The organism is Candidatus Zixiibacteriota bacterium (genome assembly GCA_029860345.1).
Lineage (GTDB): Bacteria > Zixibacteria > MSB-5A5 > GN15 > FEB-12 > JAJRTA01.
In genome coordinates this window covers 1-57,671 of sequence record JAOUBJ010000015.1, presented here as the reverse complement: position 1 = coordinate 57,671, position 57,671 = coordinate 1, and the positions used below count along the sequence as shown (strand labels likewise).

The window sequence follows — 57,671 nt, the reverse complement described above, 5'->3', positions numbered from 1 at the left end:
CTGAGTTTGGGACAGAACGGCGGGTCACACGAATTCGCTGGTGCGAATCGGCAAGACCCACCGCAACACACAAGAGAAGCTTGTTCAACACACCCCAAGCTGATGGGCCACCCATGTCACGCCGAGCGCAGTCGAGGGGTGAGCGGTGAGCTTAGCAACCTCGGAACGGCGGGCCCACGCCGTGGCTCGCAGGAGAAGAAGGACCCACCCTACCGTTCATTATTGATGTGCCGCATATTCGTCGTGCAGATAGTCTGCAATAACTTCAAAACCGTTGATTGCATGTCTCCCCCATCCAGCCCGGGCCATGGCCGACAATCGCTCTGCACTACCAGACCCGACCACCAGGCGCTCAAGGTTTCTCGCATGATCCTCAGTGTTGATTAAAACCGCTACCTTCTCGTCGAGCAGGCGGCAACTGTTGTGCGGGGCGTAGGAACCAATCTGCGGGCCAACAATGAACATCGGCAAACCCAAACCGAGCGCCCAGTTGCTGCGCTCATGGGCCGGTGCGACCATGAAGTCAAACTCCGGGAACAACTGGGCGGTACGGTGAGCAAGTTCACGCCGCGTAGCAAAGGTGATGAGTGTAACAGCATCTGAATCCGACACTACCGGATCGTGCTCATTGAGAATAGTGTAGCGCAGACCATGTTTGTCAAGCTGCTCAGTACTATCTCTCTGAAGGCGACCATGGCGCTGCACAAAAACAATGACGCGACCTCCAGCATGCGCGACCGACATAGCAGCCAACGACAGTCTCTTCACATGTTCGGTCGGCTCTGCCCCCGACGAAAAGAACGCTCCGGTTCTGGAGTCTGTCTGCCCCAGGCGGTCAAGTCGAGTCTCGAAGGCATCCCCGGCCTGCCGCACCAGGGGTGGTTCGATGCACAGGCCGGTTACCAAGACACTCTCGGGTGTGTAACCGATCTCTACGAATCGGCCTGCCGTTTCCTCGGTCGGAACCAGTACTTTCGTGGCCCCATGCACCAACGACTCACTCGGCGCAGCTAACTCTCCGTGCTGGTAGATGACTTCTGATCTTCCGCGCAGCGCCGCCGTCAGAATCGGATGCGCCACGACTATCGGGTCTGTCCGCCGGTTAAACTCCCGAATCACAGATCGTGACAAGATTCGTTGTACCATACCCGGACGATTATAGTCGGCATCGCTCCGAAGACGGTTATAGAGATGTCCGGTCAGACCGCCTGAAGAACCGAGGCGGTACATCAAGCGCACTAGTTGCCAGGCCGTCTTTGTAATCCCGCCGGAGATTGCAAACACATCGGTCTCGCCGCGCACCAGTCCGATTTGCCCTTTACGAATCAGGGCTTCGATGATACCGTCGAGATAGAACGGGTGTCCTCGTCCTATGTTCGTATATAGAAACTGAATCCGATTCGGCTGCATGTAGTGTCCTGTTAATTCTTGTTTCATGCTCAAGATATGATCCGTATGATTATTAGTCAAACTTGTGTCGTAGTTGGTAGTGTAAACTAAGTTGTGTAAATTGGTAGAATGAAATAACAACGGGTTTGACTTTTGTAGGTCAGTCTACCAATAATGAGATGTGTAAGTGTGAGTGCGATCAGGCGACTGGCCTGACTGCCAGTGGATCGGACAGTACGTGTCGGGCGGGGTCGCCCAACAGCACCTAAAACCTGATATGGACACAATGCGCGAGGTGCAAGATGGCGATTTATCGCCAACCCGGTAGTGTCAGGAACAAGAGTATGTTTACAGCCAATCGACTGCGAATGCTATTACTGGTAGCGGCATTGTTGACCCTTGGAGGAGCCTGCCAATCGGAACAACCGAAGTCCCGCGACAACCTGGCCCAGGAGCGTCGGGCCATGGTTAAAAACCAAATCAGCAGCCGCGGTGTATCGGATCAACGCCTACTGGAGGCGCTACACAAAGTTGAGCGCCATCTTTTCGTGCCCGGAGAGTTCCGCTCGCATGCCTATGCCGACCATCCCCTGCCGATCGGTGAGGACCAGACCATCTCGCAACCATACATTGTGGCGCTGATGACCGAGTTGTTGAAACTGGACGGCGATGAAAAAGTGCTCGAAATAGGTACCGGGTCGGGATACCAGGCAGCCGTGCTGTCCGAGTTGGCCACCAGGGTCTTTACAATCGAAATCGTCAAACCGCTGGCTGCACGTTCGGCGAAACTGTTGGATTCGCTGGGCTACGACAACGTCACGGTAAAGTGCGGCGACGGCTATGCCGGATGGGTGGAGCATGCACCGTTCGACAGGATCATCGTGACCTGTGCTCCACCAAAAGTACCTGCCCCACTGATCGAGCAACTGGCCGACAGCGGTCGGATGGTAGTCCCGGTCGGGGAGTTCTGGCAGGAATTAGTGTTGATCGAAAAGTTCGGTGATGAAATCAGGGAGTCCAACATTATTCCGGTTCGATTCGTCCCCATGACCGGTGACGGAGTTCAGAAGGACGACTGATTCCAGGATATCGAGTCTGACCCTAACAAAAAAAAGGACCGGCGGTGGCTCGCCGGTCCCAGTCGTGATTCGCTAACGAAGTAATTAGGAATCTAAGCTGTAATACCCGACATCTCGCTTACATCGATTACTTTCGACAGATCAAGGAAAATCAATAGTCTGTCTTCGAGTTTTGCGACACCTTTGATGTACTCAGAATTGATGCTGGCCACTATTTCCGGCGGCGGCTCGATGGTGTTGGACGGCAACCTGAGCACTTCTGAGACCGAGTCGACGACCATACCCATGATGTTACCGCTGATGTCGACAACGACGATCCGGGTGTTCTTGTCGTACTCTTTGACTTCCAGATTGAACCGCTTTCGCAGGTCGACAATTGGAATCACCTTGCCGCGCAGGTTAATGACACCTTCGACGTAGTGAGGCGCCTGCGGGACACGGGTGATCTCGACCATCCGGTTGATCTCCTGTACCTTCAGGATATCGACCCCGAACTCCTCTGAACCGATGTTGAACGACACGAGTTGCAAGAGCTCACCCGTCTGTTCACCAAAAGCGTTATCGGTTTTTTCCAGGACCTGTGTATCCATGTTACGCATCCTTCACGTAAAATATGTTGTGTTGCCTTGTCATCGTCCGAATCGTAATTCGCTGTCTCTTAAGCTGTTCTCGTGGCGCAGCAAGAGCCGCGTGTTTAGCCTTGCCTCCTTTTGATCCCCACCTATGGTCAAAAATGGACTGGGACCATTATTGACCCCTTAAGCCAGCTATCGGATGTTTTGAGGGAAACTTAATGCGCTATGAGGCGTTGACCGGGCTTTACTGCCTCCCAACCATAAACTGCTCAGACTGTGCGCAGGCCTATTTTACCTGCATTGGCCAGCCTGTATCGATGGCTTAATGGTTTGCGCAGGGGGTGTATTTGGGCTACCCCTTCGTGAGTCATTGAGAGGAGGCTCCGCCTTTGGCGGAGGCGACGCGGCAATCTCAAACCCGACTGAGACAGGAAATGCCGCCCTCCCTGTTGTCACTCGCAATTCCTGAGAGTAGGACATTTCCGATACCACTGACCATGGCTGATACCCGCGTCCCGACCTGCCCCGAGCGGACCTTTCTCCGTCGCTTATAGGGTCAGACTACTCGTCCAGCAGTTCGAGCATCCGCCTGGCCGTGCTGGGGGAATGTCCGGAATAATGGTTGTTGAAAAAGGCGTATAGAGTCTGCCCATCGGTGGCCAGTTTGGCGATCACCTGCCGCCACCAGGCCAGGTCCTCTTCCCTGTTGATCCGGACGTGGCTGAAATCATCGGTGATCTGCTTACGATCACCGAGGAAACGTATATAATGAAAGTCAGCGGTTGCAATCTCCTGCCTGGGCATCCAGGGATGGTCGATCAGGGTGAAGGCAATATTATATTCCTGCAAAAGATCGAACAACTCAGCTTCCTTCAGCCAGGCTTTGTTGCGCAGTTCCAGAGCAATCCGCAAGTCGGCCGGTAGTCCTGCCAAAAGTTGGCGGAGGTTTTCAAACTCGGTCGGTTTGAAACTGTAGGGGTACTGCAGAAGTAGCGGTCCCAAACGGTCGCCCAGCCCGCGCATCACCTCCGTGAAAGCAATGGCGGTCTTCAGCCGCTCGGCCGGTTTGCCTTCATGAGTCACGGTCCGTGGGAATTTGGCCGCAAAGATAAACCCATCTCGCACCTGGCCGGCCCAACGCTCGACAGTTTCCGGTTTGGGAATCCGATAGAAAGTCGCGTCGATCTCCACAGTTGTAAACACGGAGGAGTAGAATCTGAGAAAGTCAGCCGGCGGGCAAAACTGGGGATAGAAGTTCCCCAACCAGTCTTTGTAACTAAACCCTGAGGTACCGACTTTGGCGTTCTTGATGCTCATAATAATCTGTAACAGCGATTGCCTGAGATTGTTCAGCCGATTGACGGCTCAGACAGATAGTTCAAGCGTCGACCTCTTCTTGCTTCGGCTGCCGATTTGTAGTATCATCGAAATCGTAACATTTTTACCAAGAGGATTCACTGCCATGAAAGACAGACGTAACGAAATACTCGCCCGCCAATTGCTCGAATACTCGGTCAAAATCAAGCCGGGTGAAGTACTGTATTTGGAAATCAAGGGAATCGAGACGATAGAGCTGGGCAAGCAGATCATCCGCCTGGCTACGGAGCTTGGAGCCGTGCCGTTTTGGTATTACAACGATGAGTCGCTGATCCGTCAATGGGTCGGCAGAGCGTCTGACGATCAATTCAAGAAGCAGGCCGAGCTGCACATGGAGTTGATGACTCGGGCCGACGCCTATATCGGTCTGCGCGGGTCCAACAATCCTTTTGACCTTGCTGATATCGATCAAGCGCAGATGGATAAGAACAACAAGTTGTTCTACAAGCCGGTTCATCTGGAAGAACGTGTCAAGCGTACTCGGTGGGTGGTGCTTCGATATCCGAACAACGCTATGGCCCAACTGGCCGAAACATCCCAGGAGAAGTTCGAGGATTTCTATTTCGAAGTTTGCTGCGCCGACTACGCTGCCATGTCGAAAGCCCAGGACAGGTTGGCTGCCCTCATGGATGCCACCGACAAGGTGCAGCTAAAGGGTCCCGGAACAGACTTGAGTTTCTCCATCAAAGGCATTCCCTTTGAAAAGTGTGACGGTGAGCGGAATATCCCGGATGGTGAAGTCTACACCGCGCCGGTGCGTGATTCGATCAACGGCACCATCACTTACAACACGCCATCGTTGTACCAGGGAGTGGTCTACAACGACATCTCATTCACTTTCGAAAACGGCAAGATCGTCAAAGCCACCTGTTCGGGTGACGACAAGAAACTGAATAAGATTCTCGACACCGACGAGGGTAGCCGGTATGTCGGCGAGTTTGCAATAGGCGTCAATCCGTTTATTCTTCACCCCATGAAGGACACGCTGTTCGATGAGAAGATAGCCGGCTCGATTCATCTGACCCCCGGCCAATGTTACGATGAAGCTCCCAACGGCAACCAGTCGTCAATCCACTGGGACCTGGTGTTAATCCAACGGGCCGACTATGGCGGTGGTGAGATTTACTTTGATGACAAGCTGGTTCGCAAAGACGGCGTGTTTACCGATGCCGCCATGGAGAAAAGTTTCTCAGCCGAGAACCTCGCCTCGGCCATTCTTGACGGCCCGTATGAGGAGGCGTGATGGACATAATCAAAACAGCCATGCAGATGGAACTCGACGGTCAGGCCTTCTACGAAAGAGGTGCCGCAGCAACTGAGATTCCGGCCCTGAAGAAAGTGCTGCTCACTCTGGCTGAGGAGGAGCAAAAGCACTTTCGGATTTTTCGGGATATGGCACAAGGGAATCTATCCGATGCTGCGACCAGTCTGGGCGAAAGTTCTGAAACACCTGCCGTGGTCCGGTCGGTCTTTCAGCAGATGGTAGATGATGGGATCGAGTCACTCGGTGGTGACACCGTCCGCGCCCTTTGGGAGGCGGCTCTTGTTATCGAGGAAAAATCAGAAGCCATGTACCGTGAAGCGGCCGCCAATGAAACGGACGGTGAACGCCGACGCTTGCTTGAGAAGATCGCCGACGAGGAGAAGAACCACATTTATCTGGTCGACAATATGCTTTCGTTCGCGAAAGACCCGTCGTCATTTCTTGCCTCGGCCCAGTATAAGAATTTCATGAGTTGGGAAGGGCACTAGGCCCGGGCAGCGCAATCATACCATCCGACAGCCCGAAGGGTCGGGCCAACCAGTGACGTAGTGCGACACCATAACCAGGCGTCCAGGAGAAAGTCAGGCAACAGGACAACGATGCCAGCGGTGATCTGCACTTCGGTCCCGATTGGAGCGTGGGAACAGACCACCGCTTTGGGCATCATCGAGGGTCGTTAGTTTCAAGACCCTTCCGGAAAACCAATAATCAATAAGACCACCTACGGTCGCGCGATACCACGCCGCCGGTAGTAGATAACATAAACACCGGAGATCACCAACAATACCATCAGGACCAGCATACCCCAATTGGTAAGGCTTGGGACCTGTTCTATCTCGGTGAGTTCACGATACCCAACGGTATCCAGTTGGAGTGCCTCAAGGTCGGCGCCTGATAGCAGCCCCTCGTACACCGGAGCGCCATTCTTTGAGATCATCATATACGGGTCATCCCCGCCACCGGTGTAGTCATAGTTCAAGTCCAAATCAATGGAGTCGGCAAGGAGGGTGTCGCCAACAATTATCGGAGGGTTGGGAAGGAAACCTATGTTCCATTGGTATGAAGCCGAGATGACTGTGATGTTGCCGAGAGGACAAATAAGCACGTCACCATTGTAATGAAAATCATTGGGTGGATTCGGCAATACGATGGAATGGCATTTCGGGTTAGGGGGTGGCGGAATGCTGCCACCGGCGGGAAAAGTTACACCGATGACCACACCATTCCTGGTCCAAAAGCCTGGAGTGATTATGTAAGTAAAACCAGGCGGGATAGGCCCGACACAGTCGGTGACTCTCGTTGGTTGTGCTTGCACAGAAGCCGGGGCAGCAACCAAAGAGAAGGCCAGTGCAATTGCAACAACCATTGCTATTCTAAACTTCATTGTATTCTCCTACGGATTCAAGTTATCGGCAAGCCTTACTCGCGTTGGGCGAGTGTGACTCAATGACCATGCTGGCGGGGTGGCCTATCGCTCACGACTGCCGAGTCGGTCCTTTGACCGATACTGCGTTTTACGGGGAAGATCTATTGACTCATCCCACTCCGAAAACATATAGGGTATCCGCGCCATTAAATAGTCACGTTACATTTCTCGATAACGGTGGCGCACGAGGAGCGGGAAAAATGCAGTAGCGCCTTTCAAGTATGATCTCCTTGAAAGAAACTAAAGAACGTTCAGCATCCGATGAGGGAAGTATGCCGCGCGAAAGTGACGCATCAGCGATATGTCTAATGATGATCAGGATGATCGAATTGACAATAACAATAGCAAACGAGATCATCAGCATCCCAAATAGAGAGCCGATTCTGAACAGTAAGCCGCTCTCGGGGGCCGACATTGCCAGGAGGCTACCCAAACCGGTGTAGTGGCTCAGTGCATATTCGATCGGCAGCCACACGGCTGATATGAAGATGACGTTGATGCCAATATACTTACCTATTCTGTTAACAACGGTCCCGTAGAGAGCAAACAGGACGACCAAACCACCGAGCGCGAACAGGAAGGCGCCGAGAGTTGCCCACGAGTCCAACCTAAATGAGACAAAACAGTAAGATGCAGCCAGCAGTACGCCCAGGAGGATCGATTCGAGAAGCCCCACACTGACCGCACGCCACAAGAAGGGGATGAGAGCAATCAGGGAAACGAACCAGAATTCGGGATACAGATGAGACACCGCAATCAGCAGCGCCGAACTACCCGCACAGAGAAAGCTCAGTGGCAAATCTGTACGGCGCGAATGTTCGCTATCAAATGGCATTCCCTGATCCTACCTGCGCCTGAATCGGTGCCTCTGATTCGTTCACACTCTGCCAGCTAGGGCTACGGCTTAGGACATGACTGAAGGGTCACCACGGCTGGGTTTTGTACCGTTAGTGGACGATGGCGTACGGTTTGCGTTTGGCTTACCGACTATTCATCACGCTGATGTAAGAAACAGAAGATGTAGTTTTAAGAACCACCAGTGCCCAGACGTCCGTCAACCCTCTGCCAATCAAGTGATCCCAGGCATATCACGGAGTGAACCCAAATACTGCCTTCGGAGTCACCGACTCTTTGCGAACCTAGTTTACTGATGTCGTACAATGATGTCGTAACTATGGCCAGTATATGAAACAGACACCGGCGTGTCAAGCGAAAAGACGACAAATCTGACCGTGTTTATGACATGGAATGCGTCGAACAGATCGGCCTGCAAAACGATGCCGACTCCGGACATGACTTAGATGGCGTCGGAACTATCGGCTTCAACCTCACCCGGTTCGAAGCGCTTAAGCAACCATTGGTCGTGTTCAAAGACATAGGTCAGGATCAGGGGTCTATCTCTTGTCTGGGTGCTGTCCATAGTGTAGCATTCAATGCGCGCTGTCTCGTTGGTGTAGACGATCCCCCCGGTTGCAAACTGGCGAAACGCAAAACTGCCGTCGGTGCCATAGGTGAACTTAAGCAACGAGTCGGAGTCCTGATCGACATCCAGGATTTGCACGGAGAGCAGAGAGTCGATAGCCGCTCGGTTCTGCACTTTCACTGCTTCCTGCAGTTTGAAGAGTCGTTCCTTGAGGATCGGAATGTGGTTGCGGGCAGGCGGCTCCTCGGCACATCCGATCAGCAATACCAGACCAGCCATCATTGCAGCCAAAACCGTGGGTAACGATCTCATCCTTTCTTACCTCTGAGTCCTCGACCTCGGTGGGGTGTGAACTTGAACTGACCATTACCGCGACGCTTAAGTACTGCTTGCTGCACCAGTTTAACCTGCGTACGACTCGCGGTCAGGTTCCAAAACCAGTAGCGCATGCCGTAAGATGCTTTGGCATGACCAAAACTGGTGGCCAGGTCTCTCAACTGGAAATAGGTATCCACCAACAAACTGTCGACCTCCCCCTTCAGCGCGTTCAAGGCCGGCCGAACCAAAACGGTATCGATTGTAAATGTCTCCTGGCGAGACTCACTCGAAAATGTGAACCGAGCAGGTCTCTTCTGCTGACCAACTCTGATAAAGTTTTCCTCACATTCGAGAACGGGAAGACTATCACCGAAAGAGATGCCGAAGCGACTTTTGTTACTCATCAGAGCATAGAAATTGGTGCCGTTGAAATATGCTCCCCCCTGAACAGCGTACATGTAGGCGGGGATATGTGCGTTGCACTCGTCGGTACCGTCATAGATCAGAAGTGGCGCCGAGCGAGTGATAAAACTCTGGCCCAGGTCCCACCACAAGAGTAGCCCGGCTATTACCGGGTAAGGATGGTGCAGGATGGTACCGCCGTCCAGGAAGGAATTGCTGTCGGCCGACAATGATCCGGTGGTAATCAGGCTATCAATCACCCGCTGGTAGTTGGCCAGATTGCCACGCACGGTTGCCACCAGGCTATCGGAGACCTTTTCGGCCATCTGCTTGGCCTGCTCCGCTTCGTCCACCGTGATAAGTGGAAACTGCAACACCGACCTGTCCTCCTCCCACTTAACGTACCCGTCGGACTGCATCGCCTCGTACATCGTCTTCACAAAGGCGGTATCGGCCGCGGTCATGGCGGCGATCTCGTCAAGCGATTTGCCTTCGTTGAGGAGAACGAGCATCAAACGAGCCAGTTGGTTATCGAAGTCGGGATGTTCGTCCACGCGCGGCGGCAAAGTGAGTTCAACCTCCAGATAGGGCTGAATGCTTTCCGGCGGATGAAAAGTGATCATGAAATTGTCTTCGAAACATTTCTGACTGGGCAGGATAATATCAAGAGTGTCAACCACGTCGTGAATCCTGATTTGCCCATTGGCCGTTCCGTAGTTTCCGGGTATGTATAGGCGTGCCGACACAGTTTCGGTGGCACCCGGCGGGAGAATGACATGAGCTATCGTCCGGCGGTGTGGATTGAGCCCCCCGCCGGTAAACTCGATCTCGGCTTCTACGGTCAGAAACTTCAGGTCTTCGGTGCTGTTGGTCACATCGAAGTTGGCTCTGCGATCACCCCACCGGAGGTCGCGTTCTATTTTGCCGACGATCACTCCAGACGTGGGAGCCTGAGCACAGGCGGATATGGTGAGAGTCAAAACTGCTACCATCAGAAACTGAACGGGCTTGATCATCTGGATTCTCCTGCCTTCTTTGCCCGACCTGCCAACTGGCCACAGGCGGCGGCAATATCATCACCTCGACTCCTGCGCACCGTTACGGCCGGCACTTTGGGATATAACTGCCGTGCAAACCAATCCAGTTTTTCGTCAGACGGTCGTTCAAACGGCAGATTGTTAACACGATTATACGCCAACAGGTTGATTTTGCAAGGAATTCCTCGCACCACGCGACTGATCGCTTTGATATCCTCTTTGGTATCGTTGAATCCAGCAAACAGGGCGTACTCAAAAGTTACTCTGGCCCCTGTTTTGGTCGTGTAGTATTCCAGGGTTTTCATGAGTTCATCGAGCGGATACTTGCGACTCACCGGCATAATCTGTACCCGCTTCTCCTGGGTGGCGGCATTCAGTGATACGGCCAACCTGGCTTTGCTTCCACTGTCGGCCAGTTTGCGAATCGCCGGAATGACACCGGCGGTAGAGATCGTGACCTTCTTGGCTGCATGAGACATGCCGGCGTCGGCAGACAGTATGCCGACAGCGGCGAGTACGTTATCCAGGTTCATCATCGGTTCACCCATGCCCATAAAAACGACGTTGGTGAAAGCATCCTCGCCGAACTTATCCCGCAGTCGAATCAACTGACCCAGTATCTCCCCCACGCTCAGATTGCGCGTGAAGCCCAGCGTAGCGGTTGCGCAAAAACGACAACCGAGCGCGCAGCCAACTTGCGATGAGACGCACACTGTACACCGGTCCGCTTCCGGATCAGGGATGAGAACAGTTTCGATCTGCTCACCGTCATTGAGATCGAACAGAAACTTGCGGGTGCCATCGGTTGAGACATCCTCATGAGCAACTGACGGAACCGTAAACTCATATTTTTCAGCAAGCCTCTTGCGACACTCTTTCGACAGGTCGGTCATTAGGTCGAAATCGTACTGCCTGACACTATAGAGCCAGGTAAACAATTGTCGTCCGCGGTAGGATCGTTCGCCCATGTCGGTCATGAGCTTTTCCATCTGTGTGATCGTTTGTCCGATCAGGTTTTGCTTTTTCATTGGAGTGGAATTTACGGATCGGACGGGAATTTTCAAAACTGTTTGTGGTGGGCCTTAGATTGCAGGTGCCGTCGGGTGACTCGCCTGACGGCTGGCACGTCGGCAGACTGGTGTCGGGCGAGGTCGACCGACACCACGAGCTTACTGAATAAGGTAACGAGTAGGGCGGGTCCGTCTTCGCCTGCGCGCCGCGGCGTGAACCCGCCAAATCGGCAGGACCAGAAGCGGTCCTGCCCTACAAGAAAATCGGCGGGTGGCCGTCTCAAACCTTGTTTGGGACGGATAATCTCAAGAGTCACCCCCAAACCGAGTTTGAGGGTGCCACCCAGCCCGTTGCGAGCGCGGCAATATCGTCTTGACAGGTGTGGGGGTTGGGGCTATTATGTCTGGCCTGATTCGGGGTGTGGCGCAGTCTGGTTAGCGCACTTGCTTTGGGAGCAAGACGTCGGAGGTTCAAATCCTCTCACCCCGATTATTTGTTACTGACCGCGTCTTCATATACAACCGCTTCTCATGATTTGCTCAATCAGGTAACCAAGTCACCATCTTTGAGACTCTATCGCACGACGACGTTCGAATTCCGTCTGGTAAACTGAATCGTTCGCAGCCTCGGGGTCGTAGTCGGCCTCTAAGTCCGGACCTGGTCCCAGATAAAGAACTCCGTCGTACAGTACCTCTTGTTCGCCGAAGATGTTTGCAGAAAGTGGCGCCGTCATATAAGCGGAGGCGTCCGTCTTCGTGAGATTAAGAAATAGTGGAACGCTGTCGGAAGGTATCACGTCATTGAAATTCCAGGGATAAGTCTCATCGCCGCTTACCGGCTCGATGTTGAACACCTGAATGCCGGTCATCTCTTCGAGATTTGCCCTTATGTTCTTGGCGCAGCCGGCCATTGTCCCGCCCGACTTGTAGAAATGCGCTCCGCCATAAACAACGAAGGCTTTCCGACCCTTGTCGATGACTTCTGTTTTTATAATCGCAGGGGTATGAGTGCTGCGTTGACAGAAGTATGCCTGAAACTCATCGACAGTGTGAACCTTGCTCCACTCTATTGGAGGTTCGGCTGCAATCAGCCTGATCCTCTGGTCCGGAGACAGGCCCTCATTAACCGCTCTCACCGCATAAATGAACTCTTTGTAGATGGTAGCGTCCCAAACACCGGTTGTTACCACCGTGTTGCGCCAGACCTTCTGCAGCTCGGACTTGGGTGGGTCCTTGAGTTCCACAATGAACTCGTCCAGAACATGCTGATACAGATAGTTTCCGCTTTCAATCACGATATCGTCTACCACCTCAGCAAAGCGGGGATAATTAATCAGGGATATTCGGAAATCGTAATCGGTCATATTCCAGTGCCGTTCACCTAAATGAACAACTCTGTATTCATCATATAGATCAAGGATGGAATCGAAAGTGCGATTGACCGGGTTGCTATGGTTTTTGCCACACGAAGCCACGGCCAACATTGCCACAATACTCAGGGCGTACTTCAATTGCTTAATGATGTTCGTTCTTTCCGATAATGTTGTCATCAGGTCTCTCCACAAGGACCGGTGGAACTTCCATCTGCGGTCAATCCGATTCACTCCGGTTTTGCAGGACCGCTTTGCTACCCGTCAATACCCATCGCAGAACTGAAAATGCATCGGGTCGCATCGCCGCCCCGACCAGTCACCTCCCCAGTTGAAACCATGCCGCTTGAATACCGCCACGATGCCCGGGGCCATATCGCCCTTCGTGCCCACCTGGTTAGTCTTCACGTTCAGGTCGATAGCTATCCCCCAACTATGAGTGGAAAGCTCATGAGTGCCACGTTTCAGGCGGTACTCAAAGCAGCCGCCATACGAGACGACTTTGGATTTGAGCTTTTCTTCGACAATCTCATTGAAGACAGTTCTGAACAGGTCCTTCAGCTTCCTGTGACAATACAGCCGTTTGACTACCTGGCTGGGCGCCCACGATAACGGGATCGTAAAAGGAAGCTGCGCCCGCACCATGTGGGCAGCCTCCCACGACGCCAGCGGTTTGCCGTCGGCGCCAACGTGCTTGCGGACATCGCCGAAAGTCTTGATGATCTGATTGAGGCCGGTGGGACAGACAATACCATGATCACGATGGTCAGGCGGCGCATCTGGTGTTGGGACGGGTTTACCTTTCACCAGGACAGTCTCGCTGGGAATCTTGAGCTTCATCCCCACCCGTATGACATTGACATTCTCGATATTGTTGTAGGCGGCCAACTTTTTGTAGAGCGACGCCTTACCGTAATACCTGGCCGCTATTTTGCCTAACGTATCGCCCGTCCTTACCTCGTGAGTTTGGGTCATGATGAAGCTCCTCGCGCACAATTCCCAGAAGTTGCCGTTTAACGAGACTCGCATGACTATTGCATGCATAGACGGAGGAAAGGCAAAGGATAAGAACAAACTGTAGTGTAAACGTGCTAAATCGATGCAACTACCCTATAGGACTGTTTAACGCAGTCGTTGAGGCCGATGCCGTAATAGGCGTTGCCGCTGAGATGCAAGCCGGGCTGCGACTTGAGTTGTGTTTCGATCTCGGTCATGATCTTGCCGTGCCCGATTTTGAACTGAGGGATGCCGTGTTGCCAGCGGTATAGTTTCAGTTTGGCCGCCTCGCCGGATAGACCCAGAATAGAATCCAGGTCCTTGTTGACACATCCAACCAACTCATCGTCGGATAGCTGCATCGATTCATGATCACCGTCACCGCCAACCATCGTGCGAAGTTGCACGTGACCCTCAGGCGCCCTCTCCGTGAATATGGAAGATGTCCAGATGGAGCCGAGAATCCGACGGCGCTCCAGCGCCGGGACCAAAAAACCGAAACCGTCCAGCTTGCGATGCACATCCGTTTCACGGAAACCCTGACAGACGACCGAGATTGGTGCGTAGGGAATCTTTTGCAGTGCCGTTGCCAACGGCTGATTCAGATCGGTGACGATTGCAGCAGCCTGGTACGACGGCACGGCCAGAATGACCTGCCGAGCCGTCAGTGCTGCGCTATCTTCAAGAACTACTTGATAGCCATCTGAAGTACCGGCAATAGTAGCGACACCGTTGCCGGTCGTGATGACATCCGCGTAGAGTTGCTCACTGCGCTCTACGAGTTTGAACAAACCACCACGGAACGAGGTCAACCATCCACCCGGACCGCTGGGGCCGCCGGACTTTTTGCCTTTAGCTTTGGCCTGTTTTGACTTTGCAATCATCGCCTTGAACAGCGATCCGTATTCGTCCTCCATCTGCTTCATAATGGGAAAGCAGGACGCAAGCGACAAGCGTTCGGCCAATCCACCATAGATACCCGACACCATCGGCTGCACGAGATAGTCGGCCGCTTGCCGTCCGATTCGACGGCGGACGAAGTCGTAGATGGATTCATCATCTTCCCGCGGTCCACGCGCGAAAGGTTCCATCATCACTCGCAGCTTACCGGACAAGGCCAGGATATCGGATGTCACAAAAGCGGGTGGAGACATGGGAACGGCGCGCAGTTTTCCTTTGCGCAGGATAAAACGGTTGCTGACATTGGCGCCGGCTCGTTCCAACTGATCGTTCAAGCCCAACTCCTCACAGAAGCGCAGAGTCAGCGGTTCGCGATCCAGGAATCCATTGGGACCCCAATCGAAACTGTAGCCGTCTTCGTGGTCGGTGCCAATGGTTCCACCCAGTCGTGAGTCGGCCTCAAACAGTTTGACACTCAACTTCGGTTTCAACTGCCGCACAAAGTGCAGCGCCGCAAGTCCGGAGATACCTCCGCCCACGATTACAACGTCAACCGAGGCCATGCAGTCCTCCCTTTCGCGTAACAATGTCGGCCAGCACTTCAGAAAACCCGGGGTTACCATTGAGCATCGGCATCCTGCGAATCCGCGATCCATCAGCACCGAGTTGCTGTCTTAGGTCGATGTCGATCTCATACAATGTCTCGATATGGTCGCAGACAAAGCTCAACGGCACAACAAACAGCTTCTTCCGGGGATCACTCAACAGTCGTCTTGCCTCGACAATCGTATCCGGCCCCACCCATTTGACCGGCCCGGTCCGGCTCTGGTATGAAAGAGCGTACTCGCGGTCGCCTGCCGCCAAACCGGCGCTGATCCGTACCTGCTGAACATAGGGATCGCCTTCATCCACGAATCTCTGCGGCAAACTGTGCGCCGAAAAGAGCAGCGTTTCATCGGCGGATATATGCACATCTATATGCTCTTTCAATAGCCGTGTGTATCCGGGGTCGTCGTGGAAGTCATCGATGAATATACATTCGACCTCCCGGCCTTCGGTAATCCGGCGAACAACTTGAAACGATGAGCCGGTTGTGGCACGGCTGAACTGTGGATACATCGGCAGGAATATGAACCTGCGGGACCCAGCTTCGAGAGCTGCAGCCAGGGTGTCCTCTATCAGCGGATGAAAATAGCGCATGCCGACAAGACAACGAACACCGGGCACTTTACGGTTCAGCAGTCGTTCAATCTGTGCGGCCTGTTTGGTCGTCCACATTAATAGCGGCGACCCGCCACCTATGCTGTCGTAGTGGCGTTGGACTTTTGAGCAACGCAGTGATGAAATCAACCTGGCAAACGAACGTTGGAAGAATCTCCCGCCGGGTAATCGAATCAGACTACGATCGCAAAAGATATTATAGAGAAACTCACGGACATCAGCGGTTGTCTCAGGCCCTCCCATGCTCAGCAGAATAACGCAGGGTTTGTCCGATTGTTGGACCATCTAAATGGTTCTCGAATAGGTCGCCTTCTTGCCCGGCGCATCCCCTTTCAGGTAGGCATCGAAGGTCATGGCAATATTGCGCACAAAAGCGCGACCAACCTGAGTCACAACCAACCGGTCGGAGGATACCTCAAGCAGAGCATCCTCGACAAAACCGCTCAGGCGCGTTCGCTCTTCGGAAAAATAGTCGTTGTACCTGATTCCAAAGCGCTCTTCAAACGGAGCAATGTCGAGTCGGAAATTGCACATGAGGGACGTGATAAGATACTGGCGAATCAAATCGTCGTCGGAGAGTTTCATCCCCCGATACACGGCACAGTTCGAGTCATCGATGCGTCGGCCATACTCTTTTAGCTTGGACACATTCTGAAAGAACCCATCGTCCACGTATCCGATCGACGACATGCCGATGCCGATCATTTCCGGCGCCGCCTGAATCGAATAACCCATGAAATTTCGATACAACCTTCCGTCGGCCTGGGCCAGCGACAGTTCATCATCGGGCAATGCGAAATGATCCATGCCGATCTGTTTATAACCGGCACCGGTGAACATCTCGATAGCCTTGGCGAACAACTGGTACTTCACTTCGGTGGTGGGCAGATCACCCTGATCGATTTTCGACTGGTGCGCTTTTACCGTCGGCAGGAAGGCAAACGAGTATACGGCCAGCCGGTCCGGGCGCAGTTCAATCACCCGTTCAAGCGTCCTTGAGAAACTACCCACCGTCTGCAACGGCAGGCCGTAGATGAGGTCAAAGTTGATCCCTTTGAATCCCAACCGACGACAATGCCCGAGAACGGTCGTCACTTGCTCATGCGGCTGTATCCTGCCTATCGACACCTGGACATCGGGATCGAAATCCTGCACACCAAGCGAGATGCGATTGAAACCACGTTGGGCCAAAAACTCAAGTTGCTCAGGCGTGGTCAGTCGCGGATCAATCTCCATCGACCGTTCACACGTTTCATCGAATTCAAACGACTGTTCCATGCAATCGAGAATCTGTCCCAGACGCTCTACACCGACATAGGTCGGCGTACCGCCGCCAAAATGCAGCTGCCGAACCTTCCGGCGCGGTTGCAGCCGCTCAGCCGTCCACACGATCTCCTTGCACAATTCCTCGGTGTAGGCATCGACTGAAGTGTCCCCTTTGACGATACAGGTGTTGCAACCGCAATAGAAACATCGTTTCCGGCAAAAGGGGATGTGACAATAGAGCGACAATGGTACGTCCGCAACTGCCGACGCCTTTTTGAGCGCCTCGGCATAACGATCGCCACCGACATCCTCACTCCAGATCGGCGCCGTCGGATAGCTGGTATAACGCGGGCCCGGTCGGTCGTATTTGCGCAGGAGGTCTATGGGTATGGTGGTGGCGGTAGAATCGCTATTCATCATCAACCTCTGTAACTGTGGACGGTCTCCACAACGGCTTCGACCGATTGAAGCGGCGTCTGTGGCTGAATGCCATGGCCGAGATTAAAAATCAACCGGCTGTGGTCGTCAAGGCTATTCAGAATGCGCTTTGTCTGTGTCACTACCTGCTCGCGAGTGCCGAACAACACCGATGGGTCCAGATTACCCTGAACTGATTTACCCGGTAACGAAGCAGCACAATGGGCCAGATCGGCGCGAAAGTCCACCCCGACCACCTCGCAATCGATGTCACTCACCAAGTCCAAATATGGCGTAACGTTGTTCACGAAGAATATACGCGGTACACCTTCGGTCTTGGCGGTCTCAAATATGCGCTGGGCCGGAGAGGCTGACCAGCGTCGATACGCCTCGCGCGAGAGCATCCCCCCCCAACTGTCGAACAGTTGCACTGTTTCCGCACCGGCCGCAATTTGCGCCTTGAGGTAGCGACCTACGTTGTCGGCCAGGAAGCTAATCAATCGATCACCAGCTTCCGGGAACTCGTGCAGGAACCGTCGCGGCTTATCAAAACTTTTGGAACCCATACCTTCGATCATATAACAAGCCAGCGTGAACGGCGACCCGGCAAATCCGATCAACGGCGTGTCGGGTAGGATCTTCTTTATTTCACGGATACCTTCAAGGACAAAATCGAGGTCCTTCTCCGCGTTTACATCGACCAGCCGATCAACGTCTTCCGGCGTGCGAATGGGATTCGACACGCGCGGACCGCCTTCGGGAAACTCAAACGGCAGCCCCATGGGCGTCAACATTGTGAGAATATCCGAAAACAGAATTGCAGCATCGAAACCAAACCGTGCGATTGGTTGCCGAACCACTTCGGCAATCAACTCAGGTGATCGGCACATTTCGACAAAGGTCGCTTTCTCCCGCACGGCCCGATACTCAGGCAGAAACCTCCCGGCCTGACGCATGATCCACAGCGGAATAACACCATCGTTCCGGCCGTAGCACGCTTTTATGAACAAGCTGTCGCTTATGCCCATTGGTGTGCCTCCTCGCCGATTATACGGGCGATTGTCTCGGCCGCTTCGTTCAGAACTTCATCGGTGTGCACCGTCGATAGGAAACAGACCTCGTATCCTGAAGGCGGCAGGTAGATGCCGGCGTTTAGCATGCGCGTGTGCATCCGGTTGTAGTGCGCGATGCCGTCGGAGTCGATTGCAGCTGCCGAACGCGGAATATCACGCTGGAAGAGTATCCAGAAAATCGACGCCACTCCGGCGATGTTCACACTGCTCGAAGCCAGGCGCGTCGTAATCTCTGAGACGAACCGTCGGTTGCGGTTCTCCATCTCAGCGTAAATATTGTCGGCGGCGAGTTTTTCAAGCGTAGCCAGACCGGCTGTCATGGCCACCGGATTACCGGATAACGTACCCGCCTGATAGACGGCGCCCAGTGGCGCGACATGGTCCATTATATCCGCCCTTCCCCCAAAAGCGCCGACCGGCATGCCGCCGCCGATGATCTTGCCATAGGTTACCAGGTCGGGACGGATACCATAATACTCGGTGGCGCCACCGAAGCCGATGCGAAATCCGGTTATCACTTCGTCCAGAATCAACACAACGCCGTGTTGTTCGGTGAGGGTGCGCAACAGGCGCATGTAGTCGTGACGTTGAATCAGCAGTCCGTTGTTGGCCGGGACACCTTCGATGATAACGGCGGCCAGTTTGTCGCCATATTCGGCGAAGAACTTCTGCAACGCCTCTTCGTCGTCCAAGGGTAATACCACGGTGTTTTTGGTGATGTCATCGGGTACGCCCGCCGACGCTGTCTGGCCGAATGTCACCAACCCCGAGCCGGCTTTGACCAGCAGATGGTCGGAATGGCCGTGGTAGCAACCTTCGAATTTAAGAATCAGGTCGCGCTTGGTGAAACCACGGGCCAGTCTGATCGCCGACATGACAGCTTCGGTCCCGGAAGACACAAAGCGAATCTTGTCTACAACCTCGATACGACTTACGATAAACTGAGCCAGCTTGTACTCAAGCTCGGTGGAGGCGCCGAAGGTCATGCCGCGATCCACCTGTTCCTTGACGGCTGCGACGACATCGGAGTCGGCATGTCCGAGGATCAAGGGACCCCAGGAACAACAGAAGTCGAGGTACTTGTTGCCGTCGACGTCGAACAGGTAGGGTCCTTCGCCGCGCTCGATGAAGCGTGGACATCCGCCGACCGCGCCAAAGGCGCGAACCGGTGAGTGTACGCCACCGGGGGTTACTTCTTCGGCCAGCTTGAGTAAACGCTGAGACTTGTCGGTGTTAGGGTTGCCGCCATTCATTTTTTAGTATGTCCCTCAGGTGATATGTTAGAATGATTGACGCCCCGGCCCGCGTGATGGCGGTGAGGTTTTCAAATACGAGCGATTTTTCATCCGCTTGTCCGGCTTGAACCATCAGTTTTACCGTGGCATATTCGCCGGACACGTTGTAGGCCGCCACCGGCAGCTCGGTATTGCGCTGAAAGTCTGCGATTATGTCCAGGTAGGCCAGCGCCGGTTTGACCATTACGATGTCGGCTCCTTCTTCTTCATCGAGCATCAATTCACGCAACGCTTCGGTCCGATTGCGGAAGTCCATCTGGTATCCCTTACGGTCGCCCTTGCCCGGAGCCGAACCGGCCGCCTCGCGGAAAGGTCCGTAATAGGACGATGCATACTTGGCCGTGTAGGCCATTATGATCGTGTTGGCCAGATCGTGGGCTTCGAGCGTTTCGCGAATAGCGCCGACACGTCCATCCATCATGTCCGAAGGCGCCACACAATCGCACCCGGCCTGGGCCAGCACCAGGGCCATCTTGGCCAGAATCGGCAGGGAGGAGTCGTTGTCGATTTCACCGTCGATGGTAACACCGCAATGCCCTGTGTCGGTATAGGCGCAGAGGCAAACGTCGGCGGAGACGAACAGGTCGTCACCGAACTTGTCTTTGAGTTTTTTGACGGCCGCCACCACCGGGTTCTTGTCATCGGCAGCGCTCGACGCTTTGGCATCTTTACGGTCGGTCACACCGAAAAGCATCACTTTGTCGAGGCCGAGCTTGTAGTCACTCTCGATAGACTCCATCAGGGAGTCAACCGATTCACGATATATCCCCGGCATACCGCCGATCTCAACTTTTACACCCACGCCGTCGGTAACAAAGTACGGCTGGATCAGACGCTCGGTGGCAACCGTTGTCTGACCGACCAACTCCCGAATGAGTTTGGTACGCCTCAGTCGGCGGGGACGATTTGTCGGTTCCATCACAGATACTCCAGCACCCGATCGACATCGGGCTGTTTCATAGTCATGAACTTTGTCCATCCACAGTTGGTCATAGCCGATGCTGTAGTCGGTCCAATCGCAATAAGCATCGCTTTCGGCGGACCAAACTTCTCGTCATATGCGCGCACCGCCGATGGCGCAGTGAACAGAATATAATCTTTGTCCTCAAGCATGGCAACGACCTGTTGGTTTACCTCGGCGGTTTTAGTCTCGTAGCAGATAATCGGGTAGTAGTCGAACCCGGTTTTTGCGAACAACTCATCAGGATCGAAATTCACCCGTTTGGCGCGTGCATAAAAAACCATTCCTTTGGCATCCACATGCGAGCCAACGAACTCGCGAAACAGCGCTTCACCGTTCGCCACGGTCGGTTGAAAGCTGACAGTCCACCCGGCCCCTTTCAGCGCCTGAGTTGTTTTGTCACCAACCGCGGCGATCTTGGGTCGGGCACCAGCCACCTCACCCTGAGCTCCCCCAACCTCACCCTGAGCGGAGTCGAAGGGTGAACCATCAAGCTGTTCAAAGAAACCTCGCACGCCGTTGGCGCTCGTGAAGAATAGCCAGTCGACTTGGTTGGGAGAGACACCGGCAGGCCATTCAAACGGCAATGGCTGGTGATGGGTCATCGGCAACGCGACTATCTCAATCCCCTGAATAGATGCGCGTGATGAAAGTACTGACAACTGCTCGACAGCACGCGTAACGCCCAACCGCATGGCTACTCCCCACTGTTCAGTGCATCGAATGCATCGTCGACGATTCGATCAACGTCGGTACCGACAATCTCGACCCGTTTGAGACCGGACCAACTATCGGCCTCGCCCACACCCAAAACAGCCGTCAGGCGCATCTCTGAACCTGACATATCGGAGTCTACACCCAGCGGCAAAGAGCAGCCGGAATCGAATCGTGCGAGCAGACCGCGTTCCAGTGAGGCAGCAACAGCATCCCGATCTGAGCCCAATTTCGAGACTACCTGTTCGACCCTGTCATCACCGGAACGAATCTGAATCCCCAAGATCCCCTGTGCCGGCGCCGGCAAAAATCGGTCGGCATCCAGCAGGACAACTTCGAGGTCGGAAACGTCCAACTCCAACCGGGTAACCCCGGCAGCGGCGATTATGATAGCGTCGTACATCGCCTCACGCAATTTCCTAATTCGAGTCGGGACATTGCCGCGCAGGTCCTTCATAATCACGTTAGGGTTGAGGTGCGCAATCTGGCACTTGCGTCGGTTGGAACTGGTACCGATCAGGCCGCCCTCTTTGACCGGGATGACGTTTTCACCCGACACTGATGCTTTGTTTATCAGAAGCATCTCCCGGCGGTCGGCACGATAGCCAACGGCGCCGAGTTTCAATCCCTCCGGTTGTGAGGTCATCAAATCCTTCAATGAGTGCACAGCCAGATCGATCTCTTTGGCCGTCAGCGCTTCTTCGAGTTCTTTGGTGAAGAATCCTTTCCCCTCCATTTTGTCGAACGACACGTAGTCGATCTTGTCGCCGGTGGTCTTGATAATCTTGATTTCGACCTCACAGCTACGATCACGCACCAATGTGTCACGGATAAAGTTGGCTTGATACAAAGCCAGATCGGAACCGCGGGAACCTATGATCAGTTTTGTGGGGGTCACACTGCGGCCTTACGCATGACAGGCGCGTCGCTCAGATTCAACTCAGTGCGGGACTGAGCGAGGCGATCGGCCAGCAAACGCGCCGGCTGAAATGCTGAGTGTCCCACCAGACGAGTGACCAGGCGCATGACGCGCTCCTTTTCCTCGGCCGGCAGACTGCTCTTGCGGTTGGCGAACAAATCATCGATGGCTTCACGAGCCAGTTCAATGGACGCCTGATAACTATCATGAAAAATCGGCTTGAGTGACACTTCGATACGGTCGGACATGAACTTGTTGACCGCGGCGCGCACGATTTCATCAGCTTTGCCCGCTTCGACAAACTTCTGACGAAGATTACCCTGAACGTGCGACTTAAGGGCGTGGATGTCGACCAGCGTCACGTTGTCGGAGTGACCGAAAACGTCGGCAAAGTCACGTGGGATAGCCAGGTCGACACAAATTATCGGCTGATCGTTCGTCTTTAGGCGGTTCAGGAAGTCACCGTCAAAGACCGGCTCGATAGCGGCGGTTGCTGAAACGATAGCAGCGACCGGCTCAGGCTGCCGCTGGAAGTCTGCAAGTGACACCGCGCGGCCACCGAACTGCTCGGCCAACTGCTCAGCTTTGGCCAGAGTACGGTTTACAAACAACAATTCGGCCTCGCCCATCTCCTGGATGTACCGGGCTACTTTGGAGGTCATCTCGCCGGAACCGACCAGCGCGATCACCGGAACGGACTTCTTGTTCAGGATAGGCTCCAACTGCGTTGAGGCCAACGAGGCCATCGACACGGCACCGACGCCAATCGATGTGTCGCGCTTGACCTGCTTGGCCACGACCAGAGCCTGGCGAGCCAGAGCATCCAACGACGAACCGGCGATTCCGGACTCGGTGGCATCCTGGAACGCCTGTTTGAACTGACCGGTTATCTGGGTCTCACCAACAACCAAAGACTCAAGCGAAGACACGGTGCGGAACAGATGCGTGATGGCTTCGCGACCTGAGTAGTGGTAGAAATCGTTGGGGAAGAAATTCAGCTTGTTGCCGTTGCAGCAGAAGTAGTCGATCAACTTGTGGAGAATCCGGCTGGAACCGGCCTCTGAGGAGGTAGCATAAATAAACTCGACGCGGTTACAGGTCGAAAGGAATATCAACTCATCCACACCCAGATGAGTTTTCAACTCAGGTAGAATTCTCTCACGCTCGTCACGGTTTATGGTCAACCGCTCCAGGAGCGACATGTTCTGTTGCCAGATTGAAGTTCCGAGGATGCCGAATTCTGTCTTCATATCTTATCTAAGTCCATTCCTTTTGTCTTAACTTCGGTGGGAAAATACAACTACTATAGTGTAGTTTGTCACCGGTTTGTCATAGATTGAGATATTTTGTGAAAAAAGTAACTAATATTGTCCCCGTGACACTTACGTGACTTTTTTGAGCGGAAGACTTTTCCCGACTCGCCCAAAGATGACCATAACGTAATGTAGGACTGTTACTTAGGTGGAGCTATCCAGGCCCGGAACAACCCTTCATGCGCAAACGGCTGTCCCACATGCGATTAACGGAACCTGCCGCAACAATGTAGCCTGACCTGAGTGCCACTTGCTCAGCAATCAGTCGATTTGAAGTAGCCCACCGATGACAAAAGCAGGCCGGCGCCGATGGCCAGGTAGATTGTCGCCAGGACTGCGGGCGGCAACCCGACATACCGAAGGCCATGGGCCAAGCCAACCATCAGAATCACAAACAGGTATGACTCAACCGACTGGAATGCGAACAGGCACAGCTTGTCTTTGTGGGGGGATAATTCACGAATGCGTTGGAGATTGACGGCGACCACTTTGGAAAACACAATCCGATGCTTAAGCGAGCCAAGCACCACCCCGATTGCGGCCGGCCACACCAAATCTACACCGCCCCTGAATATCAGCCCGGCGCGAATGACCAGCACAACACCGCCAATCACCCAGAATAAACCGGCCGACAGTATGAGCGCCTTACGTGAGACAGCGGGTTCGGGGATTGTCCAATTCATTGCTACTTCCTTGGTCCGGCCGATGGAACTCCTGCGCCGGTATCACACAAGACAAGCCGGGAACTGAGCCTGACAAGGTTTTAAGTTCGAGCTTTTTCAGGTAGGTTGCCAATAGTTTTTTTCTTGCCCACCCGGGCACCGAACACACATCCTGTGAACGAGAATGGGCATTTTTTGGGTGGGATCGTTCCCCGAATGTTCATTGTATGGAGCCGATCACCATTGAGTAAAGATTGCTGTTGCCGGCTGGTCAGAATTATGCCGTTCACTATTCGGTGTGATTACAGAGTGAGCTTTGTCTTGTAAAAGCTAATAAGAGGAGGACCTGATCTATGCTTGCAGGTATTCAGTGGAAACCCGAGATGAATGCGTATCTATTTGGGTGCTGCATCCTGATGTTCTTTTGGATAGCTGTATTGATCTTGCTGAAACGGAAAGTTTCCAGGTATCCTGAAAGCTTGATAGAACCCGAAGGCCCGGAAGAACCGGAGGATTCAAAGAAGGCAAGAAAGGCGAAGAAAAACCACCATGAATTCTGGTGGGCCAGTTGGGCCTGCTGTGCTCTCGGTATCACCGAGCCACTATTCGTCCCGGAGTATTGGGACCCGCCGTCGATCCTCAAGTATTGCCGATGGGATTTCGAAAGCTTCGTGTTCTGTTTTGCAGTCGGAGGGATAGCGGGGATTGCCCCAGAGTTGCCAAAGATCAACAAGGCCTTAAGAGCCATCGATTACTGGTTATGGAAGGCCGTCAAATGGATATATCTGGCCTTAAGATTGCAACTCAAAGAGCAGAAGCGATTCAACACCGCTACAGTTAGTTACAGTCGCATCTGCCCAACCAAAGCTCAAGTCCGAAACGAGAACATGCTCCTGTTGTTAGTTTTCTTAGCGATGTTCGGAACCACGTCGCAATTCGGCCTTAACATCATTTATGATGCCGGATTCACTTGTGTCGCGGTTGGCGCCTTCATCTGGTGGCGTCGGCCCAAGATCAAATGGCAGGTGCTCGGCGGCGCCATTACTTTCACTGTAATCTATGCTGTGGTGCTTGAGGTGGTGGGACTCTTCTACCCTAATTTCTACGACCACTGGTCAATGGAGAATCTATCCGGCTGCTGGATCGGACACGCACCGTTGGAAGAATATGTGTTCGCCGCCACCTTCGGCGCCATGTGGGCGCCCCTGTATGAAGCCTGGAAAGACGAGAAGTACCTGCCGAAGCCGCGACGCAAAACTCCGCACCGCGCGGATAGTAAGCCGGAATCATCGAAATCAGATTGAGGAGATAACAATGCCAAGCCGAACCAGTCTCAAGGGCATCGCACTACTGGCCACAAAGAGAATCCTTTGTCCGTCATTGACGGTTATGATTCTCTGCGGAGTAGTCTTCGCCTCAGACAACTCTACATCAGACGCAAGAACACCCGTCGCTACGTTCTCAATCGTCGCCCGCGATTCGGCGACTGGCGAGTTGGGTGTGGCCGTGGCTTCGAGATTCTTCGCGGTCGGCAACGTCGTACCCTGGGCTAAAGCAGACATCGGCGCGGTGGCGACACAGTCTTTCGCCAACACTACTTTCGGATGGCGGGGGCTTAATCTGCTTGAGCAAGGCCTGAACCCGGCTGAAGTGCGCGACGTGCTGGTACGCAACGATGACAACCCCAATCGTCGGCAGTTCGGCATTGTCTCAGCCGACGGCAGCTCGTCCACCTACACCGGCGACAGTTGCCTGCACTGGGCGGGCGGACGATCCGGTCCCAACTATGCCGTGCAGGGCAATATCTTGACCGGCGAAGCGGTGGTCGAGGCGATGGAGAGAGCGTATCTCAAAACCGAAGGCAGTCTGGCCGACCGCATGTACGCGGCTATGTTGGCCGGTGATGCCGAGGGTGGAGATTCGCGCGGCAAACAGTCGGCGGCGATGCTTGTGGTGAAAGAGGCGACCGGCTACGGGGGGTACACCGATCGTGCGATTGACATTCGTGTGGATGACCACGCCGAACCGTTCAAGGAACTCGGCCGCATCTTGAACATCGCGCAAATGAACTATGCCTGGAACGAAGCGTGGACCTTATTCACACAGAAGAAGTTCGCCTTAGCTCTCCCCCACATGGAACGCACGGCCGAATTGGCCCCGGAGTATCCGGAGGTACTGTACGATCTGGCCGTGATCCGACTGGCGGCAGGCAACAAGGCTACGGCGATGGATGCGTTGAAGCAGGCATTAGGTTTGAATCCCAAACTGAAAGCCCAGGCGGCCAAAGACAACGACCTGGCGGGTCTGAACAACGATCCGGAATTTGAGGGTCTGGTGGAGTGAACAATGATCGGTTGCGCACAGTTAGCGAATTCAGTTTATTGTAGCCCAACCGAAAGACAACCACGCAGAGCAGGACATACTATTGTTGGACAACTTAGCCTCCGCCTTTGACAGTTTCTTCGCCACCGCCGTCGACTATGCCTGGGGGATGCCGCTGATAGTCGGTTTGGTCGGCGCTGGTATCTACTTCACAATCGCCGGACGGTTTCTTCCCTTTCGCGCCCTCAAACATGCCGTTCAGATACTGACCGGCAAGTTCGACAACCCCGATGATCCGGGTGAGATATCGCACTTTCAAGCGCTGTCGTCTGCGCTATCCGCCACTATCGGCATGGGCAATATTGCCGGCGTGGCCATTGCCGTGTCGATGGGCGGTCCCGGTGCTATCTTTTGGATGTGGGTGGCTGGGCTGGTCGGTATGTCGACCAAGTTCTTCACATGCACGCTGGCTTGTCTCTACCGCAAGAAGGATGAACGTGGCATTGAACAGGGTGGCCCGATGTACTTCATCGAAGTCGGCCTGGGCAAGTATTTCAAACCGCTGGCTGTCATGTTCGCGGTGTTCGGCATGATCGGTTGTCTGGCCATGTTCCAAACCAACCAACTTTCCGGACTGTTGTACGCCGACTGGGGAATCAGCCGGCTCGGGACCGGCATTGTATCGTGTCTGATCGTCGGCGTTGTAATCCTCGGCGGCATTGTGCGAGTCGGACAGGTGACGTCGAAGATTGTACCCGGTATGTTCGTGCTGTACATCATAGCGGCAATGTACGTGATCCTGAGCAACATCGCCGCGGTGCCCGGTATTCTGTACTCAATCGTCGACCAGGCGTTCGGTGGTGAAGCTCTGATCGGAGGCGGAACCGGCGTAGCTTTTCGCGAGGTGATCCATCAGGGGATCCGACGGGCGGCTTTCTCCAACGAAGCCGGACTCGGCACGGCGCCGATGGCCCACGGCGCAGCCAAGACCAAGGAGCCGGTGCGTGAGGGATTGATCGCTATGCTCGGGCCGTTTCTCGATACCAACATAGTGTGTACGATGACAGCATTGGTTATTCTATCCACGGGTGTTTCGGCGGCCGACGACGGCGTGGTGATGACGGTCAACGCTTTCGCCAAAGCGATGCCGAATGTGGGACGGTATGTGCTGACTTTAATAATCGTTCTGTTCTCTATATCGACGATGATCTCGTACTCGTACTACAGTTTGAAATGTTCGAGGTATCTTTTTGGCTGGAAGTTCGGCAGTTACTATATTTATGTCTACATCTTGAGTTTGATTTTGGCTGCCGTCTGGACTCAGGACATGCTGTTGAACTTTCTCGATACTTTCTTCGCCATGATGGCTATTCCGACTTTGATCGGCACGCTACTCCTTTCACCGGCTGTGCTACGTGCAACGCGGGATTATTTCAAGCGGATGAAGTTGTAGGAGTATCTGAGGCGTGACTTGAGGGGAGCGCGAAGCGCGAAGAACCGGCTTGCCGGTCATGCCGGACTTGATCCGGCATCCATCTCTACTTGTGCTGTCGTGCGACCCCGCGCGACAGCTTGGGAGTCCGCCGTTCACACCGGGATCCAAAGCGCAAGAGGGCCATTTATGGCTGATTTATCACCAAAATCGCCACCAACTCCAAGCATAATGCAGCGGTGCGCTGCTTGGCAAAAGGACTGCTCCCAATGAACTACGAATCTCACCAATCGCTATCTACATCTCGGTCAAGCATTCACCCGCATAGGTCAGCTTTGGAATCAGGCCCTATATGTACCCGCTTCGTAATCACCATCGATTCTATTATCAGAATACACGATTGTACAAACCGAAGCCATTTGCTCGCTGTCCGCGTGTCCGTCTCAAACCTGGTTTGGGCTGAAAGTTAGATCGAATGGGACCTCTGCCGTCAACGGAAGACACTTTTTTCCGCAAAACAAACCCATTTGCACGGCAACCGGCCTCGTTCACTTCTGTCATTCTGGCGAAGGCCAGAATCCAGTCTGCGATCCAGGAACTGGATTCCGGTTCAAGGCCCGGAATGACAGAAAGGAGGACGCGAAGCGCAATAAAGCTTCTTGTGGTCCCCCTTCGACTTCGCACGGGTGAGGTTGCCGGGCGCGAAGGGCAAGAGCCCATTTGTGGGTCCCCTCTTGAGAGGGGATTCAGGGGTGTGTTATTCGGTAGGCGCAAAGCAAGACCCAGGATTACCGGTGTCGGAACCGCAAGGGGTTCCGACCTACCAAGATCCAAAACCCTTACTGGCAGATGGGTGGTGGGCCGCTGAAGAACATGTAATCCACCAAGTAGATCAAATCCGAAATGCTGGCCGTACCGTCGCCGTCCAGATCGCCCGGCGCAACCGTACAACAACCACACGGCTGCGATGGCGGCAGCAGGTTCAGATGTACCGTTAACCGGCCATCTGTCAAGACCAGATAGTGACCCACAACCAAGTCAAGGTTGCCGTCACCGTCCAGGTCGCCGGCGGTGATCGCATTGGGGCTCATGGTGCCGGTTTCGTAAGTATCGGCTGTCGAAAACGTGCCATCTTCGTTGTTCCACAGGATGGACACATCGGTAGCATGGAAATTGGCCGTCATCAGATCGTTGTAGCCATCGCGATTCAGATCGCCGACAAACAGAGCCTGAGGACTATCCCCCACCGGATACAGGACTGCCGCCGCGAAAGTGCCGTCGCCGTTGTTCAGCAAGAGGGACACTTCGTCCGAAGCCGCGATCGACATGGCCAAATCGCGATCACCGTCGGCATCCAGGTCGGCTATCCTCATATCACGTGGATCACCTAAGGCTGCATAGGCAAGTGGCGCTGAGAAGCTCGCATCACCGTTGTTGAGCAAGACATAGACGTCGCCTGTTGTGCTGTTGGCCACGGCCAGGTCCAGGTCCAGGTCGCCGTCAAGGTCACCGGCAACCACATCCTCGGCGCCGTCAACCTCGCCGGGTCCGGCCGAGAAATCTACTGCCGTCTGAAAAGTCCCATCACCGTTGTTCTTCAAGACCGACACCGTGTTGAAAGTGAAACTGGTCGTCACAATGTCTTTGTCGAGGTCACCGTCGAGATCAGCCGCAAAGATCCCACGCGCCCCGTTATCCACGTCGTAGTGGACCGGAGTCTCAAAAGTGGCATCACCGTGGTTGATCAAGACCGCCACAGTGGACGGGTCATACATTCTCGAAATGGCCAGATCAATGTCTCCATCATCATCGAGATCAGCCGCACAAATATCCGTGGAGCCTGATATCAAGAAACCCAGATAGTAGTGTTGCCTGTAGGCGAAGGCGCCGTCTCCGTCGTTCAACAAGACTGTGAAATAATTCGATGTGAAATCGGCTGTTGCCAGGTCTCTGTCACCGTCTCCGTCAAGGTCAACGGCGACAACTTCGGTCATGCCTGCGCCCCCAAAGTACTGAACCGGAGCGTCGAAGATGGGGTACAAGGCGTGGGCCGACCCTCCGCATAGAACCAATCCCACCGCTGTTACTACGAACATGTGCTTCACCATGCGATCCTCCTTTGAATGAACACAGCTTTCAATCCTGTTTAGACCCTGTTAGTCGCCCAACCGCGATAGTCCTCGCAGTAATCCTCTCCGGCCACATCGCGATATTAGAGCTCGCTGACCCATTAAATCTATGATCTCCTCATAGGATATCCAAATGGTATACGTACAGCAAGCCAACTTTGTGGGTAAATCAGGCTCCGTTTGTGTTTGACCGGCCCGCGGTGTGAAGGACCCTGTGGAGACGTCGAAGAACATCGGTGTGCTTCCGAGCGGCGTGTAATTGTCTGCTCTTTGCAGTATCCCGACATAAAGCTAAAGAAGCAGTTCCCAGAAACCGATATCATCCACATACGCAACGTGGAGTCACTCTATATACGTTTGGTTTGATCGCCGACAAGATTCACTGCTGTGAGGTGCTCTTATGAACTTTCGTACAACAGCAATCAGATGGCTGCCCCTGCTTTTGATCCTGCCGATATTGGCAGGTTGCTCCGGCAGCAACCCAAACCCGATTTCTGCCTTTGAACCCGAAGTGGTGAATGAGGCCGACGCCTTTCAGTTTCAGATCACCGACGCCGACAACGTCAGTGCTACCTTGACCTACGAGTGGTCGAATACCGGAGCGCAGGCCACTATCGATCATTCAACCGTTACCGCCGAGGGGATGGCATCAGTGGTACTTCTTGATGCCGATGACATGCAGGTATACTCAAACGGTTTGGTGGCCAGCGCCAACGAACAAAGCAGCGTCGGCGTTGCAGGTAACTGGGCTGTAAGAGTGTCGCTGGTCAACTTCAGCGGTACAGTCAACTTCCGGGTCGAGAAGCTGTAGTCGCCGGAGGCGCCAAGTGAACTCGTGCGTGGAACACACCCTCGCGCGCCATGGTGTCAAGGGCAGACCACCGGACCCGTTTATGGGAGGGCGTTTGCCGAACCCAAGTGCCATGACCGCTAGGGTCCTGACCTACCCTTGTACTGAGAACCCAATCTACGCCTCAAGATACTCGCACGAGTAGGTCTTATCGCCGAACTTAACCTTGTTCAAGTCACGCTCCGTCTTAAGGCGACCGTTACCGATCAGATCATAGTGATCATTTTTGGTTCGGAAGTTTTTGTGGCGATACAGCCTGAGCTTCCAACCCTTTGGAATCTGATAGCGCACCGAGGACAGGTTTTTCCCAAACGACAAACCCTGAACGGCCAGTTTGCTGAAATCTGCAATCTTAGCATCCGACCGCCCGACCAGACCCAGTCGCCGTCCTTTGTATGTATCGTGGTAGAACATGTCGACCCAGGCATCATCGAGCGAGTCGATAACATCAGGGGTGAAGGTTTTTGGATCGGGGCGATACTCGGCGAAGGCGATTCGATTGCGATAGCGCCAATGGAAGCATGAATAAATGAAAAGCGATCCGCTGGGATGAAGATAGACCCCGGCTCCGGCGGCCATGTTGGATTGGTAATGACTGTAACGTTTTTTTGTCTTACGGATGAGCTTATTTATAAACTGCCGGGTATGAACCTCGTTCACCGTATCAAAAGAACAGTTGTCCGGCCTGATACGGTTGAGATTCCCTGGACGCAGTTTTACTTCGTACAGGTGGGCCATGTCTTTTCCGAACGTTCCCGGCAGAATTCTGGTGTTCCGGGTCGCGGCAAGATAGAGCTTGCCACCGCTTTCTTGTATGAAGTTCATGTTCTGCCAGTCGTCAAACTTATCGTGTGTGCAAAACGAATCAACGAGCTTGAATCCTTCCGACCAGCCGGCTACTTTGGACAGATATAAATCTATGTATCTCCTGTTATCATCGTTGTGCAAGCCCAGCACGGCAGCCAGCTTGTAGCCGCCGGGAAGAGTGGTCAAGGCCACGGCGCCCGCTCTGGAGGTGGGTCTGTTGATTCTGACTTTTGGGCCGAATAGTTTTGGCTGTTCAGGGTTTTGTAAATTGTAGAAGATGACAGCCGATTTGCCATCGAACGACTCGGCCGGCGCCGCCAGTACATCACCACAGGTGCTCAATCCCCCTATGTGCCAGAGTTCGTCGTTGAGACCAAGTTTCTTATCGTTGGGGCAGAGAACGGTTACGATTTTGTCATCCTGCGGCGGCTTACCTTCGATTATGACGTTGGAACGCCAAGCTGAGTCGGTCGGCCGCGAGGCCATCCTGACCACGAACAGCGATCCGAGTTTACGGTGCTGATCACCCCCCGATATTACCATGTAGTTGCGGTTCGGCAAACGCGCCAAACCCTGAAGATGGTTGTGGATAATCGACGAGTATGCAGCAGAGGTGTAACGGTTGCCTGGTATCTTTCCACCGTCCCGCGCCGACAGGAAATCCGCCGTCTCATACATGGCCTTGAAAGCCGTCCTGACGTTGGCTACAATCGGCACCGAGTCATCAAGCGACTGACTCGATCTGTGCAAACTGGGCTTGTAGAATTCTCCCGGCATCTTTCTACCTCCTCGGCTGCGGACCCCCGAGGCGACTAGCCTTTACAGCGGTCCATGATTTGAGTTAAACTGAGCACATTCGTTAATTGCAAAGGACGATGTTTTATTACTGTACGACAACAGCAAAATCCAGAAGTTCGACTTCGCGCGAGAGATAGGTGCCGAACAAAGTCAAACCGTATTCCTCGGCTCGAACCACCCCTATGTTGGGACATGCCCATATCTTGCCCACCGTGCCAAAGACAGGGATGTGGGCACGATAGAGGTTGCACACAAAGGTCCCGGCTTCAACGGTGATCACTTCACTGATCGACTCAACGGTGACGGTAACGGCATAGATCGGGTAGCTCTCCCCCGCCGAGGCCGGGTACTTCATCATCAGCGCCTGGGGTTGGCCGGTTGAATCGGTCCACATCCACGCCCCGTCTTCTTTGTTGGTCCACAGCGCAGTGTCGGTCACGCCGGTATCACTGGCCATGAAGTGCCATACCCAATCATCAATTGTCGTATCCCGGATGACTGTAGCTGTTGCTTCATACTCGGCGGTAGTCTGGCCGGACTCGTTGTACTCGATCACACTTGTGGTCCAGTAGTTGCCCACAGTAAGAGGCAGGATGATGTCCTCAAGGCCGCCCTGAACGCAGAACTCCGGCGGTGGCCCGCCGCTAAACATGTAATCTACGAGATAGACCAGGTCGGCGATATCGATAGCCCCATCCCAGTTCACGTCGGCTTCTGCAAAACAGGCCGGTGGCAGTCCGCCGGTGAACATGTAATCGACCAGATAGACCAGATCAGCAATATCGGGATCGTCAGTTGGGCTCCAGTCGATGTTGCCGCGCATCCCATGGCAACAGCGTTCGGCGTGTAGAGAACCAACGGCGCACAACAACAGCATTAAGCCGAGTGTGATAATGGCAGCACTTCTTTTCACATTATCCTCCGTCATGGTTTTGATGACGGTGAAGGCTCTGAAACACTTGAGACACTAATAATGTACACCCGTCGCTAAGCCTATCAAAGGGATTCTTGCCCGTTTTTCGCTTGACAAACGTGCACCAGATGACCTATGTTATGACAGTTGCAACATTGCAAGGTTTCGGGACCGGTCAAGGTGCTCATGACCAGTGACCTGCCAGACTTACCAGACATCCGGAATCAGGTTTCTTGGACGGATTCAACTACACCGCCCACCTAAACTCGTGTCAAGCTGAGGGCTGGTCGTTGCTTTCTTGATAGAAATTGTGATCCATGTCATGATTCCTGGCAGGCACTCAATGGGCACGGTTTCGAACCGTTCTCGAAGTTCACGGGGGCAGTTGGTTCGCCACTATCTCTTCTTGAAGCAATCCGTTCGGCATCCCGTGGTGCTCTGCTTGAGCCGGCCCAGGCAAGCCGTCCCGGTTGGAAGCGATCAGCCGAAAACCAACAGAAAACCGAGTCATCACACAAGCGGAGGCCCGGCGCGGCCACTAAAACCAATCAATGGCACAAACTTTTTCTATTTGACTCAAACCGATCTCGCGCCCCTGTCGACGCTCGTTAAGTACTTGCAAGTCATGGGGTAGCGAAACCAAACTCAAGTGCCAATCGAAACTATGAGTGAATATCCGGCGTATTGGATAGTAGAATAGTTGGTCCCAGAGCTTGACAGAATCAGCTATGTGCGCTAAAATATAGGTGACAATAAGTCCGCAACCGGGCGTCAGGCGCCTTAAGCGGCGCCTGCTCACAGCTTATGCCGTAATAACTCTAGGGGAGGGTTAGGACTACGGTCAACCGGACGAAGAGGTGACGCGGCCTATACGAACGGATTCGAGGCCACTGACTGTTGCGGACTGCAAATAAAGGAGGCTTGCCTTGAGTGAGTTATACAAATACGATCCGTCGAACGAGAATAAGAACTTCCGTATCCCCGGCCTGCAACACAAGTATCGCGAGACGGTACTGCTTTTTGTCGCTGAAGACTGCCACTCGATCTGCGACTGGTGTTTTCGCAAGCGGCTGTTTGAGGGCGAGGCGCTCGAAAACGATGTCGCAGTCGATCCCAAACAGGCGCTTGAGTACCTTCGCAAACAGACTGAGGTACGCAGTGTACTGATGAGTGGCGGCGATGCCCTTCTGGCCAAACCTCAATTGCTGGACGAATTGCTGGCCGGCATGGCTGGAATGACACATCTGCACGACGTGCGCATAGGGTCGCGAGCCATTGTGCACGATCCTGTGCGCTACCGCCGGAGCCTTCCGCGATTCGACGGCAAGAAAGTATACGTTGTGGCGCATGTGGTCAGACCGGAGGAGATTCGCAAAGAGCTGGCCGATGTCGTAAAGGACTTCCCTGATTATACTTTCTACGTTCAGACTCCCCTGCTCAAAGACATCAATGACGACCCGCACTTGTTGGCCGATATCTGGTATGCCGCCGCCAAAGCCGGTATGCAGCCGTACTATGTTTTTCAGTGTCGCCCTACCCGAGGCAACCAGCGTTACTCGCTGTCGTTGCGCGAGGGTCACGAAGTATTCTCCGGCGCTCAGTCGCTATGCACCGGCGTGGTCAAGCCATGTCGCTATGTCATGTCGACCGGTTCCGGAAAGTGGGAAATCATCGGGCTCGACTATGACGAGGTTCTCCTGCGCTGCCACCAGGGGATCAACCCGCTGATGGTCGGAATGATTCGCCGGGCCGATCCCGACGATGTCTGGTGGGATCTGCCGGCAGGCGACCCCTTCCATCATAATAACTCGCGCCATCGACATTTCGCATCCGGCGAATAAGACGATCACAATCGAACCGGCCAACTGAACCCGACATTATATCACGACGGTAGAAACTGTTGAATAAGCCACTGCACCAACAGGTGACGTGCGTTACGGTGTGGGTGCTGTCATCTGACACGCCTGACAGCCACTGGGTTGGATGGCCGGTGTCGGGCGAGGTCGCCCAACACCACTTGAATCGTGTGTCGAATCACCCCCCCCCTCGCAAATAATAAACGTACAAAAAAAACGATGACAAACGTTTGCAGTTTTCGTAGATTTGCTCGCGATCAAAAGGCTAAACGGCCTATTGACAAGACAGGAAACGACTTATTTGGTGATATGGAGGTTGTGATAATGAAGAAAACAGCGCCCGCGGTTATTCTGGCGTTGGTCATGGCAACACTTGCCGTCATCGGCATGAGTTGTTCCCGTGATGCCGCCCCGGTCCAATCGGAATTTGCGGCCGAACAAGGTGTCTGGGGCTGGCTACACTCGTCAGGTGGCCTGAATAATGAAGAATTGGACGTTGATTCGGTGTCGTTCCTTCGCGTTCTGTATTTCACCGATCTTGAAGTGGTAGAATTCTACGAAGTCCAGAAGGGTGCGAATTTTATCGAGCCGGACTACACTTCCGGATACAGCATAGACTGGGAGAACGTTGGCTCCGAGCGCGTGAAGGTGCTGCGCTACGACAATGATATCCACGTGCCGCAAATAATCGAGTTTCCGGGGCGGGATTCGCTTGTGCTGACTGATCTGAAAGTGAACGGCTATACCCACATTTACTTTCGGTTATGATCGGCGCCCGGGCATTGGAACAACCGATGAGAGGTTTGAAATTCTTCGTAAAGGAGTAGTCCGAAGAGGAAAACGATATGACCAAAGTTAGACTGATAAGCTTTTTGGCGATAGTAATGCTGGTGTTAAGCTGTGCCTTCTTGTCCTGCTCGCGCGGGACGCCACCGGCCGGTGTAGATGTAGACCTGGGCGAAGTAGGCGCCTGGACCTGGGTTATGTCTCATGGCGGGATTGCAGGCATTACGATTTATGCCGACAGCGTGGATTTCACTCGCCAACTGGTTTTTGACAGTGACAGCAACTATGTGTACACTCGCGATGGTGAGATCGAATCGGCCGGGATGTACATTCGATCGTTTGAAACCCTTCCCGGCGGTACCGGGCCGGTTTGGGTGGTGAGATACAGCGATAACATGCTTCCGGCGGATGTCATTGGACGGCTGGACGCCGACACGCTGGTTCTTTCACAAACTGCTGCCGACGGTTTCACCAGCACCTACGCTCGGTAGATCGATAGCTGCCAAAGCGGTCCAAGTTGAATTAAAGAAACGACCTTCTCCGGTTGCGGAGACGGTCGTTTTCTTTGCCAAATCTATCGAATAGCCCGGAGCAATCTCAGCACAGTGGTCCCGGCCCGAGGTTGAACATCCAATCGACCAGGTAAACGAGGTCGGCGATATTGATTCCGTTGTCGCCGTCAACATTGGCTGCATTGACATTGGGTGGAGGCGGCCCGCCTGAGAACATATAGTCGACCAGATAGACCAGGTCGGCGATATCCCCCACCGTGCCGTTGCCGTCGATATCGCCGCACAGACCACTCTGCCATATCCCCGTCTGCACGCGCGGTTGATAGATCGCATAGCCGGCATCCAGGTCCAGTTCGCGACCACCCAAAGTGACAGTGTCCAGCACGTTTGCGCCCGACCCGGCGCCCACACTGAAGTGCAGGTTTATTATCGGACCATAACCCGGCGCCAAAGGTGGATTCCCCACGTTGCGCCCGGCCTTAAATTGAAAGGCGATCTTCTTGGATGACGGCGCATATTGAACCAACTCGACATAATCGAAGTAATTGGTACGACAGTCGGTGGTGTCCCACGAGTCATAAGTCAGACTAACGTCACCATCGTATCGGATTGGAAGTTGCAGCTCATCCATCGGGTGGGCGTTGCGCAGGTAGACCGGCACGGTCATGGTTCCGCCCGGCGGCATGAATCCATCGGAGATGAAAATGGTGTCGGCCAGGGTCACGATCATCTTGCGGCTGGTATGATTGTGCGAACCATCCGGCAACATGGTACGCAGCCGGACGTCGTGCGCTTGGCCACCGTAGTAGGTGTGCAATGGGTCTTTCAGTGTCGAACTATCGCCGTCCCCGAAATGGTAGAGCCATTCGGTGGCGCCTATCGAACTGTCGGTGAACTGTACGGTGAAGGGCGCCCATCCGATGGTCGTGTCGGCATAGAAGTCTACCAGCGGACGGCTGGTGTTGCCGAAGACCATGTTGTAGGTGTCCCAGTGCGAGATAGCCAAATCGTTTTTGAAAGAGTACTTGTAGTAGACGTGCGCATAGCTTGTGAGGGCCGAGGCCATAGAGACCCATCCGGAGACCAGATCGTAACAGTAGTCCTCGGGCGATAAAGGCACACCATCGACCACCACAGAATCAAGGCTGTACAGCGGCTGACGTTGGGTGTACAGAAGTTTCCGCCCGGCGGTGTAGAAGGTGTCGACTATCTCTTCCACGCCGTCACCGTCGACATCCACCCAAGCCATTTCTTCGACCACGGTCGATGGATCGGCCCGCCACACCGGCGTGGTGGTAAATGTCGAGCCTGTGTTTTCATATATCCGAGCCGGATCGAACCATCGTCCGGCGGCCAGATCGTTGTCACCGTCGTTGTCATAATCGTAAAGCGAGACGCCCGATCCATAACCGGCTGTGGCCGACTCCCAGCCGGGATTGACGTTCAGGTTACCGACGCCGTCATTGAAATAAACCCGGAAGTACCCCCCGGTTCCAAGCTGATTGTTGAAGGCCACGACCAAATCCAGCCAGCCATTGCCGTCGACGTCGCCGAAGATCAAAGTATTGGCCGGTTGGGCCTGAAAAGACTGCCAACCGGGAACGGTCGACATGGTGCCGGCATTGTTGAAAAAAACGGCCACTCCTATGTTGTCGTAGGCGAAAGCCAGGTCCAGGTCACCATCGTTGTCGACATCCCCCCAGGTGACATCCATGGTTGCATCCACGATGGCCGTCTGCCAGCTCGGCATGGTTTCAAGCGAGCCGTCCACGTTGAAGTAGATTCGTTCCGGCGTATACACGCTGGTGTAAGCGTCACCGGTTGCAAAAGCCAGGTCCAGGTCGCCGTCACCATCGGGGTCGCCCATGGCGCAGGAAAAGGTATAGATGGAATCGGCATTGTACCAGTCAGGCGATGGGTTCGGCAGGCCGTCGGTGTTCATATAAAGGTTGGAATAGTTGGCCGTGGAGAATCCACCGGAGCCGAGATAGTTGGCTACGGCAAAGTCGACGTATCCATCATCGTCGATATCGCCGACGGCACAGTGACCGGAATACTCGGCGTTTGACGAATACCAACTGGCGCTGGTGGGAAGGGTGCCGTAGTTCGACAGGTAGATCGAGTTTTGGGCCAACACTATATCGTTACCGTTGCCGAAAAATGCGTCGATATAACCATCGTTGTTGCAATCCTCCCAGATCATGCCGGTTCCGTAGACGTTGAACTCGCCGGACTGCCAGAAGGGGCTGGTATCTATCGGGGGAGTGGCCCACACGCCGGCCGCCAGAATGCACGTGAACAACATTAAAGTATGCTTAACCTTCATGGAATCGATACCTCCGAATGAATGTAGCCGACACGATCGTGGTAAATCGTGGTCGGGATTGGTTGGTTCCGGCCATCACGAAGACGGGGCGGGGCACGTTCAAATATAACGACCACGACGGATTTTGCAAGGCCAATTCGGGATCAAGGCGTTCAGCATCTTCGTAGGTCAGTCCGCCGCGGCGGATTGTGGTCCTGACATTTCTAACGTAGATACTGCAGGGGGTGGGGACCTGCGGGCGCCGTCACGCGGGGTCGCATGACGGCACGGTACCCCACCCAGAGGCTTTGCGGCGGGTGGGTTTGGTGGGCGGCAGACGCTCTCACATAAACGGGTCTGTCGGTCTGCCCCTGCCCCGTGGCGCACGAGCACGTACACCACGGTAGGCCACCCAGAGGCGTTGCGCCGGGTGGGTTTATGTGCAACGACGCAGGCAAGCCGCTAATCGCAGGTGACGGGCGCACCACCGTTGAACATGAAGTCGACCAGCGCCACCAGATCGGCAATTGTGATCTGGTCGTCGGCATCGAAATCGGCGGCGGCCATAATGTCCGGCGGCGGGCCGCCGTTGAACATGAAATCGACGAGATATACCAAGTCGGAAATGTTGGGTCCTTCACCGTCGTTGTCGATGTCGGCACAAACAAACGACAGGAAAATCTCAAAAGCCAGCACACTTTCATCGACACTGCCGACATCGTCGGTGACTTGCGCCGTGAACGTGATAATCTGCTCCAACGCAACCGTCCCGCTAAGCAAGCCGCTCTCTGACAAAGTCAACCCGGTGCCCACTAGATCACCGTTCTTATCGGTCCAGTGAGCCGCGCCGGTGCCACCGGATGATTCAAGTTGCTCGGTGTATGAAGCGTCAACGGCACCGTCGGGTAACGAAGTCGTGGTCACAGCGATCGGGACATTGATTGTGAAGGCGAAGGGCTGAGTGGCGCTACCGCCTCCCTCATCGGTAACCAGGGCCGTGAAACTGATCGGCCCGACGGCCAAAGGCACGCCTGACACCTGGCCGGTCGATGACAATGTCAGTCCGGTCCCGGTCAGTTCTGAAGCCTGGTCGCTGAAAGTTTTGGCGCCGGTTCCGCCACTGGTGAATATCTGCTCCGAAAATGCGATGCCCTGTGTCCAATCGGGCAGCACTATGGTTGTAAACTGCAGTTCCGGGTTGATGGTGATGCTGAATTGTCGTTCGTCGGTACCGGCGACGTCGTCGGTGACCAGTGCCCAAAAGGTGATGCCCCCGACGCTGGTAGGCGTACCCGACAACAGACCATCGGTCGACAAGGTCAGCCCGGTCCCCACCAGGTCGCCATCTCGATCGACCCAGGTATAGGGAGAGCTGCCACCGGCAGCATCAAGTTGTTGTGAATAAGCAGCGTTAACAGTCCAGTCGGGTAGACCGGCGGTAACGATGCCGACAGCGGCAGCGATATCGAAACTGAAAAACTTCTCCGCATCACCGCCACCTTCGTCTGTAACTCGCGCCGTGAAACTGACCTCACCGGCCACAAAGGGGATGCCCATAAGCAGACCGGTCGGTGTAAGTGTGAGGCCGCTCCCGGTCAGATCATTGTTCTTGTCGCTCCAGGTCTGGTTGCCGGTGCCGCCGGTGGAGGCTATCTGGAGTGAGTACTCGGCCCCCTGCACCCCATCGGGCAAAGTACCGGTGGAGATCACAAGCTCCGGGTTTATGGTCATGCTCAGCACCTGTTCACCGTTGGCACCCACCTGATCGGTGGCCACGGCCGTGAACGAAACAGCGCCGGCCGTCGGCGTACCGGAAACCACACCACCGGTCGAGAGCGAGAGGCCGGTGCCGATTAGATCATCGAATTTGTCACTCCAGAGTAGAGTGCCGGTGCCGCCTGTACCCGTGAGCGTTTGCGAGTACGATGCGCCCGCTGTCTGATCCGGCAGACTGGTGGTCGTGACCTGCACCGGTGGATTGATAGTGAAGGTCAACAACTGTTCATCGGTGTAGCCACTGTCGTCCAGCACCATGGCCGTGAAGAAGTGACCGCCGCTGGAAAGTGGCGTGCCAGAAACCAATCCGCCGGCGGACAGACTGAGACCGGTTCCGACCAGATCGCCGTCTTTATCGCTCCAGACATAAGGCGCTGCCCCGCCCGACACCTGTAGTTGCTCCGAGTACGGTCTGCCCTCGGTCCAGTCGGGGATATCCTCCTCGACAATTTGCGGGCGGTTCTGCTCACATTCGTATACTATGACCGTTACGTCATCAATGGCCGCCTCAATCACCGAGCCGGCGTTGAGATCGCTAACTTCGAAGCGCACTTTGACCTGACTGGTCGGTGTGACGAAGTTGGAGACGACAAAGCTGTTTTCGTACCAACTGCCGCCTGCTTCGTTGACCGGTCCCACCGTCTCCACCAATACCCAGTTAGCGCCGTCATCGTCGGAGACCCGGACATACATCTCATCGTTGTTGGGATCAGCGCCGTTGTTGTTGGAATACCAGCGAGCGTAGTGAATCTTGGCATCACCCACCGACAGATCGATAGTCGGTGAGGTCAAAATCGTAGTACCGTCGTCGACATCGGAGTTGCCGTCGACATTGTCGGTCAGGTAGCATTGTCCGGAGCCATCGAAGTCATCGGGAGGATCGCCGCGATCGCCGCCGCCCACCGGATCGCCGCGGTTCCATTGGCCGTCTCCGGCGTCGCCGCTTACGGTCCAGCCCTGGTTGGTTTCAAAATCGTCGGCGAACACAGTGATAACATTGGTGGCCGGGTCGGCGCGGTAGGGTGCGGAAGGGTCGGGATCGTAAAAGTAGGCCGAGGCTGCTTCCCGAGCACGGACATAGAATTCGAGGACGCTGCCGCAGTCAATGGCCGGAAGGGTCGCTTCGTAATGATTGTCGGCCAGCGAAGTCATCGGATCATCCAGCCAACCGCTGCCATTGATACGATAAAAGAGTCTGCCGCTACCTGCCACCGGGACGCCGCCCAATTGGCCACTGACCACCACTTCAAAAGTCGTCTCGGCGCCGGGCGTGAGTATCTCCGGAACACCCAGGGGGTAGGAGAAAACCAGCGACGGACCGGGCGTCGATACACCGACGGCATTCCAGGCGTTGGCCACTTGCACTGTCCATGCGCCGGTGGGGTCAAGGTCGTTGGCCGCCGAGATAGTACCCAGGGCTGCCTCGTGATAATCTGTATTCACTCCCCAATAAAACTCGTTGGCCCGCCAGGCAATCAGAATGGCATTCTGATGACCGATGCCGGTGATCGTAACACTATGGTGCGTGCCACCGTCGGACAACAGGGAGAACCACTTGTTACCGACGCCACTGTTGGTGTGGACACCGCAGTAATCGTTGAAGGGGGATGGAGAACAACCGTCGACATCGACCCAATAGGGATCGGAGGTGCCGTAGAAATCCGGATCGCCGTTGTTGTGCGGGTTCTCCATATCGCGAAAACCGCTGCCGCTGGTAGTGCCGTTCTCCCCCATCAGCCAGTCGGGCGTATCCATAGAATCATGCGCAAACTCAAAGGCGGCGCCCAGCATGTCGGAAAACGACTCGTTAAGCGCCCCGGACTCAAGTTGATAGACTAAATTGGAACCGTAGTCGGTCACGGCATGGCCCCACTCGTGTGCAATGACATCGGGGCAACCGGCCAGCGAACGCCAACCGGTCGACCAACTCCAGACAACGATCTGGCTGCCGTTCCAGTAGGCATTGTTATCACCTTCGGCCGAGTAGTTGACACTGGTGAGCATGGTGGAACCACTGCCGTCAAAACTGTTACGACCGAAATGACCCAGCATATAATCATACATCAACATCGAATAGACATGTCCATCCACGGCCGGCGCTTGCGAGGATAGGTCCCAGGTGTTGTCGGCGTCGGTGGCAATTGAGCCCGGCAGCGAACCGCCGGCGATGTTGGTCTGAATGTAACTGCCTGAGGGCATTTGTCCATCGTGGCCGTGCGGGTTATTGGCGGTTTGTCGGGTGTAGTCGCGCATCTGATATTGAGAACCGTTCCAATCGGTATCAATGTGGTAACGCCACTGACCCATGACCCCGATACCCGTTCCGACGTCGTTGGCATCCATGATTCGGTTGGCATTGAAAACGATCTCACCGGAGTGGGCGTCGACAAGATACTCCCAGCGACCCATCGGACTGTCCGACCACAGAAAGGTCCGCCAGCAAAGATAGTCGAAGCCCTCCCAACGGAACACCACCAACTCAGGATCATCCGGTCGAGCTGTTCCGAAAATGGTCGCAAGGTGTTCGAGCGCCCGCTGGACGGCTGCCTCGGAGGTCAAAACCGGAGCTACGTCCACGTCGAGGTCAGCCACATAGTAACCATTGACCGTTCGCAACTCTCCGTCGCTTGAGAAGTGCGATCGCAACTGTGCACCAACCACTCTGACACCCTGGTGATATTGATCGAAAAGCAGGTGCGTCATGCCCAGTTGATCCTGCTGGGTCCGGCTGATTTGCAACTCCTGGCTTGGTTGCATCATGCGCCAGGCGCCTTTGTTGGCCTCAAAAAACGAAATGGTCGCCGCCTCTTCTTGCCCGCGCGGTACCGCCCGCATGAGGTCTCCTTCGACATAGCGGGTGACACCTTCGTCGGTAGCGCGATATGTTGTCACATCAGGATGGTTCTGAAGCAGATTGGGACCAAACGCAGATTCTTCGGAATTCGCAGCCAAGGCGGAACCCACCATAGCCAGTGTCAATGAGAGTGCTGTCGCAAGACGTTTCATTACTCCTCCGATAGAGACTTTCACGATGTTAATCGTCCAAAAAGTGGTAACTCATGAGGGCTGTTAGCATGTACCTGTGTTAACTTATTGTAAAATAGGCGATTGTTTCCACCTGTCAATACAAAAACCGGAACAGGACCGGTCTGACCCGGTATACGAAGAGTACTCATGGGTGCGCCAGAGAGACCCTGCCGACTAACTGTCACTCAAGTTTTTTGTCTTGATGTCGAAGCAGGTAACGACTATGCTCAGACGAGTGCACCGTGCCTTGCCTGTGGATATGGAAGGTATCTTGACCAACGGCTTCGGACCACCAGATATCCCCAGGGCGATTTGTAAACTAAGGAGTGAAGAAAATGTATCTCAGCAACGCCTTCAAACTGATCAGAAACGTGGGAATAGTTGTACTCTTTGTCTGGGTGGCCGATGCCACCGCCGATGTACGCATCAGACAGTTGTTCCAAACCGACGCTGTTGAGATAATGGGACAGGTCATGCCTGCCACACACGATACCAATACCATCTGGCTGTCCGAGAACAATGCGCGCCTTGATGCCGGCGACACTGCCGCCATGATCCTGCTGGGTGACGTGGGCAAGTTGGTGCAACTGGACCATACCAACAAACAGTACTCCGAGATCGTGCTGGGTGAAATCGCCGAGTCGACAGACCCTCAGATGAAGCAAATGTTGAGCATGCTGACCATGACAGTTGTAGTATCACCCACTGGAGACAAACAGAAGATCGGCGAATGGAATTGTCACAAGTACATCATTGAAAAGAAAATGGGCATGATGCAGTCGAGCACCGAGGTGTGGGCTACCGGGGATATCGAAATCAACACCGAGGTTTATCACAAGATTCTCAATAGTCTGATGGCCTATATGCCCGACTACGAAAACGCCATCAAGCAGTTCGGCAAGATCAAGGGGTTGACCGTCAAAGAAACAACCACAACCGAAGTAATGGGTCAAACGATGCGTTCATCATCGGAGTTAGTCGACGTCGAGAAAGAGGATGCACCCAAAGACGCCTTCACTATTCCGGAGGGATACACGCAAGTGGCCATGCCGATGCCGGGGGGACATTAGTACTAAGTTAGTGTAGACGGCTGCTACCCGGTCTGCCATTCCGGGCTTTGACCCGGAATCCATCTTCGATTCACGTGGTTCTTGTGAGCGGCAGACATCCACTTAACACCCCCAAACCGGGTTTGAGGGTGCCACCCAGTTTCGGAGGGGGTGACAAATCCCTTTTTCGCGCTGCGCGCCCTTCCATCCTCACCCGGAGCGGAGTCGAAGGGTGAATCTGCCTAGAAGTTCATGCTTCGACTTCGCTCAGCATGAGGTCGAACTTTCAGCGTCGGGCGGGGTCGCCCAAGGCCACTTTCAGGAGTAGGGCAGCATCCCAGCGATGCTGCCATGCACGAAGTGCGAGAGACCCATTCATGGGCTAACCAGTCTCCTTGATCTCCCGAGTTTCGGCAATCACCGCCGCACCGACCGAGTCGCCCCAGACATTCACCGTGGTGCGACAACGGTCTAGGAACCAGTCAATCGCCCAAATCAAACCGATCCCCTCAAGCGGCAGCCCCACCGCTGCCAGCACGAACACCATTGTAACCGTCCCGGCGTGGGGGATTCCGGCCGCACCGACCGAGGCAAGCGTAGCGGTCAGGAAAATCACCATCTGTTGACCGACAGAAAGATCGATACCGTATATCTGCGCAATGAACATAGCGGCCACCGCTTCGTAGAGTGCGGTGCCGTCCATATTGATGGTGGCGCCGAGCGGTAACACGAACGAAGCCGCACGGCCGTCGACTTTGTTTTTCTCCTCGACCGATTCCATCGTGATCGGTAAGGTGGCCGACGACGAGGCAGTGGTGAAGGCAGTGGTCAAGGCCTGACCCATGTTAAGAAAGTATGCGAACGGTCTGCGTCGACCAAAAAACCACAATAGAGCGGGCAGGACAACAACAGCGTGGATGGCCAATCCGACGATCACGGTCAGGACATACCAGCCCAGACCTGAGGCCAGTTGGTCGAGTGTCTCACGGTTGGAAGCCACGATACCGCCGATCAAGGCCATGACGCCGATGGGTGCGAAGTAGATTATCAGGGTGACCATTTTCATGATTGCGGTGTTGAGACCTTCGAAAAACCTGATTACCACCTTGCCCTTCTCACCGATACTGACCAACACACCGCCAAACAGTAGCGAGAAGACAATCAACGGCAGTACTTTCGTTTGCGCCGCCGCCGCGAAGATATTAGGCGGGATCAGGCCGACCAGTACATCAATCAGCGTCTTCTCCTGGCTGTCGGCAACCAAATCGGGCACGAAGGCGCCGAATGCCTCCACCCCCACGCCGGGTCGGAACAGGTTGACGAGCACAAGCCCGATAAAGACCGACACGCCGGTCGTGATGACATAATAGAGAATGGTCTTACCGGCTGTCCGGCCCAGTTTGCCGACATCACCCAGCGATGCAACACCGACGATCATCGAAGCCACAATCAGGGGCACGACGACCATTTTCAAGGCGTTGAGAAACATCGTTCCCAGAAAACTGATCGCAAGAAACCACTCCCCCACAAAATAGCCGCCGATTACTCCCAGAACCGCCCCTACGATCATGCCGATCAATACGATATTACCGGTTTTCTTGTCCATACTGTGTTTACCACCTGTTAGCGTTTGCCGACTCGCCCGAAGTATAGACTGCCTCAAGCTGGTTGACAACTTCAAAAACAACGCATGAAACGATCCGCATTGCAACTATAGGCATCCTTTTGCGCACTCAAGCGTGGATAGCGCTGCACAATATTTAGCTTGACAAAACGCCGTTCGAGTAGTTAAATTGGTTGTTGTCAAGCATTAGCAGGTCCTATAAAAAAAACAACATGGCAAAAATGCACACGGAGGAATTCTCACCAACTGTCCGCAGAGAGGAGACACACGTATGAGAGGCACCTTGTTAAAACTACTCATGGTGGCGCTGTTGTTCTCGTTCGGAACAGCAATGGCACAGGACGGAGCTTTCACGCTCGATCATGTCGACGGATTGACCGCGGGTGGTCGAATACCAACCGACAACCCGGTTCGTTTTGTCCTTCGGCTGGACAATAATACCGGCGGTACGGTCGATGGCATAGCCAACGCCTGGCAAGTATATTCCCCCGACGGCGCCTGCTGGACCACATTGACCGGTGATACTCTGGGCACTCTGGCCTGGGGAGCCGCTTTCAATTTGCTCTTTCAGATCATACCGTTTGGCGTAGATGGCTGCGGCGCTGACACCATGGCTTTCTCCGGTTCGCGCATGACCTCGGCCGGTTTGCCGACCGGCTTCAACGACACCGCCTACGCGCTGACGATAGGCCCTGTCAGCGACCTCGACAACGGAAAGACTATCTGCCTTGACTCCAGTTACTTTCCTCCTACCGGAGTTTGGAAGTGGGCCAAGAGCGGCGGCATCTCATATTTCCCCACCTGGGACGGTCCCCATTGTTGGACGGTAGATGCCTGCTGGGATGATCCCAATGACTCAGACGGCGACGGCACGGCCGACGCCTGTGACAACTGTCCGTCGACTTTCAATTCCGGGCAGGAGAATAACGATACAGACCAGTTCGGTGACGCTTGCGACAACTGTCCAACCGTCGACAACCCCACCCAGGCCGACGGCGATAGCGACACGGTCGGTGACGATTGCGACAATTGCCCCACCACGCCCAACCCCAACCAAAATGACTCCGACGGCGACGGCATTGGTGACCTCTGCGATGATTGTCCGAACGATCCGGACAACGACATCGACAACGACGGACACTGCGGCGATGTCGACAACTGTCCCACCGTTAATAACCCCGGACAGGAAGACGCCGACGGTGACAATATCGGCGACGCCTGCGATGACTGCACCGACACCGATGGTGACGGCTTCGGCGATCCCGGCTTCCCGAACAACACCTGCCAGCAGGATAACTGCCCCTCCACGCCCAACCCGGGCCAGCAGGATGCAGACTTTGACGGTATCGGCGACGCCTGTGACAACTGTCCCAACACCAACAACCCCGGCCAGGCCGACTGGGACGGCGACGGTGTGGGTGACGACTGCGACAACTGTCTCGCTCATCCCAACGCCAATCAGGCCGACGGTGACGGTGACAATGTCGGCGATGTGTGCGACAACTGTCCGGCCGATCCCAACACTAACCAGGCCGACGTCGATGGCGACAATGTCGGTGATGTTTGCGACAACTGTCCCAACGACCTGAATGGTAATCAGGCCGATAACGACAACGACGACGTCGGCAACGTCTGTGACAACTGTCCTGACGTGGCCAACACCAACCAGTCGGACGTCGACACCGACGCAGTGGGCGACTTCTGCGACAACTGTCCGACCGATCCCAATACGAACCAAAACGACGGTGACAACGATAACGTCGGCGACGTTTGCGACAACTGTCCCACCGACGCCAACACCAATCAGGCCGATGGTGACACCGATACGGTCGGTGACGTTTGCGACAACTGTCCCGTCGATCCCAACACAAACCAGGCCGACGGCGATGGTGACACGGTTGGTGACGTTTGTGACAACTGTCCGACCGATCCCAACACCAACCAGATGGATACCGACGGCGACGACGTGGGTAATCTGTGCGACAACTGTCCCACCGATCCCAATCCGACTCAGGCCGACGGTGACAACGACGGCAAGGGTGACGACTGCGACAACTGTCCTACAGTAGCCAACCCCGGTCAGCAGGATACCGATGGTGACAACATAGGTGACGACTGCGACACCTGCACCGACACCGACGGTGACGGATTCGGCGATCCCGGCTTCCCGGTCAACACCTGCCCGACCGACAACTGTCCCAACACCCCCAATCCCGGTCAGGCTGATGCCGATACCGACGGTGTGGGTGATGTTTGTGACAACTGTCCGGCCACGGCCAACCCCAGTCAGACCGACGGTGATAACGACACAGTCGGTGACGCCTGCGACAACTGTCCCACCACGCCCAACACCAATCAGGCCGACGGCGACGGTGACAACATCGGCGATCTTTGCGACCCGTGTCCTAACGATCCCAACAATGACGGCGACGGCGACGGACATTGCGCAGATGTGGACAACTGTCCCACGGTGCATAACCCGGGTCAGGAAAACGCCGATGGTGACACCTTTGGCGATGACTGCGACGACTGCACCGATACCGACGGTGACGGCGCCGGCGATCCGGGCTTCCCGGCCAACACCTGCCCCGATGATAACTGTCCGGACGATCCGAACGCCGGTCAGGAAGATGGCGACACCGACGGCGTCGGTGACATCTGTGACAACTGTCCCACCGATGCCAACCCGTCACAAGCCGATGCCGACAACGATCAGATCGGTGACGCCTGCGACAACTGTCCCAACGACATCAATCCCTTCCAGGAGGATGACGACAGCGACGGTATCGGCAACGTTTGCGACCCGTGTCCCAACGATCCGGACAACGACATCGACGGTGACGGCCATTGCGCCGATGTGGACAACTGTCCCACGGTGCACAATGTGCTTCAGGAAAATGCCGATGGTGACACTTTTGGTGATGCTTGCGACGACTGCACCGATACCGACGGTGACGGCGCCGGCGATCCGGGTTTCCCGGCCAATACCTGTGCCACCGACAACTGTCCGGATGATCCGAACCCCGGCCAGCAAGATGCCGACACTGACGGCGTAGGTGACATTTGCGACAACTGTCCCACCGATGCCAACCCGTCGCAAGCTGATGCCGACGGCGATCAGATAGGCGACGCCTGCGACAACTGTCCTGACGACATCAATCCCTTCCAGGAAGATGACGACAACGACGGTATCGGCAACGCCTGCGACGCTTGTCCCAACGATCCGGACAACGACATTGACGGCGACGGTCATTGCGCCGATGTGGACAACTGTCCCACGGTGCACAATGTGCTGCAGGAAAACGCCGACGGTGACACCTTTGGTGATGCCTGCGATGACTGCACCGACACCGATGACGACGGCGCCGGTAATCCGGGCTTCCCGGCCAATACTTGCCCCGACGATAATTGTCCCGACACGCCCAACGCGGGTCAGGAAGACAACGACACTGACGGTGTCGGCAATGCCTGTGACAACTGTCAGGAAGACGCCAATCCTTCGCAGAGTGACGGTGACAACGACACGGTCGGAGACGCCTGTGACAATTGTCCGGACGATCCGAACACGAATCAGACCGATACCGACGGCGACGATGTCGGCAACACCTGCGACAACTGCACCAACCAGCCTAATACCGATCAGGCCGATAACGACAATGATAACGTAGGCAACGTCTGCGACAACTGTCCGGATGATGCCAACACCAATCAGTCCGATAGCGACCTTGACGCCGTAGGTGACGTCTGCGACAACTGTCCGGATGATCAGAACACCAACCAGGCGGACGGTGATAGTGACACGGTCGGTGACGTCTGCGACAACTGTCCTATCGACGCCAACTCCGGTCAGGAGGACGGCGACGGTGATGATGTCGGTGACCTCTGTGACAACTGCCCCGAGGATGCCAACACTGGACAGGAGGACAACGACGGCGACATCCTGGGCAACGCCTGTGACAACTGTCCCGATGTTTCCAATGCCAACCAGGAGGATCGCGACAACGACGGTATCGGCGATGTCTGCGATGAATGCCCCGACGATCCGGACAATGACATCGACAACGACGGTCATTGCGGCGACGTGGACAACTGTCCGACCGATCACAACCCCGGCCAGGAAGATCCTGACGGTGACGATCTGGGTTCGGCCTGTGACAACTGCCCGGACGACGCAAACCCCGGTCAGGAAGACAGCGATCTCGATTCGCTGGACGGTGTCGGAGATGTCTGCGACAACTGTCCGGACGATTGGAACCCGGATCAGAGCGACATCGATGACGATGGTATCGGGGATGTATGCGACGGGTGTTGCGAAGGCATCCGCGGCAACATTGACGGCCTCATGGGTGAGCAGTTGAACGTTGCCGACCTGGTATACTTGGTCGACTATATGTTCAACGGCGGCCCGGCGCTGCCATGCTATGAGGAGGGTGACGTCAACGGTGACGGTGAGATCAATATCGCCGATCTCGTCTACGTTGTTGACTATATGTTCGGCGGCGGACCGCCTCCGGTGGATTGCCCCTGGTAATCTCACGCCGCCAACTCTGAATTGAATTGGATGACCACTCCTGTTGAGAGACAGGGGTGGTCTTTTTTTGGATAAGTGGCCACTCCACCCCGCCTGCGGGACCCTTTGACAACGTCCCGTTTGGCGCCATTGCGAGTGATCCCCGCCGCAGGCGGGGCGGTGAAGCGCGGCAATCTCATGCCTCGACTCGGCTCGGCATGACACCTGTGCAACAAACTGAGACGGCCACCGCATCCCGCGAGATTCCGGATACCTCGCCATGACGGTTCCGTGGGTATTTCAACAAACACTGGGGCGGGAGAACGGCCTAACTCCGATGTACGCACAGACGTTTTGCCTTGCCAGTGGCCGGGATTCGGCTATATTGGAGTCGTGAGTCACAATTTACACATCCTTACTCGCAGGTATTGAGTCCGTAACATCGCTGGAGGAAAAGATGAGATTCAAATCTCTGTCGTATGCATTCGCACTGATACTGCTTCTGACCGTTCAGACGTTCGCTCAGTCGATCAGCCTCGACCATGTTGATGGCTTGGCCGGTAGTTCGACTCTGGGCACCGGGCGGGCTGTCGTATTCCACATCAGGATATCCAACCCCACCGACACCAGTTTCGACGGCATCGCCAACGGCTTCCAGGTATTCTCGCCAAATGGCGCCACCTGGTCATCTGTCTATCACGATACTACCGGCACGCTTGGAAAAACGCAGTTTGACGGCGGCGTTTTCCTGCCCAAGTTCTCAGCCAACGGACAAGGCGCCGACACTGTCGGCCTGGGCGCGCTGCGCTTTTTCTCCACAGGAATGCCGGCCGGTTTCGATGATGTCGCCCTTACCATCACCATCGGACCCATCGACCCGATCCACGCCGGGAAAACAATCTGTCTTGACTCTGCCTATTATCCGCCGTCCGGCGTTTGGAAATGGGCGGCGTCGGGTGGTATCGACGTTTTCCCCGCCTGGGACGGGCCGCACTGCTTTGATATTCAAAGGGAGATCACCGGTGACAGTCTTATCGTATCGCCGCAGATTCTCGAATTCGAAACACATGTCGGGCAGAGTCTGTTGCTCTGGGATTCGATCATGGTCGCATCCAACGGCGATCCACTCAATTACTCGGTGCTGATTGATTCGGTCCCGTGGCTGGGCGCCACCCCGATGAGCGGGTCTACCCCGGGCCGCGTACTTGTATCGGTCGATCCCTATATCCTCCCGGCCGGAACTCATTATGGGATGATGACGATCCACGCGCCGCAAGTCGACAACTCACCGGTGCCAATAACGGTTGTATTGCGCGTACTGCCAACCGGACCGGCGGTGACACTGGATCATGTCGACGGACTGTTCAACCACAACAAGATACTGACCAATGAAGAGATCACGTTTTTCCTGCGCATCACGGGAGATGCGAACAGTTACAACGGTCTGGTCAATGGTTTCAGGGTTCGATCAACCACCGGCGCTCACTGGACGTCGACCAGACTTGACACTACCGGTAGTCTGGGTATGGAGCAGTTTGATCTCGGTGTGTTCTTTTCCGATTTCAGCAACAACGGCATGGGCGCCGACACCGTCGGATTTGGTGCCGTGAAGATTTTTGCCAGCGGTCTTCCGCCCGGCTTCGACGATATCGCCCTGACCCTGCAAATAGGACCGATCGATACGGTGTATGAGGACGGGGTCATCTGCATTGATTCATCCTGGTTCCCGCCTTCCGGATTGTGGGGCTGGCAAAGTAGCAGCGGCGGTGGCCTTGTCTTCCCCGCCTGGGATGGACCGCACTGTTTCATCATCGCCAACCGGCCGCCTTCCGATCTGGTGGTGGCGCCTTCACAACTTGAGTTCTTCAAAGTCCGGGGAGAGCCCGACCCACCGCCGCAGACCATGAGTATTCACTCGGCCGGACCGGTATCGGACGACTACCAGGTAGTCTCGGATGTATCGTGGCTTATCCCCCATGCGGGAAGCGGAAGCACACCTGACTCAGTGGTGGTAATGGTGGAAGCCGACGGATTGCCTATTGGTCCTTATGGTGGCAGACTGTTCTTCGAGTCACCGACCGCCCAGAACTCCCCTGTGGTCGTGCCTGTCCAGTTGATGGTACAGCCCGGTATCACACACGTAGGCTTCGATGTCGGTATCAATGCCCACACCGGCAGCGGGCTTGAGGATATCACCGCCCACTTTGGAGTTGATTCGGCTGCCCACGACGGTTTCGATCCACTGCTCGATCAGTTCAAGGCACCTGCGCCGCCGGGCGATTACGTGCGCGTCTTCTTCCCCCATCCGGAGTGGGGACAGTTTCAGGATGAGTTCGCGACCGACTTCCGCTCCCTCTTGCAGCAGGAGTGTAAGGAGTGGGAGATGGTGGTGCAGACGAACCATCCCACCGAGGTTCATCTGGACCCGATCGCCGCACACGACCCGACCAATTACACTATCTCTCTGTTCAACGAGGCAGGACAACTCTTGTCAGATGATTTCGTCCGGCATGGTTATGGATTCATGTCCGACGGTGGTGAGGACCGTTTTATTATCAGGGCTTGCGATTTCGAAGTAGCCTACCAAAACTACACCGGCGGCTGGAACCTGGTTTCATCGCCGTTGGTCGTGCGTGATGGATCGCCGGATGCAGTCTTTCTGGATGATGCGCCTTTCTATCAGTTGTACGGGTGGGACGGCGCGTATTTTTCTCCGAACGAATTTGTTGGGCACGGCCCCGCTTATTGGCTGCTTCTCCCCCAGGCTACAACGGTCGACTATGAGGGCGACCCGATCCAGCCTCACGACAGCATTGTCTGCCTTGATCTCAGGCTGGGATGGAACCTGCTCGGCAATCCGTATCGACACAACGTGGACGCCTTTGCCGCCATGGTCGACTCGGGCGGTTTCCGCTTGCCCATCATGGAGGCAGCCGCGGCCGGTTGGGTCTCCCCCGTGTTCTACGGCTATTTCGGCAACCACTACTTCATGACATCGATGCTGCATAGCGGCCATGGTCAGTGGTTCGCCGCGCTGGTCGAGGGGCTAAAGCTCTGTGTAACCAATACCGGGCCGGTAGCTATCGCGGACAACGATCATCCAGACCTACCGGCCAAGGCGGCCGGGGGCGACGGCCTGCTCACCATCCGTCTGGCCAGCGAACATTCCAGTGTCACTTTTGGCATGGCCGAGGAGGCGCAAAACGGCTTTGACGCACAGTATGATCTGCCGGCACCACCCCCGGCCTTTGTCGCCACTGAGGGAACGATGGTGTTGTTGACGGAAATGGAGCATCAGTTCGGCCGTTATATCCAGGATATCAGACAACCATCAGACCATCAGGAGTGGACGCTTCAGTTGGTCGGTTCGGCAGGTGTCAGTATAGATGTGACCGGCGTGACCGACCTGAAGTCGAGCGGTTACCATCTATCGGTTATTCAGCCAGGCAGTGAGTTTGATCTGACTGTTGAAGATGATCAGACCATCGAACTCGCTCCCGGACAGTACCAGCTTAGCCTCAGTCGAGTTCAGATTTCACCCGACCCAACCTTGCCGGAGGACTATTATCTGGGCAGCAACTACCCCAACCCCTTCAACCCGAATACCAGTCTCACGTTTGGGTTACCTACCTCAGGTCAAGTGACACTTTATGTTTACAATGTTCTCGGGCAGCGTGTGAAAACGCTGGTCGATGAATACGTAGTGGCCGGTCATCATACGGTGTCGTGGAGCGGTCGAGATGATCTGGGCCGGGCGGTTTCAAGCGGAGTCTATTTCTACCGATTGGAGAGCGCTCGATTTGGCCAGACCAGAAAGATGATGTTGGTGAAGTAACAGGTGAGGTTGTGGTGGGCACATACTTCGACTGCGCTCAGTATGACATGCACCACCTTTGGTACCCCACCCAGAGGCTTTGCGTCGGGTGGGATTCCTGGTGTACGCAAGGGGTCGGTGGAATAGTTTTGTAGGGCAGGTCTGTCTTCAGACCTGCCAACACAGCTGGGATCGCATGACGGCCCAAGAGAATATGGACTCCGGGTCAAGGCCCGGAGTGACAGCTGGTTGACATTTTCACGGGGCGCGGCGTGTGGCCGCCTCATACCTTGTTTGGGGCGAATATCAATTCATCACCAGGAGCTTACTACTCCACCAACTGCGGGTAGCGGTCGATCATGCTGCGTATCTCCGCAGCGCCAAGACCGCGTTGCTTGGCAAAACCGAACGCCTGCCGCGCCTGGGTATCAAAGCCCACCTCCAGGTAGGCTTCGGTAGCTTGCTGGAAATACAGGTAGGCGATGTCGGAACTGTTATGCAGCTTTGTCACGTACTCAATCGAACGCTCCGGCTGACCCGCTTTAAGATAGGCCGAGGCCAGCCCCACCAACCCGTTTTGATTACTGCTGTCTATGCGCAACGCTTCATGGAAGAAGTTAAATGATTGGTCTAACTTGTTGAGACGCAGGTAGACAGTGCCGATGTTGCTGGAGGTCGTGGCATTGTATGGGTTGAGTCCATCCGCTACCTCCAGGAGCACTAAGGCGCTGTCCAGAAGTCCCCGCTCGATACAACAGTTGGCCAGATTGGCGTAGGCATCATAGAACAGCGGGTTGAGGTCGATCGCCTTCTTGAAATCAGCCTCGGCCTGGTCGAATCTGCCCGCCTGCAGGCTCTGTTTGCCGCGACTATTAAGGCCGCTCTCCGGAAAATCCTGAGTGGCTAAAGCCAACTCGCGCTCTGCCGAGGCGCTGTCGCCGGTCTGCTTGTAGTAGTCTATGAGTAACCGTCGTGCGTTGCGGTTGCGAGCCTTGTCCAGCTCGAGGTAGTTTTTCAAGTGAGCGATAGCCACCCGAGGCGTCGCTTGCGAGGCCACTCGCGGCGCGAGCAGCATCAGGCCCAGAATGCAGGCCAACGACGAGGCCATAATCGGCACGACACTTTTTGATCTGGACGACAACAGCGCATAGTAGCACATGACGGCCAACGGAACACCTACGATTGAAAACAAGTCCCAGTTGCGCGGCATGCCGATGCCGGGATTGAAAACGTACACCGCGGCCAAAGTTGACAGTGTTACGATGAGCAAGAATCGGTTTTCGACGGATTCGACGAACTTTTTGCCCCATGTCAACATAATGGCTACGACGAGCACAAACAGTCCGGGAACCAGCAGAACCAAAAGGTTGAGCGTGTCGATCGCATGTTTGACCGACAGCAGGTAGTCCCCCTCTACCGTGAACTGGTCCGGTATGATCGGCAGAAATGCAAAAGTGAAAAACCGCAGGCTTATATTCAGATAATGATACAGGGCCAGGCCGAGAAACAGTGCGACCAGGCCGACGATCAGTTTCGTCTTTGGCGGCAATGCCGCCAACCGCAGCACCGGGCCGCTCCGCCTGAGCAGCAGATAAACCAGGCTTGGTAACAGCGTTAGTCCGAAGATGTGTATGAAACCTGCCGCCGCCATAACCGGCAGTGCCCACCATGCGGACAGCCGACCCCTGAGCACCAACAAACCGATAAGAGTGTACAGGGTGAGCAGGGCTATCAAGAGTGCGTAGTTTTCGACATAGCCGAAAAACATCAGAGCATAGCCGCCTGTAGTCAGCCCCAAAAAGAAGAGAATGCGGCGCGGCGTATCTTTGAAAAGCAGCATGGCCCCAATAGTCGTGACGCCCAGCATCAGGAGGCCTGCCGAGACTGAGATGATTCGATAAGTTGTCAGCGCCCGTTGTGGATTGTCGCCCTCGGTCAGGGCGAAGACGGCATCGTTGATGAGGGTGGCACCCACATCCCACGATTTCACCGAGCCCAAACCATCGGCCAGCCGCGACAACAACTGGTAGCCGTCGCCAAGGAAATGAGTCCGGCCGGGAAACAGCACATAGAGTAAACCGGACAAAAGGACCATCGGTATCGCCACATACAAAAACCCCGCCGGACTTGCCCCTGTTTCCTCTTTGCTGATTGGGCGATGAAAGTGCAGGCTGAGACGCCAGGCCACCGGTCCGGCCGCCAGGGCGAACAGTAACGGCAGGATTTGCCAAACGGTTGGAAAATGTGCATACCAATTAAAGCCCCACACCCGTTCCTCGGCTGCTGTCATACCGATAATGAACAGCCCCACCACCAGGTAGTAAACCCCGAGGCAGATTATGGGCTGGTTGTCTGATCGTTCACTGCGTTTTCGCGCCACGGTTGCGTTCCGTTGCTCTGGTTCATCTCTATCGTTTCGATAACGCGGGAAGTATAAGGCTCCATAGTAAGATTGGCAAAATCTAAATGGCTGCAAATTCCAGGGCCTGTACGGCGACTCGCCTGACAGCTGTTAGCCACGAGAGCAGGCGTCGGGCGGGGTCGCCCAACTCCACTCTCAAATCTAGCAGGATGTGAAGGTACTGATTGCGGGTCTTCCTGCCCGGCAAAAGGGGACAATCTTTCGTGTTAGCGTAAATTTTCTTGTGTAAATTGGTGGATTTTTGACAAAGAAATAGGGCATATCCACTTAACAGCTTTCCAAGGAGGATATGCCCATGCGAGAATTGGATTTCTCAGAGAAGAACCTACGCA

At 54.9% G+C, this 57,671-nt stretch carries 40 protein-coding genes and 1 tRNA gene; 14 read left to right on the top strand and 27 right to left on the bottom strand.

Features of this window, described 5'->3' with window-relative positions:
- Positions 1-219 precede the first annotated feature (219 nt).
- A complete protein-coding gene (locus tag OEV49_14305) occupies positions 220-1,437 on the bottom strand; it encodes a hypothetical protein (protein MDH3892246.1) in 1,218 nt (405 codons plus the stop codon).
- A 296-nt stretch (positions 1,438-1,733) separates the two neighbouring features.
- Between OEV49_14305 and OEV49_14300 the strand changes: the two genes are divergently transcribed.
- Positions 1,734-2,468 carry a protein-L-isoaspartate(D-aspartate) O-methyltransferase gene (locus OEV49_14300; GenBank protein ID MDH3892245.1) on the top strand — a complete coding sequence of 245 codons (735 nt, stop codon included), beginning with the start codon at positions 1,734-1,736 and terminating at the stop codon, positions 2,466-2,468.
- Between the two features lie 92 nt (positions 2,469-2,560).
- Here OEV49_14300 and OEV49_14295 read toward each other — a convergent pair whose 3' ends face one another.
- Entirely contained in the window at positions 2,561-3,058 is a 498-nt protein-coding gene (locus OEV49_14295) for a chemotaxis protein CheW (GenBank protein MDH3892244.1), read from the bottom strand.
- A gap of 546 nt (positions 3,059-3,604) precedes the next feature.
- Positions 3,605-4,360 (bottom strand): DUF72 domain-containing protein, encoded by a 756-nt coding sequence (locus tag OEV49_14290; protein ID MDH3892243.1) that lies wholly within the window; start codon positions 4,358-4,360, stop codon positions 3,605-3,607.
- Positions 4,361-4,505: 145 nt separating this feature from the next.
- On the opposite strand from OEV49_14290, the gene OEV49_14285 reads away from it, so the two are divergent.
- Both OEV49_14285 and OEV49_14280 read left to right on the top strand, forming a co-directional pair.
- On the top strand, positions 4,506-5,663 hold the full coding sequence (locus tag OEV49_14285) for an aminopeptidase (GenBank protein ID MDH3892242.1): 1,158 nt from the start codon (positions 4,506-4,508) through the stop codon (positions 5,661-5,663).
- Positions 5,663-6,172 carry a ferritin family protein gene (locus OEV49_14280; GenBank protein MDH3892241.1) on the top strand — a complete coding sequence of 170 codons (510 nt, stop codon included), beginning with the start codon at positions 5,663-5,665 and terminating at the stop codon, positions 6,170-6,172. Before OEV49_14285 ends, OEV49_14280 begins: the two co-directional genes overlap by 1 nt.
- 233 nt (positions 6,173-6,405) lie before the next feature.
- Here OEV49_14280 and OEV49_14275 read toward each other — a convergent pair whose 3' ends face one another.
- The 5 genes from OEV49_14275 to rlmN all read right to left on the bottom strand — a co-directional run bounded on the left by OEV49_14275 (position 6,406) and on the right by rlmN (position 11,318).
- Positions 6,406-7,068: a hypothetical protein gene (locus OEV49_14275; GenBank protein ID MDH3892240.1), complete on the bottom strand. Its 663-nt coding sequence runs from the start codon at positions 7,066-7,068 to the stop codon at positions 6,406-6,408.
- A gap of 196 nt (positions 7,069-7,264) precedes the next feature.
- Positions 7,265-7,945 carry a hypothetical protein gene (locus tag OEV49_14270; protein ID MDH3892239.1) on the bottom strand — a complete coding sequence of 227 codons (681 nt, stop codon included), beginning with the start codon at positions 7,943-7,945 and terminating at the stop codon, positions 7,265-7,267.
- A gap of 462 nt (positions 7,946-8,407) precedes the next feature.
- Positions 8,408-8,845: a hypothetical protein gene (locus OEV49_14265; protein ID MDH3892238.1), complete on the bottom strand. Its 438-nt coding sequence runs from the start codon at positions 8,843-8,845 to the stop codon at positions 8,408-8,410.
- Positions 8,842-10,269: a hypothetical protein gene (locus OEV49_14260; protein MDH3892237.1), complete on the bottom strand. Its 1,428-nt coding sequence runs from the start codon at positions 10,267-10,269 to the stop codon at positions 8,842-8,844. Before OEV49_14260 ends, OEV49_14265 begins: the two co-directional genes overlap by 4 nt.
- Positions 10,266-11,318 carry a 23S rRNA (adenine(2503)-C(2))-methyltransferase RlmN gene (gene rlmN, locus OEV49_14255; GenBank protein MDH3892236.1) on the bottom strand — a complete coding sequence of 351 codons (1,053 nt, stop codon included), beginning with the start codon at positions 11,316-11,318 and terminating at the stop codon, positions 10,266-10,268. Before rlmN ends, OEV49_14260 begins: the two co-directional genes overlap by 4 nt.
- A gap of 397 nt (positions 11,319-11,715) precedes the next feature.
- On the opposite strand from rlmN, the gene OEV49_14250 reads away from it, so the two are divergent.
- Positions 11,716-11,790 (top strand) — tRNA-Pro (locus OEV49_14250).
- A gap of 67 nt (positions 11,791-11,857) precedes the next feature.
- Here the strand turns inward: OEV49_14250 and OEV49_14245 are convergent.
- From OEV49_14245 to OEV49_14190, 12 genes are all read right to left on the bottom strand, one after another.
- Positions 11,858-12,850: a hypothetical protein gene (locus OEV49_14245; protein MDH3892235.1), complete on the bottom strand. Its 993-nt coding sequence runs from the start codon at positions 12,848-12,850 to the stop codon at positions 11,858-11,860.
- An 84-nt stretch (positions 12,851-12,934) separates the two neighbouring features.
- Positions 12,935-13,645 (bottom strand): M15 family metallopeptidase, encoded by a 711-nt coding sequence (locus OEV49_14240; protein MDH3892234.1) that lies wholly within the window; start codon positions 13,643-13,645, stop codon positions 12,935-12,937.
- A gap of 116 nt (positions 13,646-13,761) precedes the next feature.
- Positions 13,762-15,129, bottom strand: a complete 1,368-nt coding sequence (gene hemG, locus OEV49_14235) for a protoporphyrinogen oxidase (GenBank protein ID MDH3892233.1) — start codon at positions 15,127-15,129, stop codon at positions 13,762-13,764.
- Positions 15,116-16,072 (bottom strand): ferrochelatase, encoded by a 957-nt coding sequence (gene hemH, locus OEV49_14230; protein ID MDH3892232.1) that lies wholly within the window; start codon positions 16,070-16,072, stop codon positions 15,116-15,118. Before hemH ends, hemG begins: the two co-directional genes overlap by 14 nt.
- Positions 16,073-17,473 carry an oxygen-independent coproporphyrinogen III oxidase gene (hemN, locus tag OEV49_14225; GenBank protein MDH3892231.1) on the bottom strand — a complete coding sequence of 467 codons (1,401 nt, stop codon included), beginning with the start codon at positions 17,471-17,473 and terminating at the stop codon, positions 16,073-16,075. It abuts the gene before it with no gap.
- The gene (hemE, locus tag OEV49_14220; protein MDH3892230.1) at positions 17,473-18,498 is read right to left on the bottom strand and encodes a uroporphyrinogen decarboxylase; all 1,026 of its coding nucleotides are present in this window, start codon (positions 18,496-18,498) and stop codon (positions 17,473-17,475) included. The genes hemN and hemE overlap by 1 nt, the downstream gene beginning before the upstream one ends.
- On the bottom strand, positions 18,489-19,796 hold the full coding sequence (hemL, locus tag OEV49_14215; protein ID MDH3892229.1) for a glutamate-1-semialdehyde 2,1-aminomutase: 1,308 nt from the start codon (positions 19,794-19,796) through the stop codon (positions 18,489-18,491). The genes hemE and hemL overlap by 10 nt, the downstream gene beginning before the upstream one ends.
- Positions 19,777-20,757 carry a porphobilinogen synthase gene (gene hemB / locus OEV49_14210; GenBank protein MDH3892228.1) on the bottom strand — a complete coding sequence of 327 codons (981 nt, stop codon included), beginning with the start codon at positions 20,755-20,757 and terminating at the stop codon, positions 19,777-19,779. The genes hemL and hemB overlap by 20 nt, the downstream gene beginning before the upstream one ends.
- Positions 20,757-21,494, bottom strand: a complete 738-nt coding sequence (locus OEV49_14205; protein ID MDH3892227.1) for a uroporphyrinogen-III synthase — start codon at positions 21,492-21,494, stop codon at positions 20,757-20,759. The genes hemB and OEV49_14205 overlap by 1 nt, the downstream gene beginning before the upstream one ends.
- A gap of 2 nt (positions 21,495-21,496) precedes the next feature.
- Complete coding sequence (gene hemC / locus OEV49_14200; protein MDH3892226.1) at positions 21,497-22,411, bottom strand: hydroxymethylbilane synthase; 915 nt, start codon at positions 22,409-22,411, stop codon at positions 21,497-21,499.
- Positions 22,408-23,682, bottom strand: coding sequence for a glutamyl-tRNA reductase (gene hemA / locus OEV49_14195; protein ID MDH3892225.1), 1,275 nt, complete (start codon positions 23,680-23,682; stop codon positions 22,408-22,410). The genes hemC and hemA overlap by 4 nt, the downstream gene beginning before the upstream one ends.
- A gap of 317 nt (positions 23,683-23,999) precedes the next feature.
- Positions 24,000-24,428 carry a hypothetical protein gene (locus tag OEV49_14190; GenBank protein MDH3892224.1) on the bottom strand — a complete coding sequence of 143 codons (429 nt, stop codon included), beginning with the start codon at positions 24,426-24,428 and terminating at the stop codon, positions 24,000-24,002.
- Positions 24,429-24,790: 362 nt separating this feature from the next.
- Here OEV49_14190 and OEV49_14185 point away from each other — a divergent pair, with 362 nt between their 5' ends.
- From OEV49_14185 to OEV49_14175, 3 genes are all read left to right on the top strand, one after another.
- Positions 24,791-25,711 (top strand): lycopene cyclase domain-containing protein, encoded by a 921-nt coding sequence (locus OEV49_14185; GenBank protein ID MDH3892223.1) that lies wholly within the window; start codon positions 24,791-24,793, stop codon positions 25,709-25,711.
- A gap of 10 nt (positions 25,712-25,721) precedes the next feature.
- Positions 25,722-26,750, top strand: coding sequence for a DUF1028 domain-containing protein (locus OEV49_14180; protein ID MDH3892222.1), 1,029 nt, complete (start codon positions 25,722-25,724; stop codon positions 26,748-26,750).
- Between the two features lie 82 nt (positions 26,751-26,832).
- Complete coding sequence (locus tag OEV49_14175; protein ID MDH3892221.1) at positions 26,833-28,182, top strand: sodium:alanine symporter family protein; 1,350 nt, start codon at positions 26,833-26,835, stop codon at positions 28,180-28,182.
- An 818-nt stretch (positions 28,183-29,000) separates the two neighbouring features.
- Here OEV49_14175 and OEV49_14170 read toward each other — a convergent pair.
- Positions 29,001-30,269: a VCBS repeat-containing protein gene (locus OEV49_14170; protein MDH3892220.1), complete on the bottom strand. Its 1,269-nt coding sequence runs from the start codon at positions 30,267-30,269 to the stop codon at positions 29,001-29,003.
- Positions 30,270-30,690: 421 nt separating this feature from the next.
- On the opposite strand from OEV49_14170, the gene OEV49_14165 reads away from it, so the two are divergent.
- Positions 30,691-31,101 carry a hypothetical protein gene (locus tag OEV49_14165; protein MDH3892219.1) on the top strand — a complete coding sequence of 137 codons (411 nt, stop codon included), beginning with the start codon at positions 30,691-30,693 and terminating at the stop codon, positions 31,099-31,101.
- A gap of 156 nt (positions 31,102-31,257) precedes the next feature.
- On the opposite strand, the gene OEV49_14160 is transcribed toward OEV49_14165, so the two are convergent.
- Together OEV49_14160 and OEV49_14155 are read right to left on the bottom strand one after the other, a co-directional pair.
- Complete coding sequence (locus OEV49_14160; GenBank protein ID MDH3892218.1) at positions 31,258-32,724, bottom strand: hypothetical protein; 1,467 nt, start codon at positions 32,722-32,724, stop codon at positions 31,258-31,260.
- A gap of 106 nt (positions 32,725-32,830) precedes the next feature.
- Positions 32,831-33,658, bottom strand: coding sequence for a hypothetical protein (locus tag OEV49_14155; protein MDH3892217.1), 828 nt, complete (start codon positions 33,656-33,658; stop codon positions 32,831-32,833).
- Positions 33,659-34,584: 926 nt separating this feature from the next.
- On the opposite strand from OEV49_14155, the gene OEV49_14150 reads away from it, so the two are divergent.
- The 3 genes from OEV49_14150 (at position 34,585) to OEV49_14140 (ending at position 36,791) form a co-directional block, all read left to right on the top strand.
- Positions 34,585-35,499 (top strand): hypothetical protein, encoded by a 915-nt coding sequence (locus OEV49_14150; protein ID MDH3892216.1) that lies wholly within the window; start codon positions 34,585-34,587, stop codon positions 35,497-35,499.
- Between the two features lie 339 nt (positions 35,500-35,838).
- Positions 35,839-36,282 carry a hypothetical protein gene (locus tag OEV49_14145; protein MDH3892215.1) on the top strand — a complete coding sequence of 148 codons (444 nt, stop codon included), beginning with the start codon at positions 35,839-35,841 and terminating at the stop codon, positions 36,280-36,282.
- Between the two features lie 77 nt (positions 36,283-36,359).
- Positions 36,360-36,791: a hypothetical protein gene (locus OEV49_14140; protein MDH3892214.1), complete on the top strand. Its 432-nt coding sequence runs from the start codon at positions 36,360-36,362 to the stop codon at positions 36,789-36,791.
- Between the two features lie 106 nt (positions 36,792-36,897).
- On the opposite strand, the gene OEV49_14135 is transcribed toward OEV49_14140, so the two are convergent.
- Together OEV49_14135 and OEV49_14130 are read right to left on the bottom strand one after the other, a co-directional pair.
- Positions 36,898-39,138: an FG-GAP-like repeat-containing protein gene (locus OEV49_14135; GenBank protein MDH3892213.1), complete on the bottom strand. Its 2,241-nt coding sequence runs from the start codon at positions 39,136-39,138 to the stop codon at positions 36,898-36,900.
- A gap of 441 nt (positions 39,139-39,579) precedes the next feature.
- Complete coding sequence (locus OEV49_14130) at positions 39,580-43,899, bottom strand: M4 family metallopeptidase (GenBank protein MDH3892212.1); 4,320 nt, start codon at positions 43,897-43,899, stop codon at positions 39,580-39,582.
- Positions 43,900-44,255: 356 nt separating this feature from the next.
- On the opposite strand from OEV49_14130, the gene OEV49_14125 reads away from it, so the two are divergent.
- Positions 44,256-44,990: a DUF4412 domain-containing protein gene (locus OEV49_14125; GenBank protein ID MDH3892211.1), complete on the top strand. Its 735-nt coding sequence runs from the start codon at positions 44,256-44,258 to the stop codon at positions 44,988-44,990.
- 361 nt (positions 44,991-45,351) lie between these two features.
- Here the strand turns inward: OEV49_14125 and OEV49_14120 are convergent, their stop codons facing one another.
- Positions 45,352-46,575 carry a dicarboxylate/amino acid:cation symporter gene (locus tag OEV49_14120; protein MDH3892210.1) on the bottom strand — a complete coding sequence of 408 codons (1,224 nt, stop codon included), beginning with the start codon at positions 46,573-46,575 and terminating at the stop codon, positions 45,352-45,354.
- A gap of 289 nt (positions 46,576-46,864) precedes the next feature.
- Between OEV49_14120 and OEV49_14115 the strand changes: the two genes are divergently transcribed.
- Entirely contained in the window at positions 46,865-51,124 is a 4,260-nt protein-coding gene (locus OEV49_14115) for a thrombospondin type 3 repeat-containing protein (GenBank protein MDH3892209.1), read from the top strand.
- A 436-nt stretch (positions 51,125-51,560) separates the two neighbouring features.
- A complete protein-coding gene (locus tag OEV49_14110; protein MDH3892208.1) occupies positions 51,561-54,938 on the top strand; it encodes a T9SS type A sorting domain-containing protein in 3,378 nt (1,125 codons plus the stop codon).
- Positions 54,939-55,245: 307 nt separating this feature from the next.
- Here OEV49_14110 and OEV49_14105 read toward each other — a convergent pair whose 3' ends face one another.
- Entirely contained in the window at positions 55,246-57,297 is a 2,052-nt protein-coding gene (locus OEV49_14105) for a tetratricopeptide repeat protein (GenBank protein ID MDH3892207.1), read from the bottom strand.
- Between the last annotated feature and the right edge of the window lie 374 nt (positions 57,298-57,671).

Excerpts from the sequence above, each read along its gene's own strand:
- OEV49_14305 (MDH3892246.1), bottom strand. The coding sequence starts at position 1,437 with ATGAAACAAGAATTAACAGGACACTACATGCAGCCGAATCGGATTCAG.
- OEV49_14300 (MDH3892245.1), top strand. The coding sequence starts at position 1,734 with ATGTTTACAGCCAATCGACTGCGAATGCTATTACTGGTAGCGGCATTG.
- OEV49_14295 (MDH3892244.1), bottom strand. The coding sequence starts at position 3,058 with ATGGATACACAGGTCCTGGAAAAAACCGATAACGCTTTTGGTGAACAG.
- OEV49_14290 (MDH3892243.1), bottom strand. The coding sequence starts at position 4,360 with ATGAGCATCAAGAACGCCAAAGTCGGTACCTCAGGGTTTAGTTACAAA.
- OEV49_14285 (MDH3892242.1), top strand. The coding sequence starts at position 4,506 with ATGAAAGACAGACGTAACGAAATACTCGCCCGCCAATTGCTCGAATAC.
- OEV49_14280 (MDH3892241.1), top strand. The coding sequence starts at position 5,663 with ATGGACATAATCAAAACAGCCATGCAGATGGAACTCGACGGTCAGGCC.
- OEV49_14275 (MDH3892240.1), bottom strand. The coding sequence starts at position 7,068 with ATGAAGTTTAGAATAGCAATGGTTGTTGCAATTGCACTGGCCTTCTCT.
- OEV49_14270 (MDH3892239.1), bottom strand. The coding sequence starts at position 7,945 with ATGCCATTTGATAGCGAACATTCGCGCCGTACAGATTTGCCACTGAGC.
- OEV49_14265 (MDH3892238.1), bottom strand. The coding sequence starts at position 8,845 with ATGAGATCGTTACCCACGGTTTTGGCTGCAATGATGGCTGGTCTGGTA.
- OEV49_14260 (MDH3892237.1), bottom strand. The coding sequence starts at position 10,269 with ATGATCAAGCCCGTTCAGTTTCTGATGGTAGCAGTTTTGACTCTCACC.
- rlmN (MDH3892236.1), bottom strand. The coding sequence starts at position 11,318 with ATGAAAAAGCAAAACCTGATCGGACAAACGATCACACAGATGGAAAAG.
- OEV49_14245 (MDH3892235.1), bottom strand. The coding sequence starts at position 12,850 with ATGACAACATTATCGGAAAGAACGAACATCATTAAGCAATTGAAGTAC.
- OEV49_14240 (MDH3892234.1), bottom strand. The coding sequence starts at position 13,645 with ATGACCCAAACTCACGAGGTAAGGACGGGCGATACGTTAGGCAAAATA.
- hemG (MDH3892233.1), bottom strand. The coding sequence starts at position 15,129 with ATGGCCTCGGTTGACGTTGTAATCGTGGGCGGAGGTATCTCCGGACTT.
- hemH (MDH3892232.1), bottom strand. The coding sequence starts at position 16,072 with ATGGTCCAACAATCGGACAAACCCTGCGTTATTCTGCTGAGCATGGGA.
- hemN (MDH3892231.1), bottom strand. The coding sequence starts at position 17,473 with ATGATGAATAGCGATTCTACCGCCACCACCATACCCATAGACCTCCTG.
- hemE (MDH3892230.1), bottom strand. The coding sequence starts at position 18,498 with ATGGGCATAAGCGACAGCTTGTTCATAAAAGCGTGCTACGGCCGGAAC.
- hemL (MDH3892229.1), bottom strand. The coding sequence starts at position 19,796 with ATGAATGGCGGCAACCCTAACACCGACAAGTCTCAGCGTTTACTCAAG.
- hemB (MDH3892228.1), bottom strand. The coding sequence starts at position 20,757 with ATGGAACCGACAAATCGTCCCCGCCGACTGAGGCGTACCAAACTCATT.
- OEV49_14205 (MDH3892227.1), bottom strand. The coding sequence starts at position 21,494 with ATGCGGTTGGGCGTTACGCGTGCTGTCGAGCAGTTGTCAGTACTTTCA.
- hemA (MDH3892225.1), bottom strand. The coding sequence starts at position 23,682 with ATGAAGACAGAATTCGGCATCCTCGGAACTTCAATCTGGCAACAGAAC.
- OEV49_14190 (MDH3892224.1), bottom strand. The coding sequence starts at position 24,428 with ATGAATTGGACAATCCCCGAACCCGCTGTCTCACGTAAGGCGCTCATA.
- OEV49_14185 (MDH3892223.1), top strand. The coding sequence starts at position 24,791 with ATGAATGCGTATCTATTTGGGTGCTGCATCCTGATGTTCTTTTGGATA.
- OEV49_14180 (MDH3892222.1), top strand. The coding sequence starts at position 25,722 with ATGCCAAGCCGAACCAGTCTCAAGGGCATCGCACTACTGGCCACAAAG.
- OEV49_14170 (MDH3892220.1), bottom strand. The coding sequence starts at position 30,269 with ATGGTGAAGCACATGTTCGTAGTAACAGCGGTGGGATTGGTTCTATGC.
- OEV49_14165 (MDH3892219.1), top strand. The coding sequence starts at position 30,691 with ATGAACTTTCGTACAACAGCAATCAGATGGCTGCCCCTGCTTTTGATC.
- OEV49_14160 (MDH3892218.1), bottom strand. The coding sequence starts at position 32,724 with ATGCCGGGAGAATTCTACAAGCCCAGTTTGCACAGATCGAGTCAGTCG.
- OEV49_14145 (MDH3892215.1), top strand. The coding sequence starts at position 35,839 with ATGAAGAAAACAGCGCCCGCGGTTATTCTGGCGTTGGTCATGGCAACA.
- OEV49_14140 (MDH3892214.1), top strand. The coding sequence starts at position 36,360 with ATGACCAAAGTTAGACTGATAAGCTTTTTGGCGATAGTAATGCTGGTG.
- OEV49_14135 (MDH3892213.1), bottom strand. The coding sequence starts at position 39,138 with ATGAAGGTTAAGCATACTTTAATGTTGTTCACGTGCATTCTGGCGGCC.
- OEV49_14130 (MDH3892212.1), bottom strand. The coding sequence starts at position 43,899 with ATGAAACGTCTTGCGACAGCACTCTCATTGACACTGGCTATGGTGGGT.
- OEV49_14125 (MDH3892211.1), top strand. The coding sequence starts at position 44,256 with ATGTATCTCAGCAACGCCTTCAAACTGATCAGAAACGTGGGAATAGTT.
- OEV49_14120 (MDH3892210.1), bottom strand. The coding sequence starts at position 46,575 with ATGGACAAGAAAACCGGTAATATCGTATTGATCGGCATGATCGTAGGG.
- OEV49_14115 (MDH3892209.1), top strand. The coding sequence starts at position 46,865 with ATGAGAGGCACCTTGTTAAAACTACTCATGGTGGCGCTGTTGTTCTCG.
- OEV49_14110 (MDH3892208.1), top strand. The coding sequence starts at position 51,561 with ATGAGATTCAAATCTCTGTCGTATGCATTCGCACTGATACTGCTTCTG.